The 57,671-nt window shown below is 65.7% G+C and carries 48 protein-coding genes and 1 pseudogene (1 of these 49 running past the window's edge); 18 read left to right on the forward strand and 31 right to left on the reverse strand.

Annotated features, from left to right (window positions below; genetic code table 11):
* Nucleotides 1–31: 31 nt before the first annotated feature.
* Genes ilvC through AC5Y42_RS20485 form a run of 3 tightly spaced genes read right to left on the reverse strand, consistent with a single transcriptional unit; the run spans nucleotide 32 to nucleotide 3,443 of the window.
* Nucleotides 32–1,033 carry a ketol-acid reductoisomerase gene (gene ilvC / locus AC5Y42_RS20475; protein WP_499900457.1) on the reverse strand — a complete coding sequence of 334 codons (1,002 nt, stop codon included), beginning with the start codon at nucleotides 1,031–1,033 and terminating at the stop codon, nucleotides 32–34.
* 32 nt (nucleotides 1,034–1,065) lie between these two features.
* Nucleotides 1,066–1,584 carry an acetolactate synthase small subunit gene (gene ilvN, locus AC5Y42_RS20480; RefSeq protein WP_499900401.1) on the reverse strand — a complete coding sequence of 173 codons (519 nt, stop codon included), beginning with the start codon at nucleotides 1,582–1,584 and terminating at the stop codon, nucleotides 1,066–1,068.
* Nucleotides 1,584–3,443: an acetolactate synthase large subunit gene (locus tag AC5Y42_RS20485; RefSeq protein ID WP_499900402.1), complete on the reverse strand. Its 1,860-nt coding sequence runs from the start codon at nucleotides 3,441–3,443 to the stop codon at nucleotides 1,584–1,586. Before AC5Y42_RS20485 ends, ilvN begins: the two co-directional genes overlap by 1 nt.
* A gap of 329 nt (nucleotides 3,444–3,772) precedes the next feature.
* Here AC5Y42_RS20485 and AC5Y42_RS20490 point away from each other — a divergent pair, with 329 nt between their 5' ends.
* Nucleotides 3,773–4,114: a PH domain-containing protein gene (locus AC5Y42_RS20490; protein ID WP_499900458.1), complete on the forward strand. Its 342-nt coding sequence runs from the start codon at nucleotides 3,773–3,775 to the stop codon at nucleotides 4,112–4,114.
* A gap of 16 nt (nucleotides 4,115–4,130) precedes the next feature.
* On the opposite strand, the gene AC5Y42_RS20495 is transcribed toward AC5Y42_RS20490, so the two are convergent.
* Both AC5Y42_RS20495 and AC5Y42_RS20500 read right to left on the reverse strand, forming a co-directional pair.
* Nucleotides 4,131–5,006 (reverse strand): DoxX family protein, encoded by an 876-nt coding sequence (locus AC5Y42_RS20495; RefSeq protein WP_499900403.1) that lies wholly within the window; start codon nucleotides 5,004–5,006, stop codon nucleotides 4,131–4,133.
* Between the two features lie 101 nt (nucleotides 5,007–5,107).
* Nucleotides 5,108–5,968 carry a DoxX family protein gene (locus AC5Y42_RS20500; RefSeq protein ID WP_499900404.1) on the reverse strand — a complete coding sequence of 287 codons (861 nt, stop codon included), beginning with the start codon at nucleotides 5,966–5,968 and terminating at the stop codon, nucleotides 5,108–5,110.
* Between the two features lie 136 nt (nucleotides 5,969–6,104).
* On the opposite strand from AC5Y42_RS20500, the gene AC5Y42_RS20505 reads away from it, so the two are divergent.
* Complete coding sequence (locus tag AC5Y42_RS20505; protein ID WP_499900405.1) at nucleotides 6,105–7,226, forward strand: PQQ-dependent sugar dehydrogenase; 1,122 nt, start codon at nucleotides 6,105–6,107, stop codon at nucleotides 7,224–7,226.
* 2 nt (nucleotides 7,227–7,228) lie between these two features.
* Here the strand turns inward: AC5Y42_RS20505 and AC5Y42_RS20510 are convergent, their stop codons facing one another.
* Together AC5Y42_RS20510 and AC5Y42_RS20515 are read right to left on the reverse strand one after the other, a co-directional pair.
* Nucleotides 7,229–7,717 (reverse strand): flavin reductase family protein, encoded by a 489-nt coding sequence (locus tag AC5Y42_RS20510; protein ID WP_499900406.1) that lies wholly within the window; start codon nucleotides 7,715–7,717, stop codon nucleotides 7,229–7,231.
* A gap of 48 nt (nucleotides 7,718–7,765) precedes the next feature.
* Nucleotides 7,766–9,001: a PucR family transcriptional regulator gene (locus tag AC5Y42_RS20515; protein ID WP_499900407.1), complete on the reverse strand. Its 1,236-nt coding sequence runs from the start codon at nucleotides 8,999–9,001 to the stop codon at nucleotides 7,766–7,768.
* Nucleotides 9,002–9,085: 84 nt separating this feature from the next.
* Between AC5Y42_RS20515 and AC5Y42_RS20520 the strand changes: the two genes are divergently transcribed.
* Together AC5Y42_RS20520 and AC5Y42_RS20525 are read left to right on the forward strand one after the other, a co-directional pair.
* Nucleotides 9,086–10,171 (forward strand): ferredoxin reductase, encoded by a 1,086-nt coding sequence (locus AC5Y42_RS20520; protein ID WP_499900408.1) that lies wholly within the window; start codon nucleotides 9,086–9,088, stop codon nucleotides 10,169–10,171.
* A gap of 18 nt (nucleotides 10,172–10,189) precedes the next feature.
* A complete protein-coding gene (locus AC5Y42_RS20525) occupies nucleotides 10,190–11,362 on the forward strand; it encodes a fatty acid desaturase family protein (RefSeq protein WP_499900409.1) in 1,173 nt (390 codons plus the stop codon).
* A gap of 24 nt (nucleotides 11,363–11,386) precedes the next feature.
* Here AC5Y42_RS20525 and AC5Y42_RS20530 read toward each other — a convergent pair whose 3' ends face one another.
* The 13 genes and pseudogenes from AC5Y42_RS20530 to gatC form a co-directional block, all read right to left on the reverse strand.
* Complete coding sequence (locus tag AC5Y42_RS20530) at nucleotides 11,387–12,115, reverse strand: DUF6390 family protein (protein WP_499900410.1); 729 nt, start codon at nucleotides 12,113–12,115, stop codon at nucleotides 11,387–11,389.
* Between the two features lie 8 nt (nucleotides 12,116–12,123).
* Nucleotides 12,124–13,254 (reverse strand): hydrogenase formation protein HypD, encoded by a 1,131-nt coding sequence (gene hypD, locus AC5Y42_RS20535; protein ID WP_499900411.1) that lies wholly within the window; start codon nucleotides 13,252–13,254, stop codon nucleotides 12,124–12,126.
* 10 nt (nucleotides 13,255–13,264) lie between these two features.
* Nucleotides 13,265–13,537: a HypC/HybG/HupF family hydrogenase formation chaperone gene (locus AC5Y42_RS20540; RefSeq protein ID WP_499900412.1), complete on the reverse strand. Its 273-nt coding sequence runs from the start codon at nucleotides 13,535–13,537 to the stop codon at nucleotides 13,265–13,267.
* A gap of 63 nt (nucleotides 13,538–13,600) precedes the next feature.
* Complete coding sequence (hypE, locus tag AC5Y42_RS20545) at nucleotides 13,601–14,713, reverse strand: hydrogenase expression/formation protein HypE (protein WP_499900413.1); 1,113 nt, start codon at nucleotides 14,711–14,713, stop codon at nucleotides 13,601–13,603.
* Entirely contained in the window at nucleotides 14,710–15,369 is a 660-nt protein-coding gene (locus AC5Y42_RS20550; protein ID WP_499900414.1) for a D-sedoheptulose-7-phosphate isomerase, read from the reverse strand. The genes hypE and AC5Y42_RS20550 overlap by 4 nt, the downstream gene beginning before the upstream one ends.
* Nucleotides 15,366–16,088, reverse strand: coding sequence for a HypC/HybG/HupF family hydrogenase formation chaperone (locus AC5Y42_RS20555; protein ID WP_499900415.1), 723 nt, complete (start codon nucleotides 16,086–16,088; stop codon nucleotides 15,366–15,368). The genes AC5Y42_RS20550 and AC5Y42_RS20555 overlap by 4 nt, the downstream gene beginning before the upstream one ends.
* Entirely contained in the window at nucleotides 16,085–18,412 is a 2,328-nt protein-coding gene (gene hypF, locus AC5Y42_RS20560) for a carbamoyltransferase HypF (protein WP_499900416.1), read from the reverse strand. Before hypF ends, AC5Y42_RS20555 begins: the two co-directional genes overlap by 4 nt.
* A 202-nt stretch (nucleotides 18,413–18,614) precedes the next feature.
* Nucleotides 18,615–20,117 carry an Asp-tRNA(Asn)/Glu-tRNA(Gln) amidotransferase subunit GatB gene (gene gatB, locus AC5Y42_RS20565; RefSeq protein ID WP_499900417.1) on the reverse strand — a complete coding sequence of 501 codons (1,503 nt, stop codon included), beginning with the start codon at nucleotides 20,115–20,117 and terminating at the stop codon, nucleotides 18,615–18,617.
* Between the two features lie 14 nt (nucleotides 20,118–20,131).
* Nucleotides 20,132–20,314: pseudogene (locus AC5Y42_RS20570) on the reverse strand (antitermination regulator); the annotation flags it as partial.
* Nucleotides 20,315–20,327: 13 nt separating this feature from the next.
* Nucleotides 20,328–21,500: a MinD/ParA family ATP-binding protein gene (locus AC5Y42_RS20575; RefSeq protein WP_499900418.1), complete on the reverse strand. Its 1,173-nt coding sequence runs from the start codon at nucleotides 21,498–21,500 to the stop codon at nucleotides 20,328–20,330.
* Between the two features lie 105 nt (nucleotides 21,501–21,605).
* Nucleotides 21,606–22,637: an ATP-dependent 6-phosphofructokinase gene (locus tag AC5Y42_RS20580; protein WP_499900419.1), complete on the reverse strand. Its 1,032-nt coding sequence runs from the start codon at nucleotides 22,635–22,637 to the stop codon at nucleotides 21,606–21,608.
* 94 nt (nucleotides 22,638–22,731) lie between these two features.
* Nucleotides 22,732–24,213 (reverse strand): Asp-tRNA(Asn)/Glu-tRNA(Gln) amidotransferase subunit GatA, encoded by a 1,482-nt coding sequence (gene gatA / locus AC5Y42_RS20585; RefSeq protein ID WP_499900420.1) that lies wholly within the window; start codon nucleotides 24,211–24,213, stop codon nucleotides 22,732–22,734.
* Nucleotides 24,210–24,509, reverse strand: coding sequence for an Asp-tRNA(Asn)/Glu-tRNA(Gln) amidotransferase subunit GatC (gene gatC / locus AC5Y42_RS20590; protein WP_499900421.1), 300 nt, complete (start codon nucleotides 24,507–24,509; stop codon nucleotides 24,210–24,212). The genes gatA and gatC overlap by 4 nt, the downstream gene beginning before the upstream one ends.
* Before the next feature lie 85 nt (nucleotides 24,510–24,594).
* Here gatC and AC5Y42_RS20595 point away from each other — a divergent pair, with 85 nt between their 5' ends.
* Entirely contained in the window at nucleotides 24,595–25,254 is a 660-nt protein-coding gene (locus tag AC5Y42_RS20595) for an ACT domain-containing protein (protein WP_499900422.1), read from the forward strand.
* 9 nt (nucleotides 25,255–25,263) lie between these two features.
* Here AC5Y42_RS20595 and AC5Y42_RS20600 read toward each other — a convergent pair whose 3' ends face one another.
* The 3 genes from AC5Y42_RS20600 to AC5Y42_RS20610 are packed head-to-tail and all read right to left on the reverse strand — an operon-like array spanning nucleotide 25,264 to nucleotide 29,312.
* A complete protein-coding gene (locus AC5Y42_RS20600) occupies nucleotides 25,264–26,154 on the reverse strand; it encodes a metal-dependent hydrolase (RefSeq protein WP_499900423.1) in 891 nt (296 codons plus the stop codon).
* Between the two features lie 38 nt (nucleotides 26,155–26,192).
* Nucleotides 26,193–28,259 carry an NAD-dependent DNA ligase LigA gene (gene ligA, locus AC5Y42_RS20605; RefSeq protein WP_499900424.1) on the reverse strand — a complete coding sequence of 689 codons (2,067 nt, stop codon included), beginning with the start codon at nucleotides 28,257–28,259 and terminating at the stop codon, nucleotides 26,193–26,195.
* 39 nt (nucleotides 28,260–28,298) lie between these two features.
* Nucleotides 28,299–29,312 (reverse strand): uroporphyrinogen decarboxylase/cobalamine-independent methonine synthase family protein, encoded by a 1,014-nt coding sequence (locus AC5Y42_RS20610; protein ID WP_499900425.1) that lies wholly within the window; start codon nucleotides 29,310–29,312, stop codon nucleotides 28,299–28,301.
* 40 nt (nucleotides 29,313–29,352) lie between these two features.
* Here AC5Y42_RS20610 and AC5Y42_RS20615 point away from each other — a divergent pair, with 40 nt between their 5' ends.
* Nucleotides 29,353–29,970 (forward strand): sensor domain-containing protein, encoded by a 618-nt coding sequence (locus AC5Y42_RS20615; RefSeq protein ID WP_499900426.1) that lies wholly within the window; start codon nucleotides 29,353–29,355, stop codon nucleotides 29,968–29,970.
* Nucleotides 29,971–29,998: 28 nt separating this feature from the next.
* Here AC5Y42_RS20615 and mnmA read toward each other — a convergent pair whose 3' ends face one another.
* On the reverse strand, nucleotides 29,999–31,072 hold the full coding sequence (gene mnmA, locus AC5Y42_RS20620) for a tRNA 2-thiouridine(34) synthase MnmA (RefSeq protein ID WP_499900427.1): 1,074 nt from the start codon (nucleotides 31,070–31,072) through the stop codon (nucleotides 29,999–30,001).
* Entirely contained in the window at nucleotides 31,069–32,247 is a 1,179-nt protein-coding gene (locus AC5Y42_RS20625) for a cysteine desulfurase family protein (RefSeq protein ID WP_499900428.1), read from the reverse strand. The genes mnmA and AC5Y42_RS20625 overlap by 4 nt, the downstream gene beginning before the upstream one ends.
* A gap of 115 nt (nucleotides 32,248–32,362) precedes the next feature.
* Between AC5Y42_RS20625 and AC5Y42_RS20630 the strand changes: the two genes are divergently transcribed.
* The gene (locus AC5Y42_RS20630) at nucleotides 32,363–34,159 is read left to right on the forward strand and encodes a flavin-containing monooxygenase (RefSeq protein WP_499900459.1); all 1,797 of its coding nucleotides are present in this window, start codon (nucleotides 32,363–32,365) and stop codon (nucleotides 34,157–34,159) included.
* On the opposite strand, the gene AC5Y42_RS20635 is transcribed toward AC5Y42_RS20630, so the two are convergent.
* The 5 genes from AC5Y42_RS20635 to AC5Y42_RS20655 all read right to left on the reverse strand — a co-directional run bounded on the left by AC5Y42_RS20635 (nucleotide 34,156) and on the right by AC5Y42_RS20655 (nucleotide 40,313).
* Nucleotides 34,156–34,896, reverse strand: coding sequence for an SDR family NAD(P)-dependent oxidoreductase (locus AC5Y42_RS20635; RefSeq protein ID WP_499900429.1), 741 nt, complete (start codon nucleotides 34,894–34,896; stop codon nucleotides 34,156–34,158). The two genes, AC5Y42_RS20630 and AC5Y42_RS20635, sit on opposite strands and share 4 nt — an antisense overlap.
* Nucleotides 34,878–35,621: an SDR family oxidoreductase gene (locus AC5Y42_RS20640; protein WP_499900430.1), complete on the reverse strand. Its 744-nt coding sequence runs from the start codon at nucleotides 35,619–35,621 to the stop codon at nucleotides 34,878–34,880. Before AC5Y42_RS20640 ends, AC5Y42_RS20635 begins: the two co-directional genes overlap by 19 nt.
* Before the next feature lie 101 nt (nucleotides 35,622–35,722).
* The gene (locus AC5Y42_RS20645) at nucleotides 35,723–38,512 is read right to left on the reverse strand and encodes a helix-turn-helix transcriptional regulator (RefSeq protein WP_499900431.1); all 2,790 of its coding nucleotides are present in this window, start codon (nucleotides 38,510–38,512) and stop codon (nucleotides 35,723–35,725) included.
* A gap of 10 nt (nucleotides 38,513–38,522) precedes the next feature.
* Nucleotides 38,523–39,479 carry an electron transfer flavoprotein subunit alpha/FixB family protein gene (locus tag AC5Y42_RS20650; RefSeq protein WP_499900432.1) on the reverse strand — a complete coding sequence of 319 codons (957 nt, stop codon included), beginning with the start codon at nucleotides 39,477–39,479 and terminating at the stop codon, nucleotides 38,523–38,525.
* Nucleotides 39,480–39,512: 33 nt separating this feature from the next.
* Entirely contained in the window at nucleotides 39,513–40,313 is an 801-nt protein-coding gene (locus tag AC5Y42_RS20655; RefSeq protein ID WP_499900433.1) for an electron transfer flavoprotein subunit beta/FixA family protein, read from the reverse strand.
* A 206-nt stretch (nucleotides 40,314–40,519) separates the two neighbouring features.
* Between AC5Y42_RS20655 and AC5Y42_RS20660 the strand changes: the two genes are divergently transcribed.
* The 3 genes from AC5Y42_RS20660 (at nucleotide 40,520) to AC5Y42_RS20670 (ending at nucleotide 44,179) form a co-directional block, all read left to right on the forward strand.
* The gene (locus tag AC5Y42_RS20660) at nucleotides 40,520–41,308 is read left to right on the forward strand and encodes a class I SAM-dependent methyltransferase (RefSeq protein WP_499900434.1); all 789 of its coding nucleotides are present in this window, start codon (nucleotides 40,520–40,522) and stop codon (nucleotides 41,306–41,308) included.
* Entirely contained in the window at nucleotides 41,305–42,843 is a 1,539-nt protein-coding gene (locus AC5Y42_RS20665) for a 1,4-alpha-glucan branching protein domain-containing protein (protein WP_499900435.1), read from the forward strand. Before AC5Y42_RS20660 ends, AC5Y42_RS20665 begins: the two co-directional genes overlap by 4 nt.
* Nucleotides 42,844–42,955: 112 nt before the next feature.
* Nucleotides 42,956–44,179, forward strand: coding sequence for a glycosyltransferase family 4 protein (locus tag AC5Y42_RS20670; protein WP_499900436.1), 1,224 nt, complete (start codon nucleotides 42,956–42,958; stop codon nucleotides 44,177–44,179).
* Nucleotides 44,180–44,184: 5 nt separating this feature from the next.
* On the opposite strand, the gene AC5Y42_RS20675 is transcribed toward AC5Y42_RS20670, so the two are convergent.
* The gene (locus AC5Y42_RS20675) at nucleotides 44,185–45,156 is read right to left on the reverse strand and encodes an SDR family NAD(P)-dependent oxidoreductase (RefSeq protein WP_499900437.1); all 972 of its coding nucleotides are present in this window, start codon (nucleotides 45,154–45,156) and stop codon (nucleotides 44,185–44,187) included.
* A gap of 55 nt (nucleotides 45,157–45,211) precedes the next feature.
* Here AC5Y42_RS20675 and AC5Y42_RS20680 point away from each other — a divergent pair, with 55 nt between their 5' ends.
* From AC5Y42_RS20680 to AC5Y42_RS20715, 8 genes are all read left to right on the forward strand, one after another.
* On the forward strand, nucleotides 45,212–46,573 hold the full coding sequence (locus tag AC5Y42_RS20680; protein WP_499900438.1) for a TIGR01777 family oxidoreductase: 1,362 nt from the start codon (nucleotides 45,212–45,214) through the stop codon (nucleotides 46,571–46,573).
* 37 nt (nucleotides 46,574–46,610) lie between these two features.
* Entirely contained in the window at nucleotides 46,611–47,111 is a 501-nt protein-coding gene (locus tag AC5Y42_RS20685) for a DUF427 domain-containing protein (RefSeq protein ID WP_499900439.1), read from the forward strand.
* Nucleotides 47,112–47,174: 63 nt separating this feature from the next.
* Entirely contained in the window at nucleotides 47,175–47,582 is a 408-nt protein-coding gene (locus tag AC5Y42_RS20690; protein ID WP_499900440.1) for a hypothetical protein, read from the forward strand.
* A gap of 149 nt (nucleotides 47,583–47,731) precedes the next feature.
* Nucleotides 47,732–49,474 (forward strand): NAD(P)/FAD-dependent oxidoreductase, encoded by a 1,743-nt coding sequence (locus tag AC5Y42_RS20695; RefSeq protein ID WP_499900441.1) that lies wholly within the window; start codon nucleotides 47,732–47,734, stop codon nucleotides 49,472–49,474.
* 294 nt (nucleotides 49,475–49,768) lie between these two features.
* Entirely contained in the window at nucleotides 49,769–55,399 is a 5,631-nt protein-coding gene (locus AC5Y42_RS20700; RefSeq protein ID WP_499900442.1) for a type I polyketide synthase, read from the forward strand.
* 37 nt (nucleotides 55,400–55,436) lie between these two features.
* Nucleotides 55,437–56,288, forward strand: a complete 852-nt coding sequence (locus AC5Y42_RS20705; protein WP_499900443.1) for an ABC transporter ATP-binding protein — start codon at nucleotides 55,437–55,439, stop codon at nucleotides 56,286–56,288.
* A gap of 116 nt (nucleotides 56,289–56,404) precedes the next feature.
* Nucleotides 56,405–57,145: an ABC transporter permease gene (locus AC5Y42_RS20710; protein WP_499900460.1), complete on the forward strand. Its 741-nt coding sequence runs from the start codon at nucleotides 56,405–56,407 to the stop codon at nucleotides 57,143–57,145.
* Between the two features lie 50 nt (nucleotides 57,146–57,195).
* Nucleotides 57,196–57,671: the start of a cation:proton antiporter gene (locus AC5Y42_RS20715; protein ID WP_499900444.1), read on the forward strand. Its footprint extends 820 nt past the window's final position; the window shows 476 of its 1,296 coding nt (coding positions 1–476); it begins with the start codon at nucleotides 57,196–57,198; its stop codon lies off the right edge, out of view.

The raw sequence follows: 57,671 nt of genomic DNA on the forward strand, positions 1-57,671 counted from the left end.
CTCGGCGTAGCAGGGCTAGGCCCGAAGCGGGTTAAGCCGTTTCGGTGATGGGGCGGTCCACCCAGCTCATCAGATCGCGCAGCTTCTTGCCGGTCACCTCGATGGGGTGCTCGGCGTTCTCCTTGCGCAACCGCGTGAGTTCCTTGCCGCCGCCCTCGACGTCGGCAACCAGCTTCTTGACGAAGCTGCCGTCCTGAATGTCGCGCAGGATGGCGCGCATCCGCTCCTTGGCGTCGGCGTCGATCACCCGCGGACCCGAAAGGTAGCCGCCGAACTCCGCGGTGTCGGACACCGAGTAGTTCATCCGCGCGATACCGCCCTCGTACATCAGGTCGACGATCAGCTTGAGCTCGTGCAGCACCTCGAAGTAGGCCATCTCGGGCGCGTAACCGGCCTCGACCATCACGTCGAACCCGGCTTTGACCAATTCCTCGGTGCCGCCGCACAACACAGCCTGCTCACCGAACAGGTCGGTCTCGGTCTCTTCCTTGAACGTGGTCTTGATGACGCCGGCGCGCGTGCCGCCGATGCCTTTGGCGTAGGACAGCGCCAGCGCCTCGCCTTCCCCGTTGGGGTCCTGGTCCACCGCGATCAGGCAGGGCACACCCTTGCCGTCGACGAATTGGCGGCGCAACAAATGCCCCGGGCCCTTCGGCGCGACCATCCCCACGGTGATATCAGCGGCCGGCTTGATCAGGTCGAAGTGAATATTGAGCCCGTGGCCGAAGAACAGTGCGTTGCCCGCCTCGAGGTTGGGCTCGATGTCGTTCGTGAAGATGTCGGCCTGCGCGGTGTCGGGTGCCAGCAGCATGATCACGTCAGCCCACTTGGCCACCTCGGCCGGGGTGTCGACCTCGAGTCCCTGCTCGGCGACCTTGGCCCGCGATTTCGAGCCCTCCTTCAGGCCCACCTTCACCTGGACGCCGGAATCGCGCAGGCTCAACGAGTGCGCGTGTCCTTGGCTGCCGTATCCGATGACGCCGACCTTGCGGCCTTGGATGATCGACAGGTCGGCGTCGTCGTCGTAGAACATCTGCACTGCCACTTGGCTTTTCTCCTTATTAGTTATTTCGTGGTGCCGATGCCACGCGGACCGCGCGACAGTGACACCAATCCGGATTGGACGAGTTCACGCACCCCATAGGGTTCCAGCACACGCAGCAGCGCCTCGAATTTCGCCGGGGTACCGGTGGCTTCGATGATGAGCGACTCCGGGGAGACGTCAATCACCCTGGCCCGGAACAGGTTCGCCGCTTCGATGATCTGGCCGCGAGTACTGGCATCGGCGCGCACTTTGATCAGCGCCAACTCGCGGGCCACCGCATTGTCGTCATCCTGCTCGACGATTTTGATGACGTTGACCAGCTTGTTGAGCTGCTTGGTGATCTGTTCCAGCACAGCGTCCTCGGCGGAGACGACGATCGTCATCCGGGACATGTCCTTTTGTTCGGTGGCGCCGACAGCCAGCGACTCGATGTTGAACCCGCGCCGCGAAAACAGCGCCGCCACTCGGGCGAGGACACCGGGTTTGTCCTCGACCAGCACCGAAAGCGTATGCGTCTTCGCAGAATCCAGAGCGCTCATCACGCGTGCCCCTCGTTGCCTTCGTCGTCGAACAGCGGACGGATTCCGCGCGCGGCCTGGATCTCGTCGTTACTGGTGCCGGCGGCCACCATCGGCCACACCTGCGCGTCGGCCCCGACGACGAAGTCGATCACCACCGGGCGGTCGTTGATGGCGCGGGCCTGGGCGATGACATCTGCCACGTCTTCCTCACGCTCGCAGCGCAATCCGACGCAGCCGAGCGCCTCGGCCAACTTGACGAAGTCGGGAATGCGGTGCGAGTGGGTCGCCAGATCGGTCTGCGAGTAGCGCTCTTGGTAGAACAGCGACTGCCATTGACGCACCATGCCCAGGTTGCCGTTGTTGATCAATGCCACCTTGATCGGAGCGCCCTCGATCGCACAGGTGGCCAGTTCCTGGTTGGTCATCTGGAAACAGCCGTCGCCGTCGACCGCCCACACCTCGGCGTCCGGGCGGGCGATTTTGGCACCCATCGCCGCCGGGATGGCGAAGCCCATGGTGCCCAGACCGCCGGAATTGAGCCAGGTGCGCGGATTCTCGTAGGAGATGAACTGCGCAGCCCACATCTGGTGCTGCCCGACTCCGGCGACGTACACCGCGTCCGGTCCGGCCATCTTGCCCAGGGTCGAGATCACGTATTCGGGGCTGAGGCTGCCGTCGCTCTGCGGCCCGTAGGACAGCGGGTAGGTGGACCGCACCTCGCGCAGGTACTCCCACCACTCGTCGACTTCGATGGTGGTCCCGTCGTGGCGCAGCGCCGCGATCAAATCGGTGATGACCGCTTTGACGTCACCCACGATCGGCACGTCGGCGTGACGGTTCTTGCCGATCTCGGCCGGATCGATGTCGGCGTGGATGACCTTGGCCTCCGGCGCGAATGATTCGAGCTTGCCGGTGACCCGGTCGTCGAAGCGGGTGCCCAGCGCAATCAACAAGTCACTGCGCTGCAGGCCCGCCACTGCGGCCACCGTGCCGTGCATGCCCGGCATGCCCAGGTGCTGCGGGTGACTGTCAGGGAAGGCGCCACGCGCCATCAGCGTGGTCACCACCGGGATGCCGGTCAGCTCGGCCAGGTCGCGTAGCTGCTCGGTGGCGTCGCCGCGGATGACCCCGCCGCCGACGTAGAGCACCGGTTTGCGGGCCGCCGCGATCAGCTTGGCGGCCTCCCGGATCTGCCGGTTGTGCGGCTTGGTGTTGGGCTTGTAGCCGGGCAGATCCATGCGCGGCGGCCAGCTGAACGTGCACTGGCCTTGCAGGATGTCCTTGGGGATGTCGACCAGTACCGCACCGGGACGCCCGGTGGCCGCGATATGGAAAGCCTCGGCGATCACCCGGGGGATCTCGTCGCCGTCGCGGACCAGAAAGTTGTGCTTGGTGATCGGCATGGTCACACCGGAGATGTCGGCCTCCTGGAAGGCGTCGGTGCCGATCAGCGCCCGGCCGACCTGCCCGGTGATCGCCACCACCGGGACCGAGTCCATCTGCGCGTCCGCGAGCGGAGTTACCAGGTTGGTGGCACCGGGACCCGACGTGGCCATGCACACCCCGACTTTGCCGGTGGCGTGCGCATAGCCGCTGGCGGCATGCCCGGCGCCCTGCTCGTGACGCACCAGCACGTGGCGCAGCTTCTGCGAGTCGAACAGCGGGTCGTACACCGGCAGCACGGCGCCGCCCGGAATGCCGAAGATGACCTCGACGTCGAGTTCCTCCAGCGACCTGATTACCGACTGCGCACCGGTAAGCTGGTGCGGCGCAACGTGGCTCGGTTGGGGGCCGACGGGTTTGGCTGCGGCGGACGCGCCGTTGGCAACCGGCGGTCTCGCCGATCGCTCCGATGGTCGCGTTATGGGTGCGCTCACTGTGTCCTCTTCAGGTGCTGGCAACAAAAAACCCCCGCCAGCTCTGCTGCACGAGGGGTTGCGCGTTGGTGCTCGAAAGCTAATCAGCTACCAACGCGCCGACCAAGTACTACGAGCATTTCGCGGCTGTACATAGCGTCCGACGGTAGTCTCCGCACAGGTCAGCCGTCAAATCCGGATCGTAACCCGCTCAGCGTTGAGATTGCGCGTCCGGTCGTGATTGTTCATCAAGGCACAGCCCTGCGCGCAATCTCACCGGGCGGTGACACAATGCACCGGTGGCTGCCAGTTCGCCCGCGACATCCCCGGCGGTGATCAAGATTTCGCCGATGGCCCACTTTGCGGTGGGCTTCTTCGCGTTGGGTCTGCTGATACCGGTGCTGACCTGGCCGGCAAGCGCGCCACTGTTGGTGATCCCGGTCATGTTGTCGGCGTTGATCATTCGCCTGCGCACCGTGGCCGACCAACAAGGCGTGACGGTCCGCACCCTGCTCGGCAGCCGGGCGGTGCGCTGGGATCAGATCGACGGGCTGCGGTTCACCAAGAGTCTGTGGGCGCGGGCGCAACTCAAGGGCGACGGCGAACTGCGGTTGCCCGCGGTCACCTTCGCGACGCTCCCGGTGCTGACCGAAGCCAGCGGCGGCCGGGTACCTAACCCGTACGCCGGCTAGACCCGCTGCTCCGGCTCTACGTCAGCGGATTCGAACCGTTGAGCAACACCCACATGGCGATACCGGCGCCGACCCCCAACAGCAGGGCCGCGAACGAGCCGATGAACGGCCGCCGCGCCCAGCCACGACCAGCGTCGAATCCGTACCGTCCCGGGCCGATCAGGATGACCGCGGCGGCCATGACGATCAGCGTGAGCTCGTACTCGTGCCCATCAGGCAGGAAGAACGGAACCGATTGTGAGTCGGACTGCGCCGACACCCCGGCGATCAGGCCGTTGATCAGGTACGCCAGCGCGCCGGCGGCGGCGATCGGGGTGAACAGTCCCAGCACCAGCAGAACTCCCGCCAGGATCTGACCGCTCGCGGCGACATAGGTGAGGATGTCGGCGTGCTGGTAGCCGGCGTCAGCCAGTGAGTTCTTGAACCCGGTTAACCCCTGGCCGCCCCACCAGCCGAACAGTTTCTGCAGCCCGTGGGCGATCAGCACCGCACCCAGCCCGACCCGCAGCAACAGCAAACCGAGGTTCTGGGTGCCGCGCCGGCCGGCTGCACGGACACGCTCGTCGTCGAAGCCGGTCTCGAGCTCGCCCGGCCCGAATACCGAATGATGGCCGTTGTTCTGCGGCTGGACATACGGCAGGGCGCCCAGTGGCTCCTGGCCGCCGATCGCGCCGTATCCGTTGCCGGGCAACCGCAGATTGCCGGAGTCTGGGGACATGCCGGCGGCGGCGTCGTAGTGCGGAATGGTGGTCGTCTCGAAATCGCCTGCATAGGTGGCTGACGGCAGGTCGTCTTCCGGGTCGACCAGGCTCGCTGCGGCCTGGCGTCCCGGAGTTGGCGCCTCGGAGCTGTCCGGCCGCCGCCATCGTGTGTCATGCGATTGACTCGTCACGCGTGTCAGGGTAAGGGCAGTTGGGCCGAGATTGGGGATTTGAGCGGCGCTTTTACCAGACTGATGCACGTCGGGGGCGCCGCGACGGCCGCCGGCGGGCTTCACGCCAGCGGATTGACACCGTTGAATAGCGCCCAGAACCCGATTCCGCCGCCGACGCCGATGAGCAGCGCTGCCGACGATCCGATGAACGGGCGACGGGCCCAGCCACGGCCCGCATCGAACCCGTAAAGCCCCGGGCCGGCAAGGATGATCGCGACCAGCGCGACGATCAGCATGATGTGGTATTCGCTGCCGCCGGATAGAAAGAAGTTCAGGTGGCCGCGCTGTCGCTGTGTCGCGATGTCAGCCAACAGGCTGTTGACCAGGTAGGCCAGTGCGCCGGCCGCGACCACCGGGGTGAACAACCCGAGGACCAAAAGTGCACCGGCCACGATCTGGGCACCGGCTGCCAGATAGCTCAGGATGTCCGCGTGCTGATACCCCAATTCGGTCAGCGAGTTTGTGAATCCGTCGATCCCCGGTCCGTCCCACCAGCCGAACATCTTCTGCATACCGTGAATCACCAACACGACACCGACACCCACCCGCAGCACCATGAGGCCCAGATGCTGGGTGCCGCGCTGCCGCGCCATCTTGAGCCGTGGGTCGTCTAACAGCCGCGGCTGCACAGACGGCGGCAGTTCGCGGTCGACGGCGGCCGACTGGTCGAGGCCCTCATCGACATCTTCGGCCGGATCGTCGGTTGGCTCGTCGCGTGCGATCGCGGTCGTTTCGGAGTCATCCTCGTCGACGACCGGCTCCAGCTCGTCCTCGGGCTCGACCGCCTCGGGCTCCGCGGACTGCTGCGGTGGCTCCGGCGGACGGGACTCGCGCGGCGGCGGAGCGGGCTTGCGCGCCGGCGATGCCTCAGCGTCCTCAAGCCGGTGAAAGCGGGTAAAGCCATAGGGGTCGCCGGTCACCGTGCCAGCCTAAGTGCAAGCAACCTGCGAGACGACGGTTTTGTATCACGGCTTGATCGGTCCGTTATTCGCCGCTGTCGGCGCGTCGGTGGGACGCCATGGCGAGGCCCGCAGCGTTGTCCGTACCCTTGCGGACATGCAGGTACGGCGGTCGGCGCGGTACGCGCTTGTCGCGCTGTCCGCGGCGCTGCTCGTCGTCAGTGGATGCGCACGCTTCAACGACGCCCAGTCGGAACCGTTCACTACCGAGCCGCAGCGGCATGCGCCGGCAAGCTCGACACCTCCCCCACCGCCACCGCTGCCGGCCAAGCCATTCCCCAAAAAGTGCCCGGCTCCGGGCGTGATGCAGGGCTGCCTGGAAAGCACCAGCGGCCTCATCATGGGTCCCGACAGCAAGTCGGCGCTGGTCGCCGAGCGCACCACCGGCGCCGTCAAAGAGGTCTCGGTCAGCGCCGAGCCCAAAGTCAAAGTAGTGATCCCGGTCGATCCCGCCGGCGACGGCGGGCTGATGGACATCGTGATGTCGCCGACCTATCAGCAGGACCGGCTGATGTACGCCTACATCAGCACGCCCAGCGACAACCGGGTCATTCGCATCGCCGACGGCGATATCCCCAAAGACATCCTGACCGGAATCCCCAAGGGCACCAATGGAAATACCGGAGCGCTGATCTTCACCAGCCCCACCACGCTGGTCGTTCTCACCGGCGACGCCGGCAATCCCGCGATGGCCGAGGACCCAAACTCGATGGCGGGCAAGGTGCTGCGGATCGAGCAGCCGACCACCCTGAACCAGGCGCCGCCGACCACCGCGCTGTCCGGACTCGGCGCCGGCGGCGGGGTGTGCACCGACCCGGTTGACGGCTCGCTGTACGTGGTCGACCGCGCGCCCACTGCAGACCGTTTGCAGCGCATCACCCGCGATTCGAAGGTCTCCACGGTTTGGACCTGGCCGGATCGGCCCGACGTTGCCGGATGTGCGGCGTTGGACGGCACCGTGCTGGTCAACCTGATCAACACCAAGCAGACGGTGGCCATTCACCTGGCCCCGGCGACCGGTGCGGTCACCGGCGAACCCGACGTGGTCCGTCAGGACACGCACGCCCACGCCTGGGCGTTGCGGATGTCGCCGGACGGCAACGTGTGGGGCGCGACGGTCAACAAGACAGCCGGCGACGCCGAGAAACTCGACGACGTGGTCTTCCCGCTGTTCCCGCAGGGCGGCGGATTCCCCCGGGCCAACGAGGACAAGACGTAACGCTAGGCGTCGTGGCCCGGTTCCATGTCGAGCACGTCGGAGAAGCTGACGAGATCGTCGGCGCGCTTCGGCGCATATCCCGCAATCGGTTCGAGCAGGTAGCCCATGTGGTCGCCGACGTCGAGCCGGCTCAGTGTTTTCCCGACGAACCAGGCGACGGCATCGTCGAGAATCGGCATCCCGGCCGGGCCGCTGCGCCAGGCGCACCGCTCGAATTTGTCGATCTCATCCCCGGTTTGGCCGCCGAAGAGCCGGGCCAACTCGATGTCGCGCCGCGACAGCACATGGACCGCTACGTGGTCAGCCCGGCTCGCCACTCGATACGTGTGGTTGCGTTTGGAGATGCCGACGAGAAACCTCGGCGGCGCCAAGCTGGTCTGGGTGGCGAAGCCGACCAGACAGCCCGACGAGTGGCCGTCGGCTTGGGTGGTGACAACGAACATCGTGTAGTCCAGCAGGCCGACCAGCCGGTCGAATGATTCATCGTCCACACAGCCATCATGGACCCGGGTGGGGCCTGGCCTTCGTACGTGGTCTGCTCAGGGACGCGACGCTGTGTCCGTCGGAGGTGGAACCGCCAGCGCCACGATCAGCTCGAGGATGGTTTGCGGGTCGTCGAGCCGGTCGCCGTAGAGTTCCCGTAGTTGGGTCATGCGGTAGCGCACAGTTTGGGCATGCACGAACAGATCGGCCGCGACGGCGTCGCGTCGGCCTTGGTGCAGCAGCCATGAGCGCAGTGTTTCCGCCAGCCGTTCGGCAGTATGCGGGCGCAACTCGGACAGCGGTGCGAGTACCTGCCGGCGCAGGTCATCCGCGGCATCGGGGTCGGCGCCGAGAACCAGTGCGGCCAAGTGGTTCTCGGTGTCGAGCACGTCGGCGTCGTCGGCGGAGCGTAGTTCGCGGGCCCGCAACACACGACGGTAGGACGACTGTGCCTGCGTCCAGGTGCGTGCGGGGCCGACCACGGCGCGCCTGCCCTGCAATATGTGCAGCAGCTGCGGCCGGTTGGGGCCGTCCATGTCGGGAACCAGCAGCACGACGGCCGACTCCGAGACGTCGATGCCGGGTAGGTCCTCGCTGAGCAGCAACGTCGACTGTCCGAATCGCGAAACCACCCCGCGTGTTTGGGCCAACGGCAGTAACACCGCGGTGAGGGTGGCCGGCGGCAGCCAGTCCGCCCGCTCGGCGCTGGTGAGCAGGGTTTCGGCGGGATCGCCCGCCAACAAGCTCTGTCCGAGCCGGTCGAGGTAGCGCTGCCGGACCCGACCCGATGTCGCCAGTTCGTCGGCATGCCCGGAAAGGCTTGCCGCGGAAAGTTCGTCGATGAAGGCGAACACCAATTCGGCAAACGCGGCTATCGTCGCAGCGGGCAGCTGGGCGGCCACAGCGGTTGCCGACAGCTCACGCCACGCCACTCGCGCTCCCACGCGGTAAGCCGACAAGAGAGCGTCCATGGACCGGCCGTTGCGCGCCTCGCCCCGGCCGAGCTCATAGGCGCCGTCGAGCGCAGGTGAAAGCGACGGACCCGGATCGGCATCTTGTGAGCGGGCGGCCAGTCCCAGAACCGCGCTGAGCGCCATCCGGACCGCGTTTTGGATGTTCGGGCCGATTCTGCCGCCGAGCGCGCCCGCGTAGCTGGGCACTTCGACGACGACGGCGTCGACGGTGTGTTCGGCCACTTTGGGCAGCACGGCCCGCAGCGCCGCAACGATGTGGTCCTCGAGGTCGAGGCCGGTGACGCCGCGAACCTCACGTCCGAGCGCCTCGTTGGACAAAACTATTTCCTTCGAACAAAACCACGGGGATACTTCACGTTCTCCAGACAAGAGTTTATACCCGAAGCTCGCGATAGTGGGCTTATGACAACGACAGCACCCCGGCCAACCGTGGCGGGCACGCTGCGGGACCGAGTCCTGCGGATCGCGGGACGGGTCACCACGCCGTTGGTCCCGGCCGACTACCTCGACATCGTCGATCCGCTGCGCTTCGGCGCTGACCTGCGCGGTCGCATCGTGGCGATCCAGCCGGAAACGCGCGACGCGGTGACGGTGACGATCAAGCCCGGACGTGGTTGGCGCACGCATGTGCCCGGGCAATATGTTCGCATCGGCGTTGATGTCGACGGCGTCCGTCAATGGAGGTCGTACTCGCTCACGTCGAAGACCGACGATGGTTGCATCGCGATCACCGTCAAAGCAATTCCTGGCGGGAGGGTCAGCACCCACCTCGTGCGGCACGCGACCGTGGGAACGATGGTTCAACTCGATCGCGCAGCCGGAGAATTCACCCTTGGCACCGAATTGCCGTGCAAGGCACTGTTTCTCACCGCTGGCAGCGGTATCACGCCGGTCATGGGAATGCTGCGAAATATGGCAGATCACCTCGATGACGTGGTGGTGGTGCACTCGGCCCCGACTCGCGACGATGTGATCTTCGGCGACGAGTTACGCATGCTGGCACGGCTGGGCCGAATCCGGCTGGTCGAGAAGCACACCGGCACCGACGGAAGGATCGGCGTCGCCGAACTCGGCGATCTGGTCGGCGACTACGCCGAGCGCGAGACGTGGGCATGCGGACCGACCGACCTGCTCGATGCACTCGAGCAACACTGGATCGACAACGGCATCACCGATCGCCTACGCACCGAGCGGTTCCGGCCGGCCATCCTGACCGGCGGGGAAGGCGGCACGGTTACCTTCGCCAATTCCGGCACCGTCGTCGAAACCGACGGCGCTCAAACACTGCTCGACGCAGGTGAGTCGGCCGGAGTGTTGATGCCGTCGGGATGCCGGATGGGAATCTGCTTCGGCTGTGTCGCACCCCTGCGAGAAGGAGCCGTGCGCGATCTGCGCAACGGCGAAATCACCACCGCTGCACCAGGTGACGGCGTGCTCATCCAGACATGCGTGTCCGCCTGTGCCGGCGCATGCGACATCGAACTTTAACGACTTGAAGGAGTCGACATGACTACTGTGCAACGCAAACAACACAACCCGATCGCACACCTCAGCAACGAGGACATCGAGAACCTGGGCAAGGAGCTTGACGCCATCCGTCAGCAGGTGCTTGACGACCGTGGTGAGCGTGATGCGGCCTACATCCGCAACGTCATCGGCCTACAGCGCAAGGTCGAGCTCGGCAGCCGAGCCGTCTTGCTCTTCTCGCTGTTTCCGCCCGCCTGGCTGGCCGGCACTGCGGGGCTATCGTTCTCGAAGATCGTCGAGAACATGGAAATCGGGCACAACGTGATGCACGGACAGTGGGACTGGATGCGGGACCCGAAGATCCATTCGACCACCTGGGAGTGGGACAACGCGTCGCCGTCGGAGCTGTGGAAGCACTCCCACAACCAGCTTCACCACACCTACACCAACGTGCTCGGCAGAGACAACGACCTCGGCTACGGCATCATGCGGGTCGACGAGGGGCAGCGCTGGACGCCGTTCCACCTTGGCCAGCCGCTGTGGAACTTCATCAACGCCTGCATCTTCCAATACGGCATCGCCGGTTATGACCTTCAGATCGGCAAGTACCTCAAGGGGAAAACGGACCAAGCAGAATTCCGCCGGCAGGGAAAGAACGTCCTCGACAAGATCGGCCGGCACATGGGACGGGATTACCTGTTGCATCCCTTGCTGTCGGGCCCGTCGGCCCTCACCACACTGACCGCGAACCTGACAGCCAACTTGGTCCGTAACCTCTGGACGCACTCCGTCATCATGTGCGGCCACTTCCCCGAGGGTGTGGAGACCTACGAGAAGACCTCGATCGACGGCGAAACCCGTGGCGAATGGTATCTGCGGCAGATGCTCGGTTCGGCCAACATCACCGGAAGTCCGTTCCTGCACTTCATGACCGGCAATCTGTCCTTTCAGATCGAACACCACTTGTTCCCCGACCTGCCGAGCAATCGGTACCAGGAGATCGCGCCGAAGGTGCGCGCGCTCTTCGAACGATACGAACTGTCGTACACCAGCGGTCCGCTGGCCCGACAGGTCGGCTCCGCGTGGAAGAAGGTGTTCCGACTTTCGTTGCCCAACAACTTCCTGCGCACGGCGACGGCGGCCGCGAACCCGGCGACACTTACACAATTCATCTTCCGCAAGCCCACAGCCCCGGCGGCCACGGCCGCGTAAGCCGCTTGCTGCGAGCAGCCGTCCCTACAGCGCCAGCCGCTGATTGGTCGCCTTCAGCTGGCGCGCCGTCGCATCCGTCAGCGCCTGAATCTGCTCGGGCCGCAGTCGGCCGCACAGCCGGCCCCAGTGCACCGCGACCTCGTCGCCAACGGCCACGTCGGGCACCGCGCTGTATCCGTCGGCCCATACGTCGACCCGGCGGGTCGACGGTTCGGACAGTTCCAGCACGTGACCGTCCCACAGCAGCGCACGGCACGATACGTCGACGTCATCGCCATCACGGGAAATCACTGTTCCCCAAGTGATTCGACAATTATCCAAGACGCCCAGCGGATGCTCGTCGAGACCGCGACCCAGCAACCGCGACCAAGGATATACCCCGAACACGTGGAAGCAGTGGTTAGCAGCCGCCTCGCCCACCAAGTCCGAGTCCAGGTGCGACCAGTACCGACCGGCCTGCGGACCGATGATGGCGAGCAACTCGTCGACGAACTCGGCCGGGTTCAGATCGGCACCGAGACCGCCGCCGAGCCAGTACGACTCGACGAGTCGGTAGTCCAGCGGATCGGCGATGCCGGTCATCCTGGAAAGCACCTGCAAATAGGGCCAGGCCCCGGAGAACTTCCGGGCGGCGATCCGTACGTCTTCGACCGAGCCGTCCCGCAGGGTGGCGCCCAGAGGCGGCCCGCAATAGCCCAGCGCGTTGGGAGCGTAGGCGTAGCGGGCGAACATCTCCGCCCCACGGGTATCCACCGACGCGGTCAGGTTCGAGATCCCACCAGCTTGACGGCATCGCGGTGCATCCGGCCGAAGTTGTAGTAGGCCGCGCAGGCGCCCTCCGGCGACACCATGCAGGTGCCGATCGGGGTTTCGGGGGTACAGGCTGTGCCGAAAACCTTGCATTCCCAAGGCTTGAGCACGCCCTTGAGCACCTCGCCGCATTGGCATGCCTTGGGGTCGGCGACTCGCACGCCGGGCATCGCGTAGCGCAGTTCGGCATCGAACTCGGCGAAATCGTCGTGCAGCCGCAGCGCGCTCTGCGAGATGAAGCCCAACCCGCGCCATTCGAAGTGCGGGCGCAGCGCGAAAACCGTGCCCATCAACTTCAACGCCGCCGGGTTGCCCTCTGGACGCACCACCCGCGAGTACTGGTTCTCGATCTCGCAGCGGCCCTCCCGGATCTGGGTGAGGAGCATCGCCACCGATGCCAGGATGTCCAAAGGCTCGAATCCGGCGATTACCAACGGCTTGTGATAGACGTCGTTGACGAACCGATACGGCCGGTTGCCGACGACAGTCGACACATGTCCGGGGCCGATGAAGCCGGACAGTCGCAAATCCGGCGACTCGAGGATGGCTTTGATCGGCGGCACGATCGTGACGTGGTTGCAGAACACGCTGAAGTTGGTCAGGCCCATATCGCGGGCCCGCACCAGCGTCACCGCGGTGGAGGGCACGGTGGTCTCGAACCCGACGGCGAAGAACACCACGTGCTTGTCCGGGTTGTCGACGGCGATCTTCAGCGCGTCCAGCGGCGAGTAGACGAACCGCACGTCGGCGCCGCGGGCTTTGGCGTCCAGCAGGTTTCCGTTGGAGCCGGGCACCCGCATCATGTCACCGAAGCAGGTGAAGATCACGTCGGGTTGCTCTGCCAGCCACATGGCGTCGTCGATGCGGCCCATCGGGATCACGCATACCGGGCACCCCGGCCCGTGCACCAACTCGACGTTCTCCGGCAGCAGGTGTTCGATGCCGTGCCGGTAGATGGTGTGGGTGTGTCCGCCGCACACCTCCATGAACTTGAAGTGCTCCTCCTCACCGGCCAACCGTTTGATCGCTGCGATCAGTTTGCGCGCTGCCGCCGGGTCACGGAACTCGTCAACGAATTTCATAGCTATCCCTTCACACGATGGCCGACGAATCGAAGGCTTCCATTTCGGTGGTGTAGGCGTCACCGAGTTTCTTGACGGCCGCCAGCGTCAGCAAGGCTTCGGTTTCGTCGATCTTGGCCATCGCGAAACCGACATGCACCAGCACCCAGTCGTCGGGTTCGGGCATGTCCTTTTCCAGCAGCCGCACCGAGATGGTGCGCTGCACACCGCTGACATCGACCTTGGCCAAGTAGTTGTCGGCATCGGTGATTTCGACGATCCGCCCCGGAATCCCAAGACACATATCAGTTCCTCTCTCGTGGCGACCCGCTGCGCCCGGCTTCGCCGCGCTTGCGATCGCCACGTCTCAACAGATCCGCGGCAGCGGGTCACCGACGAGCATGTCGACGATCCGGGAACCGCCGAACCCGGTCTGCACCACCACGGTTTCCGCGGGTTCCTCGACGATTTCTCCCACCTCAGCCGCTTCGGCGCCCAGCGGGTGCGAGCGCACGGCGGCCAGCCCCGCCTCTGCCTCGTCGGCGGCGACGACGGCGACGAACTTGCCCTCGTTGGCGACATAGAGCGGGTCGATGCCCAACAGCTCGCAAGCGCCGCTGACCATCGGGTGGATCGGCAACTTGTCCTCTTCGAGCACCACCGCCAACCCGCACGCCTGGGCCAGTTCGTTGCAGACGGTCCCGACACCGCCGCGAGTCGGGTCGCGAAGCCAGCGAGTAGACGGCGCGGCAGCCAACAGCAGTTCCACCAGCGGGCTCACCGACGCAGTGTCGGAACGGATGTCGGCTTCGATGGCCAAATCGCCGCGGGCCAGCATCACCGCCATCCCGTGATCGCCCATCGAACCGGACAACAGCAGCTTGTCGCCCGGACGGACCGACTCCGCTGAGAGCCGCCGGTCCGCCGGGATGACGCCGGCGCCGGTAGTGGTGACAAACATCCCGTCGGCTGCACCTTTAGGCACCACCTTCGTGTCGCCGGTGACGATCTGCACACCTGCCGCAGACGCCGCGGCGGCCATGTCCGCGACGATCTCCTTCAATTCCGCGATCGGAAATCCCTCTTCGAGCACGAACGCCGCCGAGATCCATTGCGGCACCGCTCCGGCCACCGCGAGATCGTTGGCGGTGCCGTGCACGGCGAGTTCGCCGATCGAGCCGCCCGGAAATCGCCTGGGTTGCACCACAAACGAATCGGTTGACATGACCAGCCGTTCGCCGCTGGGCAGGGTGAGGACCGCGCCGTCGCCGAGCGACTCGAGCAGCGGATTGCGGAAGGCCTCCATGAACACCGCATCCACCAGGGCCGCCGATGCCTTTCCACCGGCGCCGTGCGCGGTCGTGACGTGCTCGTCAAGCAACCGGGGCCGGCGCTTGCGGAAGGTTTCGATCCGCTCGATCACCTCGCCTTCGGCGAATTTCGGCCCCGATGACAGGTATTCGTTGGCGGACTTCGTCATGCCACTCCCACCCCCAGCTCTTCGTGGACCTTCAGCCACAGCTCGTAACCCAGCAGTGCTTGCGATTCCTGTATCCGGTGCACGCTTTGCGAGTGGACGACGAAGCAGGCGTCGACGTCCAGGCTTTTGGCGAATGCGCCGCCGTCGTAACCGGCGAAGCCGATGGTGTACATGTCGCGATGGCGGGCTTCGGCCAGCGCTGCCATCAGGTTTGGTGAACTGCCGCTGGTCGACATCGCGATCGCGATGTCGTCCGCCTTCGCCCGGGCGATCAACTGCCGGGCGAACACCAACTCGAACCCGACGTCGTTGCCCAACGCGGTCATGATCGCCTGGTCGGCGGTCAGCGACCACGCCGGCAACGGCTTTCCGAGCGGCGGGCGGGCGAACAGCCGCGCCAACGTGGTGCAATCGGTACAGCTTCCGCCGTTGCCGAAGGTGAACAGTCTGCCCCCGGCGGTGAAACGAGCTGCCATCTCCGCGGCCGCGGTGGCGACCAGTTCGGTGTTTTCCTTCAGCGTGGAGCGGCGCAGCCTCAGGCTTTCGGTAGCCTTCGCTTGTGCCGACGCGGTCAGATCGGCGAGCAGCGACTTGGGATCGTCCTCCTGGGCGTCGATGAACGGATACAGGAAGTTAGTGGGCTCCTCGCGAGTCATGCCACCTCCTCACTGACGCGGCTGATCGCCGTACCGGCATGCACCAAGACAAGCTCGCCGGCGGCGACCGGGTCGACGAGGGTGGTGGCAACCGACTCGACGCCCTTGGCGGTGCGCACCGCAGCCATGCCGTCGGTCGACGCCGTCACCACCTCACCGAGCCGACCTTCGTCGCTGCACGTCACGCATACGTCGTCGGTGCACGCGGCGTCCTCTTTCAACAGGCCAGGATGCTCGAAACAGACATGGGTCAGCTCCCACAGCAGGTGGTAGAACAGCACGAAGCCACCGGTTGCCGGCACCCTGGGATCGGGGTCGTCGAGCCACAGCACATGGTCGGCCATTCCCGCCTCAGGTCGCTCGCCACTGCCGATCCAGATGGTGGTGGCGCCCCAGGCCGGACAGCGGTGCATCACCGAGCGCACGTCCGGGTCGTCGGCACCCGACACCGCGATCACGATGTCGCCCGGGCGCACCGAAACCCGAACCAGATCAACCAAGTCGGATCCGATCAGAGCGACCGCCGGCAGTGCCCGCTTGCCCATGATCACCGGGTGCACAAACTCGACGGCGATGTGCAGGGCATGCGGCTCCCAGGACGGAGCTATCGACCACATGGTGGCGCCCGCCGCAAACCGCCGGGCCAGCGTGAGTGCGGTAGCCGCGAGATCGGCGGTCAGCTCGGCGTCCAGCCCGCGGTCAATCGCGGTGGTAGTCATGACAAATCAGTCCCCCTCTCGAATTCGGATTGCGATGCCAGCGCGGTCAGCACCGACACCGCGGCCTGGCCGAGCGCGAGCCCGCCGTCGTTGGGCGGGACCGCCCGGTGTGTCAATACCTCAAAACCGGCCTGCTGCAACCGCTGACGACATGCGCGCAGCAGCAGTACGTTTTGGAACACGCCGCCGGTAAGACCCACCAGTCGTACGTCGCCGGCGACTCGGCCGACCACCTCCGCGACCGCGACGGCGACCGCGTGATGGAACCCGGCTGCCAGTGAAGCGGTTTCGGTACCAGCGCGCAGAGCGGCAACCATTGCGCCAATCATGCCGCGTGGGTCGATCACCCCGTCGTCGTGCACCGCCAGGCGCAGCTCGGCCGACGCGTCCGCGGACTCGGCCAGCACTTCGAGTTCAATGGCGGCCTGCCCCTCGTAGTCGATGTGGTGTCGCACCCCCAGCAGGGAAGCGACGGCGTCGAACAACCGGCCCATGCTCGAACACGGCGCGCAACCGAAACCGGTTTCCAATTGCGAACGGGTGGCCCGCAATTCGGCCTGGGTGGCGGCGGTCACCGGCGGCAGGTCGGCGGCCCAGTCGACGTCGGCCGCCCACAACTGCGACAGTGCCATTCGCCATGGATTGCGCACTGCGGCGTCACCGCCGGGCAGCGGCACCGGCAGCAGATGACCGGCCCGGGCGAACCGATGGCTATCGCGTCCGAGGGCAAGGACCTCACCGCCCCAGATGGTGGCATCGCAACCGTAGCCGGTGCCGTCGAACGAGACGCCGATGATGGGTTCGCCGAGCCGGCCGTGCTCGGCCAACAGCGAGACGACGTGCGCGTGATGGTGCTGCACGAGGTCCAGCGGGCGCTCACCGACATGCCGCTCGGCCCAGCTTCGGGTCTGATAACCCGGGTGAAGGTCGGCAGCCAATCGGACTGGCCGAGAACGGATTTCGCTGAGCTGGCTCACCGCGCGCTCGAACGCCCGCAGGGTTTCCAGGGTTTCCATATCGCCGATATGCCCAGAGAGGTAGGCGCGTGAACCGTCGGTCAGGCAGAAGGTGTTCTTCAGTTCCCCGCCGACGGCCAGCACCGAGGGCGCTTCGTAGCCGAGATCGACGGGCAGCGGCGCATAGCCACGGGAACGGCGGATCGGCAGTTCGCGGCCGTCGACGACGCGGACCACCGAGTCGTCGCACGGCACGTGGATCGGCCGGTTGTGGTCGAGCACCACGTCGCAGAGCGGCGGCAGTCGGCGCGTCGCATCGTCGTCGGTGAAGCAGATGGGTTCGTCGGAACGGTTGGCACTGGTCATTACCAGCGCATCGAGTCCAGACGCCAGCAGCAAGTGGTGAATCGGTGTGTACGGCAGCATCATTCCGAGCAGCGGACTGCCCGGCGCGACGGCGTCGGCGACCGGGGCGTCCGCGCGGCGGCGCAGCAACACGATCGGCCGCGCCGGGCTGAGCATGATCGCGGCCTCGGTGTCGTCGATGTGCGCGTAGCGACGCGCGACGTCGAGATCCCGGACCAACATCGCGAACGGCTTGGCGCCGCGCGCCTTGCGGGCCCGCAGCCCTGCCACCACCGCTTGGTCGTCGACGACGCAGGCCAGGTGGTAGCCGCCAATCCCCTTGATCGCGACGACGGCCCCGTCGATCAGCTCCTGCTGGGCGGCGGCCAGCGCAGCGTCGGATCGGTGGATCTGCTCGGCGCCCCGCTGCAACCACAACGACGGCCCGCAATCCGGGCAGGCGATCGGCTGGGCGTGGAAGCGGCGGTTGGCCGGATCGTGGTATTCGGCGGTGCAGCGTTCGCACATGGCGAAGGCCGACATGGTGGTGCCAGGACGGTCGTACGGCAGTTCGCAGATGATCGTGAACCGCGGTCCGCAGTTGGTGCACGTAATGAACGGGTGCCGGTATCGGCGGTCGGCGGGGTCGAACAACTCGGCGAGGCAGTCGTCGCACACCGCGATGTCGGGCGGAATCGGCGTGCCGGCACCCGGGGCGGTTTGGCTGTCCACAATGCGGAATCCGGTATCGCCGTTTGCCTCGATGTCGACCACGGATACCGCGCTGATCCGCGCCAGCGGCGGCGCGTCGGCGCGCAACCGGCGACCGAATTCGTCAAGGCGCGCGGCGGGGCCCTGCGCCTCGACGAACACCGCACCGGAATCGTTGCCGACGAACCCGACGAGGCCTAGTTCGCGGGCCGTGCGGTGGACGAACGGACGATATCCGACGCCCTGGACGACACCGGTCACGGTGAATCGCTGCCGAACGTCGTCGGGGTGCAGCACCAGCGTGCCGGTCATGGCATCCGCCGGAGGTCGGTGGACAGTGGGGAGCCGGGCGGCTCAAGATCTCCGCCGCACCGATATATCCACCCGTCAGCACACGTCGCGATCACACCGTTTCGTCAGTCACGGCTTTCCCCGACCAAAATCCATCGTAGGCGTGTCAGACGCGCGTGGGTGCAGCTTTAGAGCATGCGATTACCCAGGGCCGGGGTTGGCGCTATTGGCACGCGGCCAGCACCAGCTCGCGCACCCGCGCCGCGTCGGCCTGGCCCTTGGTGGCCTTCATGACCGCACCGACGATCGCCCCCGCCGCGGCGACTTTGCCGCCGCGAATCTTTTCGGCCACGTCGGGATTGGCGGCCAGCGCCTCGTCGACGGCGGCCTGGATCAGCGAGTCGTCGCGCACCACGGCCAAGCCTCGGACGGTCATCACGTGTTCGGGTTCGCCCTCCCCGGCCAACACACCCTCGATAACTTGACGGGCCAGCTTGTTGGACAATTTGCCCTCGTCCACCAGCGCGACCACCGCGGCGACCTGCTTGGGGGTGATGGCCAGTTCGTCGAGGCCGACGCCGGCCTCGTTGGCCTTCTGCACCAGAAAATTGCCCCACAGCGCACGCGCGGCCTCGCTCGGCGCGCCATGTTCGACGGTCGCGATGACCAAGTCGACGGCGCCGGCGTTGACCAGGTCGCGCATCACCTCGTCGGAAACACCCCACTCTTGCTGAATTTGCTTGCGGCGCAACCACGGCAGCCCGGGGATGGTTTGACGCAGCCGCTCTACGAGCTCGGCGTCGGGCGCAACAGGTTCCAGATCGGGCTCCGGGAAATAACGGTAATCTTCGGCGGTTTCCTTGGTGCGACCCGGGCTCGTGTAGCCACTCTCGTGGAAGTGTCGAGTCTCCTGGGTGACCCGGCCGCCGGCGGTCAGCACCGCGCCTTGACGCTGCATCTCGTAGCGCACGGCGACCTCGACGCTGCGCAGCGAGTTGACGTTCTTGGTCTCGGTGCGGATACCGAACTCGCTCGCCCCGATCGGCTTGAGCGAGACGTTGGCGTCACAGCGCATCGAGCCTTGATCCATCCGCACGTCGGAAACACCCAACGCGCGCAACAGGTCACGCAAAGCGGTCACGTAAGCCCGGGCGATTTGCGGGGCCCGCTCGCCGGTTCCTTCGACGGGTTTGGTGACGATCTCGATCAGCGGCACGCCGGCACGGTTGTAGTCGATCAGCGAACCGGTGGCGCCTTCGATGCGTCCGGTTTCGCTGCCCAGGTGGGTCAGCTTGCCGGTGTCTTCCTCCATGTGCGCGCGTTCGATCTCGACTCGCCAGGTGGTGCCGTCGTCGAGCGGCACATCGAGGTAGCCGTTGACGGCGATCGGCTCGTCGTATTGCGAAATCTGGTAGTTCTTCGGCATGTCCGGGTAGAAGTAGTTTTTCCGGGCAAACCGGCACCAGGGCACGATCTGGCAGTTCAGCGCCAGCCCGATCCGGATCGCCGACTCCACCGCGGCTTGGTTGAGCACCGGCAGCGAACCGGGCAGGCCCAGGCATACCGGGCACACCTGAGTGTTGGGTTCGGCGCCGAATGTCGTCGAGCAGCCGCAGAACATCTTGGTGGCCGTGGACAGCTCGACGTGCACCTCCAAGCCGAGCACCGGCTCGTAGCGTGCCAGGACATCGTCGTAGTCGAGCAGCTCAGCTGCAGCAACAGTCACGGACCCGATCCTAGTCAGGCCGGGGTGTCCGCCTGCTCGTCGGAACAGTCGACAACCCGTTCATGTGCGGTGAGCAGAAGATGGTCGAACGCCGAGCGCGACGGGATGGCGTCGCGCCCTGCCTCGCAGAAGTCCTCGGCGACCTGCTCGGCGAGCAACCGCAGCTTGACATTGGTCTCTTGGGACCGCCATTTGAGTCGGCTAGAAAATTTACCGAAAGTCGTCGCTTGCCGGCGTCGGGCCGTTCTCGGTGGGGAACAGGTCGGCCAGCGAGGCCGCCATCTGCAGGTAACGCCGCCTGCTTTCCCTGCTCAACCGCTGCAGCGTGATCTCACTGCCCTCATACACGTGCCGGTCAAACGGCAGCTCCACCACCCGTTCGGACGGGAACCGCTGAGCCAGCTGCTGTAATTCTTTGCTTGCGACGGGGCCCGACTTTCCTGGCTCGGTGTGGTTGATCGCCAGGACCGTCGCGTCAATCAGTTTTCGATACTCGTTGTTTGCCAGCCACTGCATGGTGGTTCGGGTCTTCTTGATCGCGTCGACGGAGGCGCTGGTGACCACCACCAGGGCTCGTGACTCGCGCAAAACTGCCTTCGTCACACCCGATTTCAGGTCGCGGCCGCAGTCGATCAGTATCACCGAATAATGTTGCCGCAGTTTCGAAAACGTTTTGACAACGTCGTCATGCTCGATTCGCCAATCGCTGTAGGCATAGTCCGGGATCCCTAAAATCTCCAAGCCGGAACTGTTTTGGTATGTGTGAGCTCGCAGGTCCGGATACTGCGTGACCGAGCGATCGGCGAGTAGGTCGACCATGTTCAGCGAGTTGCGGCGGCCATGGCGATCAGCGAGGCCGCCGGCGTCGAGGTCCGCGGCGAGGACGTGGTCGTCGCGCGCGTCGGCGAACGTCGATCCCAGTGCTTCGACGACCGCGGTCTTGCCGACACCTCCCTTGAGGTTGAGAACCGCAATCGGGAATGCGCTGCCCGCCGATGCTCGGATCCGGTTGCGCAGCGCGAGTTCGTCGGCCCGCGCTTTGCCGGGACCGCGGTCGATCGGTGTCAGTCGGACCAGCAGGCTCCGCCAGTCGCGTTTGGCGGAGAGCTGGGTGTCGCGCTCCTGGGGGCTGTCGGGGGTAACGGCGGCAGGTATCTGCCGATCGACCGGAGGCGCCTGCGCCTGTCTTACCGGCACTGTGGCGCGAATGTCCGCCGGCGACGGCGGGCGGTAGGCGGGGGCATCGTCTCGGGGCTGCGACACGGCGCCCGGCGCGGACCGCGCCCGAACCGGCGATCGTCGGCGCTGCGGCGGCGGACCTTGCGATTGCGCCGACGGGGCCGGCTGTTGAAGTACGCCGCGACCAGTACCGCGGTTGTTCATGATTCCGACCGTAGCACCGGTTGGCGGGTCGAAAACCCAAGGAATATCCCGATTTTCGTGAAGAATTCGTGGCCCGCGGGTAAACAGCAGGCGACACCGCCTGCGCTAGCCGAAGAAGGCCGCGGCGTCGTCGTAGCGGCTCTGCGGTACCAGCTTGAGTTGTCGCACCGCGTCGGCCAGCGCGACTCGGCCGATGTCCTGACCCCGCAATGACACCATCTGGCCGTATTCACCTGCGTGGGCGGCATCCGCCGCATTCACCCCGAACCGGGTGGCCAGTACCCGGTCGTAGGCGGTCGGGGTGCCGCCACGCTGCACGTGGCCCAGTACGGTCACCCGGACATCCTTGTTGATGCGCTTTTCCACCTCGGCCGCCAGTTGTGCGGCCACCCCGGTGAACCGCTCGTGGCCGAACTCGTCGAGGCCTCCTTCGGCCAGCGTCATCGAACCCGCGGCCGGTTTGGCGCCCTCGGCGACCACACAGATGAAGTGCGAGTCGCCGCGCTGGAAACGCTGCTTGACCAGCCGGCACACCTCTTCGATATCGAAGGGCTGTTCGGGAATGAGAGTCATGTGAGCGCCGGAAGCCAGCCCGGCGTTCAGCGCGATCCAGCCGGCATGCCGGCCCATCACCTCCACCAGCATCACCCGCTGATGCGATTCGGCGGTGCTGTGCAAGCGGTCGATGGCGTCGGTGGCTACAGTCAGCGCGGTGTCATGGCCGAAAGTCACGTCAGTGCAGTCGATGTCGTTGTCGATCGTCTTCGGCACGCCGACGACGGGCACGTTCTCCTCGGACAGCCAGTGCGCGGCGGTCAGCGTGCCCTCACCGCCGATCGGGATCAGCACGTCGATGCCGTTGTCATCCAGCGTCTGCTTGACCTGGTTCAGACCGGCCCGCAGTTTGTCGGGATGCACCCGGGCGGTGCCGAGCATCGTGCCGCCTTTGGCCAGCAGCCGGTCGTTGCGGTCGTCGTTGCGCAGTTGAAGGCGACGGTTCTCCAGCAGCCCCCGCCAGCCGTCCTGGAAACCGACCACCGACGAGCCGTACCGGGCGTCGCAGGTGCGCACCACCGCCCGGATGACCGCGTTGAGCCCTGGACAGTCGCCACCTCCGGTAAGAACCCCGATCCGCATAGCCCCATCTTGCCGGGTGGTCGGCTGACGGCGCGAGCAGACGCAAAATCGCACCAAACCTCCGCGGGAAATGCGATTCTCTGTCTGCTCGCCCTTAGATGGCCGATGGCAGCGGGCCGCGGGCGGCCTCGTAGGCCGCGCCCACCCGGTAGAGCCGGTCATCGGCCAGCGCCGGCGCCAAGATTTGCAACCCGACCGGCAGGTTGTCGTCCGGCGCGAACCCGGACGGCACCGACATCCCGCAGTGGCCGGACAGGTTCAGCGGCAACGTGCACAGGTCGAACAGATACATGGCCAGCGGATCGTCGACCTTCTCCCCCAGCGCGAACGCAGTGGTCGGCGTGGTCGGCGACACCATCACGTCGACGGATTGGTAAGCGTTGTCGAGGTCGCGGGCGATCAGCGTGCGCACCTTCTGCGCCTGGTTGTAGTAGGCGTCGTAATAACCCGCCGACAACGCGTAGGTGCCGATCATGATGCGCCGCTTGACCTCCGGGCCGAACCCGGCGGCGCGGGTCAGCGCCATTACCTCTTCGGCGCTGCGCGTGCCGTCGTCGCCGACCCGCAGCCCGTAGCGCATGGCGTCGAAGCGAGCCAGGTTGCTGGACACCTCCGACGGCAGGATCAGGTAGTAGGCGGCCACCGCGTAATCGAAGTGCGGACAGTCGACATCGGTCACCTCGGCGCCCAGCGCGGTCAGCTGCTCGACGGCATCGTGGAACGAGTCCAGCACACCGGGCTGATAGCCCTCGCCCCGCAGCTGCCGCACGACGCCGACCCTCACCCCGTTGAGGTCGCCGGACGCGCCGGCCTTCGCGGCGGCCACCACGTCGGGTACCGGCGCGTCGATGGACGTCGAGTCGTTGGCGTCGTGGCCGGCGATCACCTGATGCAGCAGCGCGGTGTCCAACACGGTGCGTGCGCACGGACCGCCCTGATCCAGCGACGACGCGCAGGCCACCAGCCCGTATCGCGACACGGTGCCGTAGGTGGGTTTGACGCCGACGGTCGCGGTCAGCGCGGCCGGCTGGCGGATGGAGCCGCCGGTGTCGGTGCCGATGGCCAGCGGCGCCTGAAACGCGGCCAGCGCCGCGGCGCTGCCGCCGCCCGAACCGCCGGCCACCCGCTCGACGTCCCACGGGTTGCGGGTCGGGCCGTAGGCCGAGTTCTCGGTCGACGAGCCCATTGCGAACTCGTCCATGTTGGTCTTGCCGAGGATGGGAATGCCCGCCGCGCGCAGCCTTGCGGTGACGGTGGCGTCGTAGGGCGAGCGCCAGCCGTCCAGGATTTTCGACCCGCAGGTCGTGGGCATGTCGACGGTGGTGAACACGTCCTTGAGCGCCAGCGGCACCCCGGCCAACGGCGACGGCAGCTCTTCGCCGGCCGCTACCGCCTTATCGATCGCTTCGGCGGCCTGCAGTGCCGTGTCGGCTGCGACATGCAGGAAGGCGTGATACCGGTCGTCGGTGGCCTCGATCTGGTCCAGGCAGGCCTGGGTGATTTCCACCGACGACAATTCGTTGGCCGCGATTTTGGCCGCCAAGGTCGCCGCGTCCAACCGGAGGATGTCGCTCACTGGCTTTCTCCGAGGATCTGCGGGACCGCGAAGCGGCCGTCGACGGCTACGGGGGCCTGATCGAGTGCTTCCTGCTGCGTCAGGCACGGCGCGGGCTCGTCGGGCCGGGTGACGTTGACGTCCTTGAGTGGGTTGTCGGTCGGTTCGACGCCGGTGACGTCGACGGCCTGGATGGCGCTGACGTGGTTCAGGATGGCGTCGAGTTGGCCGGCGAAGCTGTCCAGTTCGGCATCGGTCAACGCCAGCCGGGCCAGCCGAGCCAGATGGGCGACGTCGTCACGGGAGATCTGGGACACGAGGCCAAAGCGTACCCAGCTGCCAGCGTGACAGTGGCGTCACACTCGGCGGGCAGGGCGCAGACGCCTGTGCGACAGTGTGCGCGTGCCTTCCTATCTGCTGCGAGTCCGGCTGGCCGATCGACCGGGCAGCCTCGGCTCGCTGGCGGTCGCGCTGGGTTCGGCGGGCGCCGACATCCTGTCGCTGGACGTGGTCGAGCGCGGCTCTGGCTATGCGATCGACGACTTGGTGGTCGAACTACCGGCCGGGTCGATGCCGGACAGATTGATCACCGCCGCCGAAGCGCTCAACGGAGTGTGGGTCGACAGCGTTCGCCCGCACACCGGGCTGCTGGAGGCACACCGCGAGCTGGAACTCATCGACCACATCGCCGCTGCCGGCGCCACGGCGGCCAAGCTGCAGGTGCTGGCCGACGAGGCGCCGCGTGTGTTGCGGGTGGGCTGGTGCGCGGTGCTGCGCCGTTCGGCCGATCAACTTGACTTCGTCGTCGGCAGCCGCGGCGCGCCGGAAACCCAGCCCGACGAAGCGCCATGGCTACCCCTTGAACGTGCCACCGCCCTCGACGGCACGGCGGACTGGGTGCCGCCGCTGTGGCGCGATATGGACACCACCCTTGTCGCGGCGCCGCTGGGCGAACCGCACACCGCGGTGATGCTGGGTCGTCCCGGCGGCCCAGCGTTCCGGCCGTCCGAGGTGGCGCGGCTGGGCTATCTGGCCGGCATCGTGGCGACGCTGCTGCGCTGACTGCGCACCTCAGCCTTTGGCCCGTTCGCGGGCAGCCTGTGCCGCAGGCGAATGCTGCAGATAATCCATCGCCATCTGGGTCGATGCCTCGGCGCTCGGGTGATGGCTGGGCCGCAGATAGCGGAATTGCGCGCTCACGATCAGCTGCCACGGCCCTGGCAGTCGGTACTGTCGGGCGGCGCGTAGCCAGTCTCGCCAGCGCGGTTTGGCGTCGACGGTTGGGTCACGCGCCATCAAGAACCGCGCTCCGGCAAGCCAGCGGATCAGGAAAATCGGCGCGGTGGACAGCATCGTCGACGCCCGCAGCAGATAGTTGCCGCACAGATTCTGGTAGACGTCGAAAACCAATGACCGATGCTCGATCTCCTCGGCGCCGTGCCAGCGCAGCAAGTCGAGCATGGCCGGGTTGGCTCCGGCGTAGTCGAGGCCACGGTTCTGGATCACCCACTGCCCCAACACGGCGGTGAAGTGCTCAAGCGCAGCGACCACCGCAAGCCGCCGGTACAGCCACCACCGCTGCAGTGGCTTCGGCCAATTCGGACGCTGATCACCGAGCCTGGACAACCATTTTTGGAGGTTTTCGGTGTAAGCAGTGGTATCGATGCCCTGCTCCGCCAGGTGGTCGAGCACCAACTGGTGTGCGAAGGCATGCCAGGATTCCTGCTGGATGAATGGCTTGATCGCCGCCCGCAATTCCGGATCGTCCACCATCGGTTCGGCCTCGTTGACGACCTGGATGAACCACCGCTCGCCGGCCGGCAGCAGCAGATGCAACACGTTCATCATGTGCGTGGCGAACGGGTCGCCGGGCACCCAGTGCAGCGGGGTATTCGACCAGTCGAAGCGAACTTTCCGGCGATAGGCCGGATATCCGTCGTGATGCACCTCAACGTCAGTCATCGGCAATCCCCATCCCAAATGGCCCCGACCCGTTCAGGTTAGTCCGGCCCTTCCGCCAACAGCTTTCGAAATCCGTCCTCGTCGAGAATCGGGACATTCAATTCGACGGCCTTGTCGTATTTGGATCCGGGCGAATCGCCGGCAACCACGTAGGCGGTCTTTTTCGATACCGAGCCGGCGGCCTTGCCGCCGCGGGCCACGATGGCCTCCTTGGCGTCGTCGCGCGAAAAGCCGGTCAACGAGCCGGTGACCACAATAGAGAGCCCCTCCAGGGTGCGCGGCACGCTGGCGTCGCGTTCGTCGGCCATCCGCACCTCGGCAGAGCGCCACTTGTCGACGATCGCGCAATGCCAGTCGACGGTGAACCACTCGGTGACGGCGGCGGCGATCGTCGGGCCAACCCCCTCCACGGCGGCCAGTTGCTCGGTCGACGCCGACGTGATCGCATCCAGGCTGCCGAACTCGGTGGCCAGCGCACGTGCGGCGGTCGGGCCGACATGCCTGATCGACAACGCGACCAGCACCCGCCACAACGGCTGCTTCTTTGCCTTATCCAGGTTGGTCAGCAGCCGGTTACCGTTGGCCGACAGCGCACCCCTTTTGGTGGTGAACAATTCGGTGCGCAGCAGGTCGTCTTCGGTGAGGGTGAACAGATCGCCCTCGTCGGCAATGACGTGGGCCTTCAACAGTGCGATGGCCGCCTCGTAGCCCAATCCCTCGATGTCGAGTGCGCCGCGGCCCGCGACGTGAAAAACCCGCTCCCGCAGCTGCGCCGGACAGGACCGCGCGTTGGGGCAGCGGATGTCGGCGTCGCCCTCCTTGGCCGGAGCCAACGTCGTCCCGCATTCGGGACATGTTGTGGGCATGATGAATTCGCGCTCTGAGCCATCCCGCAGGTCGACGACGGGACCGAGCACTTCGGGAATCACGTCACCGGCCTTACGGATTACCACGGTGTCACCGATCAGCACGCCCTTGCGCCCGACCTCCGACGCGTTGTGCAGGGTGGCCAGCCCGACCGTCGACCCGGCCACCTTCACCGGTGTCATGTAGGCGAAGGGAGTGACCCGCCCGGTGCGGCCGACGTTGACCCGGATGTCCAGCAGCTTGGTCTGTGCCTCCTCGGGCGGGTATTTGTAGGCGATCGCCCAGCGTGGCGCGCGTGACGTCGAACCCAGCCGGCGCTGCAGCGACACCTCGTCGACTTTGACGACGACACCGTCGATTTCGTGCTCGACGTCGTGGCGGTGCTCACCCCAATAGGTGATGCGCTCGTGCGCGCCGGCCAGCCCGTCGACACGGGCGGTGTGCTCGGAGACCGGCAGCCCCCAGGCCCGCAGCGCCAGATAGGCGTCGTGCAGCGTGGCCGGTCGAAATCCTTCGGTGCGGCCCAGGCCGTGGCAGATCATCCGCAGCTTGCGGCGAGCGGTCACCGCCGGATCCTTCTGGCGCAGTGAGCCCGCGGCGCTGTTGCGCGGATTGGCAAAAGGCGTCTTGCCGTCCTCGACCAACGCGGCGTTGAGCGCCTCGAAGTCGGCCAGCCGGAAGAACACCTCGCCACGCACCTCGAGGACATCGGGTATCGGATAGTCGTCGCTGGCGGCCAGCCGCTGGGGGACATCGTCGATGGTGCGGGCGTTGAGTGTGACGTCTTCGCCGGTGCGGCCGTCACCGCGGGTCGCCGCGCGGGCCAGGCGCCCTTTTCGGTACACCAATGACAGGGCGACCCCGTCGATTTTGAGCTCGCACAGGTAATGCGCGTCGGTGCCGATCTCGGCTCGCACCCGGGCCGCCCAGGCGTCGAACTCCTCGGTGCTGAACACGTTGTCCAGCGACATCATCCGCTCGAGATGCTCGGCTTCGGCGAAGTCGGTGGCAAAGCCGGCGCCGCCGACGAGTTGGGTGGGCGAATCCGGGGTCCGCAACTCGGGGTAGCGCTCCTCGAGCGCGGCCAGCTCCCGCAGCAGTGTGTCGAACTCGGCGTCGGAGATGATCGGCGCGTCGCGGACGTAGTAGCGGAACTGGTGTTCGCGCACCTCGTCGGCCAGTTCCCGCCATTGCCGCCGAATGTCGGGCGGGACCGGGTCAGCTTCTGGTGAGCTCACCTTGGCAGGCTATCGGAGGGCGCTGACATGGCTGCCACCTCAGATCGCCTCGGGGTCATCGGCGAACGCCTCGGCAACGTTGCGGGCCAGTTCGACGGCCGCGCGGGCCCACTCGGGGGTCGCGCCGGCCAGTCCGCAGGCCGGGCTGATGCCGATCCGCTCGCGCACAGCCGACCGGGCGAAGCCGAGCCGGTCGATCACCGCGACCGCAGCAGCGGCGACCTCTTCCATCGACGGCCGCCGCGCCGGCGCCACCGCGGCGACCACCCCCAGCATGACCGTGCGGCCCGAGTCGACGAACTCGGCGACCCCGTCCAAATCGGCAGCCTGCAATGTCGCGACATCTACGGATACCGCGTGAATACCGCTACGCAGCAACACCTTCCACGGTAAGCCGGCCGCGCAGCTGTGCACCATCACGTCGGCTCCGGCGGTGGCGGCGCAGCTGTCCAGCAGCGTGGTGGCCAGCGCCTCGTCGATCGGGTGCACCGGGCTCAGCGCGGTCACACCCGCCAGCCGCCCGGCCAGCGCCGCCGGCAGGGACGGCTCGTCGAACTGCACCACGACCGGGGTATCCAGCCGGCGCGACACCGTGGCGCGGTGTGCGGCGACACCTTCGGCCAGCGACGCGGCGAGATCGCGCACGGCACCGGCGTCGGTGATCGCCCGGTGCCCGTTGGCCAGCTCCAATTCGGCGGCCAGCGTGACCGGCCCCGGCGCCTGCACCTTGACCGCACGCCCACTGCCCCGCAGGCCCGCGGTTTCCCAGGCCTCTTCGAGCGCGTCGACGTCCTCGTCGAGCAGGCTGGCCGCCCTGCGGGTGACCGCGCCGGGGCGCGCTGCAATGCGGTAGCCGCGCGGGACCGCGTCGATGGCCACGTCGATCAACAGCCCGCCGGCTCGCCCGATGGTGTCGGCGCCCACACCCCTGGCGGGCAATTCGACGAGATGGGCCAGCGCACCGGCCAACTCGCCGACCACGACCTCGGCGGCCTGCCGCGCCGAAGTCCCGGGCCATGACCCGGTTCCGCTGCCGGTTGCGAAAACGCTCACCGGCCAACCGTACTGGCAGCCCGCGACTACCCTTGAGACAATGTGGCGCCCACTGCTGATGTGTGGTGCGGTGTTGCTGGCCGCAGCGTGCACGCGAGTGGTGGGCGGCACGGCGCTGCCGGCGTTCGACGCCGGACCCGTTTCCGGTGTCGACGTCGACCGGGTCCTACTCGACCAGTTCCGGATGCGCGCGATCACCGGCGCCGACGAGCGTCTGACGATCATCCCGTCGATGGATGGCAAGTCGCCGATCGACATCGACACGCTCGCCGACACAGCGCCGCCGGAGTGCCGGTTCGTCTACGCCGAGACCGTCACCTTCGGGCCCGATGTCGAGGAGTTCCACAAGACCACCTTCCAGTACCCGCCCCGGGGCGGGCTGATCTCCGAAGGCGCCGCCGCCTACCGTGATGCCGACACCGCGCAGCACGCCTTCGACGCCCTGGTCGAAACCGTCGATCACTGTGGGTCCAGTTCGGTCGGGAAGGCGTTCGTCGGCCATTGGCGCGCCGACACCCAGTCGCTGCAGACCCGTCCGGGCGACTGCGGCCGCGACTACCGGGTCAAGTCGGTGGTGTTGCTGGAGGTCACCTTCTGCGGTTTCCCGGAGTCGGTGTCCGACATGGTGATGACCAACATCGCCGCCAACATTCCCTAGCGGCGAGTGTGTACTGGTGGCGAAGGGCTCAGGAAGCGCCGGCGATGGTGGCGCTGCCGATCACCTCATCGCCGTCGGGATCGGGACGGTAGAGCACCAACGTCTGACCGGGCGCCACCCCGCGCAGCGGAGCCCGCAAATCCACCTCGAGCCGCTCACCGTCCAATGCCGCGACGGCGTCAACGGTGTCGCCGTGCGCGCGTACCTGGACCGCACATTCGACGGGCCCGGACGGTGCCGTGCCTGCGGTGAACACCGGCTGGTGCCCGGTCAGCCTCCACACGTCGAGGTCGGTGGCGGCTCCGACCCGTACTGTGCCGCTGTCAGCGTCGATGGCGGTGACGTAGCGCGGGCGGCCGTCGGCGCCGGGGCCGCCGATGCCCAGGCCCTTGCGCTGCCCGATGGTGAAGCCGTGCACCCCGTCATGCTCGGCCAGCACGGTGCCCTGGCCGTCGACCACGGTGCCCCGCCGCACCCCGATGCGGGCACCCAGGAAGGCCTGGGTGTCGCCGGACGGGATGAAGCAGATGTCGTGGCTGTCCGGTTTCTCGGCCACCGCAAGGCCGCGACGGTTGGCCTCCGCGCGGATCTGCGGCTTGGCGGTGTCGCCGATCGGGAACGCCGCGTGGCGCAGCTGCTCGGCGGTGAGCACCGCCAGCACGTAGGACTGGTCCTTGTCACCGTCGACCGCGCGGCGCAGCCGCCCGTCGGACAGCCGGGCGTAGTGCCCGGTGGCCACCGTGTCGAAACCCAGTGCAAGCGCGCGAGCGGCCAGCGCCGAGAACTTGATCCGCTCATTGCACCGCACACACGGGTTCGGGGTTTCTCCCCGCGCGTAGGACGACACGAAGTCGTCGATCACGTCTTCTTTGAACTTGTCCGCGAAATCCCAGATGTAGAACGAGATTCCCAGCACGTCGGCGACACGGCGGGCGTCGCCGGCATCCTCCTTGGAGCAGCAGCCCCGCGAGCCGGTACGCAGCGTCCCGGGCGCTTGCGACAGCGCCAGATGCACACCGACCACATCGTGGCCGGCATCGACCATGCGCGCGGCGGCCACCGACGAGTCCACGCCGCCGCTCATTGCGGCCAGAACCTTCATCGTGGTACTCCCGCTGCGGCCAGCGCGGCCTGCCGCGCGCGGGATACCGCGCCCGGCAGCACCCGCAGTGCGGCATCGACGTCGGCGTCAGTGCTGGTGTGCCCCAATGACAGCCGCAAAGACCCGCGGGCACTGGCCGGGTCGGCGCCCATTGCCAGCAGCACATGCGACGGCTGCGGCACCCCGGCCGTGCAGGCAGAGCCGGTCGAGCACTCGATCCCGTTGGCGTCCAACAACATCAGCAATGCATCGCCTTCGCAGCCGTCGAAGGTGAAGTGGGCGTTGCCCGGCAGCCGCGGCTCGCGGGCGCCGTTGAGGCGGGCTCCGTCGACTTCGGTCAGCACACCGTCGATCAGCCGGTCGCGTAAGGCGTGCAGCCGTGCACTGTTGGCCTCCAGCCCGTCGACTGCGATCTGTACGGCGGCGGCCATTGCGACGGCGCCGGCGACATCTGGTGTGCCGGAGCGGATGTCCCGCTCCTGCCCGCCGCCGTGCGACAGCGAGACACAGGAGACGTCTCGGCGAAGTAGTAATGCACCGACGCCGGGTGGGCCGCCGAACTTGTGCGCCGCCACACTGACCGCCGACAGTTGGCCGGCAGCGAAGTCGACCGGCAGCTGACCGACCGCCTGGACCGCGTCGCTGTGCATGGGCACATCGAACTCAGCGGCGATCGCGGCGAGCTCGGCGATCGGCATGATGGTGCCGACTTCGTTGTTGGCCCACATCACCGACACCAGCGCCACGTCGTCGTGGGCTTCCAACGCGCCGCGTAATGCTGCCGGCGACACCGACCCGTCCGCGGCGGTGGGCAACCAGGTGATCTCGGCGCCTTCGTGCTCGGCCAGCCAGCCCACCGCGTCCAGCACGGCGTGGTGCTCGACGGCGGTGGTGACGATGCGGCGATGGCGCGGCTGGGCGTCACGGCGGGCCCAGTAGATGCCCTTCACGGCCAGGTTGTCGCTCTCGGTGCCGCCCGCGGTGAAAATCACTTCGGACGGGCGCGCACCCAGCTTGGCCGCGACCAGTTCGCGGGACTCCTCCATCCGCCGTCGCGCCGCCCGGCCCGTGGTGTGCAACGAAGAGGCGTTGCCGACGGTACCCAGCACAGCCGTCATCGCCTCGATGGCAGCGGGATGCATCGGGGTGGTGGCGGCGTGATCCAGGTAGACCATGACCCGCCCAGAATACCGACGCCCCCCTGCGACGATGCAGGCCGCGGAGCGGTCGAGCGTGAATGCCCAGCAAGCGGCCGTTGCCCGGGATCGCGAATTAGTCCAGGATGCTGCCATGGACGGCGGCCTGCGATTCGACACCGAGGCGCTGCGCGCCAAATACGCCAGGGAGCGCAACCGCCGTCTGCGGCCCGACGGTATCGATCAATATGTCGAAATCAGCGGCGCCTTCGCCCGCTTCGGCGACGATCCGTGGGCCGATCCCGGCTTCACCCGCGACCCGCTGGCCGACGCGGTTGACGTGGCGGTCGTCGGCGCGGGTTTTGGTGGGCTACTCATCGGAGCGCGCTTGAAACAACTCGGCGTCGACGATGTGCGACTGATCGACAAAGCCGCCGACGTCGGCGGTACCTGGTATTGGAATCGCTATCCCGGTATTGCCTGTGACGTCGAATCCTACGTCTACCTGCCGTTGCTGGAGGAGCTCGGTTATCTCCCGACCGAGAAGTATGCCAAGGGGGCGGAGATCTTCGCCCACTGCCGACGCATCGCCGAGCACTATGACCTGTACCGAAACGCGTGTCTGCACACCGAGGTACGTGAAATTCGTTGGAACCCGGTCGAATCGCGATGGATCATCAGCACCGATCGTGGTGATCGTATCCGCGCCAGGTTCGTGGCGATGGCCAACGGGTACCTGCAGAAGCCGAAACTCCCTGGCATTCCGGGCATTACGGATTTCAGCGGTCATACCTTCCACACCAGCCGCTGGGATTACGGCTACACCGGCCCAGAGCTCGCCGAGCTGTCCGATAAGCGGGTGGGAATCATCGGGACCGGCGCGACAGCCATCCAGTGTGTTCCCCGCCTCGCCGAAGCGGCCCAGCGCCTCGTCGTGTTCCAGCGGACCCCGTCAACCGTCGACGTACGGGCCAATCGGCCCACCGACCCGCAATGGGCAGCGACGTTGCAGCAGGGGTGGCAACGCCGGCGCATGGAGAACTTCCAAATCCTTACGGCGGGCGGCCAAGCCGACGAGGATCTGGTTGACGATGCCTGGACCAGCCTCACCAAGAAGATGCCGATCGTGAACGCCGATGGTCCGAACGCAGCGGAGCTGGCCGATTTCGCGAAGATGGAAGAGATTCGGGCGCGGGTGGATTCGCTGGTCACTGATTCCGCCACCGCCGAGGCGCTCAAGCCCTGGTACGGGTATTACTGCAAGCGGCCCTGTTTCCACGACGAATACCTGCAGACGTTCAACCGCGCCAACGTGACCCTGGTCGATACACGCGGCCGCGGGGTCGAGCAGATCAGTGAAAGCGGCGTTGTTGTCGACGGTGTCGAATACGCCCTGGACTGCCTGATTTTCGCTACCGGGTTCGAAGTCGGCACCGATTACCGGCAACGGACCGGCTTCGAAGTCGTCGGTCGCGATGGCGCCACCCTCACCGACAAATGGGCCGACGGGATATGCACTTTTCATGGCTTGCAGATCAACGGCTTTCCGAACTGCTTCATCGAAAGCATCGCGCAGTCCGGCTTCACGGTGAACTTCCCCTACCTCATCGACACCCAGTCCCGCCACATCGCTTGGGTGATCGCCTGGGCGCTACAGGGCGGCGTGGCGGAGTTGGAAGCCACCGCCGACGCCGAAGCAGCCTGGGTCGACGCTGTCGTGCAACGCTCCAGCGTCATCGCCGGACGGCGTGAGTCGTGCACGCCGGGCTATTACAACCGCGAGGGCCAAGCGACCAAGAGACTCAACCAGGACAGCTTCTTTTTCGGCAGCCCAACCGAATACGCCGACATCCTTGAAACATGGCGGTCCGCAGGCACTCTGGACGGGCTTGACATACGGGCCGCTGGCGACCGTCCGGTGATGACGACGGCCCCCCGCGACGGTGTTTAAGCGGCGGCACCGCCGCCGTCGGCGTGCAGTGTTGAACCAGTGATGAAGCTCGAGCGGGGCGAGGCCAAAAACAGCACGGCCTGGGCGATCTCGGCTGGCTTGGCGGTCCGGCCGAGCGGTAGCGCCCGGCCCAGTTCGTCGTTGGTGTCGCCCCACTCGGCGGCGACGCCGTCGGTGGCGGTGGGCCCGGGCGCGACGCTGTTGACTCGAACCCCGCGTGGCCCGAATTCGGCCGCCCAAGTGCGGGTCAGCGATTCCAGCGCAGCTTTGGACGCGCTGTAACTCGACGCGCCGGGGATGCCCTTGAACGCGGCCATCGTCGTGACATTGACGATGCTGCCGTGCCCGCGGCGCAACATGCCCGGCACCAACGCCGCAACCAGGAAGTAGGCGCCGCGCACGTTGGTGTCGAAGGTCGACTCGAATGATGCGACGTCCTGTTCCACGGTCAACGCGCCGGGGAAGCTGGCCGCGTTGTTCACCACGATGTCGACGTCACCGCATTGCCGGACAAGGGCTTTCACCGACTCCAAATCCAACAGGTCGGCGGCCACGAAACGCGCCCCGGCGCCCAACTCGGCGACGGCCGCGGCACCGCGGTCACGGGAGCGACCCGTGATGATCACCGCGGCGCCCTCAGCCGCAAGCAGCCGCGCGGACTCGAGGCCGATGCCCGCCGTTCCCCCGGTCACCAGCGCGGTCTGGCCGTGCAGTTCGCTCACTGCGCTGCCAGCCATTCGGCCAACCGGGTGCTGGCCAACACGGCGCCCTCTCCGGTGACCAGGCCGGTGTCACCAACCTGGGTGCCGAAGTAGACCGCCGACGGGTCGACGACGATCGGCAGGTCCTCGCCGCGGTGGGCCAGCGCCAGCTTGGCCAGCTCGGCAAAACTCATCTTCTCCGGCCCCCCGACGTTGACGATGCCGTCGACGGGCGCGGCCTGGGCGACCCGGGCCACCTCGGCGGCCACGTCGGCGCCGGCGATCGGCTGGATCTGGCCGTCGGGGGCCCGCACCTCCCCGTCGACGGTCAGCGACGCGGTGATCGCGTCGGCGAACTCGTGAAACTGGGTCGCGCGCACGATCGTGTAAGGCAGCCCCGATTCGGTGATGATGCGTTCCTGGGCCACCTTGGCGCGCATGTAGCCGCTGTCGGGCAGGCCGTCGCACCCCACGATGGACAGCACGACGTAGTGGCTGACGTCGGCGGTCTTGGCCGCGGCCACCTGGTTGGTCGCCGACTTGGTGAAGAATTCCATCACCGGGTCGTCGTCAAAGTTTGGCGAGTTGACCACGTCGACCAGCACGTCGGCGCCCGACAGCGCCTCCACCAGGCCGTCGCCGGTGAGCACGTCGGCGCCGGTATTGCGGGAAGCGGCCACGGTCTCGTGGCCGGCGGCGCCCAGCAGCGCGACGACCTTGGAGCCGATCTGCCCGCTGGCGCCCATCACTGTGATTTTCATTGGTTCCCTTCCCAGTTCGTGAATCCCGGTGGTGATGGGACAACACTGGCACCCCGGTGCCCGCGGGGGAACCCTGGAAAGTCCGTGGTCTGGCAGGCGGTCTAGCGCCAGGAGCCGTCGCGCAGTTCGCGGCGGGACCGGATTCCCAGCTTGGCGAACACCTTGCGCAAGTGCCATTCGACGGTATGTGCGCTGATGAACAACCGCGCGCCGATTTCGGGGTTGGTCAGACCCGCGCCGGCCAGTTCGGCAATCTGCTGTTCCTGGGGAGTCAGCACGTCACCGGCGGCGTTTGGTCGTTTGCTGGTGTTGTCCCCGGTCGCCTGGAGTTCGCGCCGGCTGCGGTCGGCGAACGCGTGGGCTCCCATCCGGCTGAACATCTCGTGGGCAGTCCGCAATTGGACGCGCGCGTCGGTGCGGCGCTTCTCTCGGCGCAACCATTCCCCATACACCAAATGGGCGCGGGCCAGCTGCACCACGATGCGGGTGCGGCCCAGCCGCTCGATCGCCTTGACGTAGAGTTCCTCGGCGGTGCGGCCGTCGCTGAGCAGCGCCCGCGACCGGGCCTGCGCCCCCAGTGCCAAATCGGTACCGGCGGCCAGGGTGCGTTCCTCGAGTTTTGTCAGCGCATCGCGAGCGATCGGGCGCTCGTCGGCGCGCACGGCGGCCTCCACCAGCTCGAAGAGATTCCATCCGTACAGACCCAGATCTTCGTATTCACACGCCCGACACAGCGCCGCGCAGGCCACCGGGTAGTGGCCCAGGCCGATACGCAACACCGCGGTGGCATAGCCGACGAGGGCGCTGACCCGGCCTTCACCGCGGGCGGCCGCGTCCCGCGTGGCGGCCTCGACCAGCTCGGTGGTCTCCGCTTCGTCACCGGCCCAGGCCGCCAACGCCAGTTCGTGGTAGCGCACCGGCGTATGGCCGGCAGCGGCGGACAGTGTCCGGGCGTCGGCGATAAGCGCCCGCGCTGACGCGAATTCGCCGGCCTGCACGTGCACCCCGGCGCGCGTCGTCAAGGCCGCCGGCAGCATCGCCAGCGCGCCGCCGTCGGTGGCGACCCGCACCGCGTCGGTGGCGATCCGGTACCAGGACTCGTCGTCCCACAGGTCGTGCACGACAGCTTCGTGGGCAATCGGAAACGCCTGCCACGACCAGGTTTCGGGGGCTATCGCCGCTATTGCCGCGCGCATCGGCGCCACACCGGCCGCGCAGCCTTGACTGATCCGGGTGGTCAAGCCGCGCAGCAGCAGATCGGCCGGGCGGGTGGAGTCGGTGTCCGGCCGGGCGAGCAGGGCCGCCACCGTGTCCGCACGCGCCGCAGCGCCGAACTGCCGGCCGGCATACATGGCCGCGCTGACCGCTTCCAACAGGGTCTCCTGCGCCATAGCAGCGTCGAGTGGCTCTAAAGCCTTTGCGGCGTCAAAGAATTGATGCACCGAACCGATCAGCGCGGGCGCATCAGCGCTGCCGCGGCTGCGGGTGAATGCCAGCTGCGCGCGCATGCGCCCCAACCTGGCCCGCTGCAGCTCGTCCAACGGCGCCAACTCCGCGATGGCCAGCAACTCACCGGCGGCGTCGAGTTCAGCCGCCGCCCGCTTGGTCTCGGCGGCGTCGAGCGCGCGGGCTCCACGCACGGTGGCGTCGGGAGTCAGTTCGGTAGCCCGGATCAAAAACGCTGCCGCCGCGGCGGTCCCACCACGCAGCGCAGCCCTGCCCGCGGATCGTTCCAGCTCCGCAGCGACGGACTCGTCGGGAGCGGCCGCCGCGTAGGCGCGATGCCACGCGCGACGGTCGGGGTCGTGCGCGGGGTCGGTTGCCTCGGCCAGGGCGCGGTGAGCGTCGCGGCGATCGGCGCCCGTTGCCGCACGGTAGGTCGCCGAACGGACCAGCGGGTGGCGAAACCGCACCCGCGCACCGATTTCGAGCAGTCCGGCCTCCTCGGCGGGGGCCAACGCACCGGGCGCGATCCCCAGCGACTCGGCCGCCCGCAGCAGCAGCGTCGCATCGCCCACCGGCTCCGCGGCGGCCACCAGCAGCACCCGTTGGGTGTCGTCGGGCAACGACCGGATCTGGGCCAGGAAGTGCCGTTCGATCTGCCCGGCGACGGGCTGCACGTCCGGGCGGTAGTAGCCGCCGGCCAGCTCGGCCGCGGACAACCCGCGGGGCAGCTCCACCAGCGCCAGCGGATTGCCGTGGGTTTCGGCGACGATCCGGTCGGCGACCTGCGGGTCAATCGGGCCGGGCAGCGCCGATTCCAGCAGCGCGTGGGCGTCCGCGTCGGCCAGGCCGCGCAGCATCAGCCTCGGCAACCCGGTCAATCCGTCGACGGGTTCGCGCAGCGCGCACACCAGGGCGATCGGCTCGGCCAGCAGCCGCCGCGCCACGAACCCCAGCGTCTGGGCGGAAACCCGATCCAGCCAGTGAGCGTCGTCGACAATGCAGCACACCGGCTGCTCCCCCGCGGCCGCCGCGAGCAATCCCAGCACTGCAAGCCCGACCAGAAACCGGTCCGGGGCGGGCCCGGTGCTCAACCCGAACGCGATGCACAGCGCCTCGCGCTGCGGTTCGGGCAGTATTCCGAGGCGGTCCATCAGCGGGGCGCACAGCTGCTGCAGCCCGGCGTAGGCGAGTTCCATATCGGACTCCACCCCGGCGGCGCGGATCACCTCGAAATCGGCGGCAGCGTCGCTGAGGTATCCCAGCAGCGCCGTCTTGCCAATGCCGGCTTCGCCGCGCAGGACCAATATCTGGCTGTGGCCGGTGCGGGCCGCCTTCAGAAGTTCGTCCAGTTGCGCGCACTCGGCGCCGCGGCCGGTGAGCGCCTGCCGAGCAGGCGTAAAAGCCCCCGACACACCGGGTGTGCGGGGGCTTTTACGTCTAATCACGCAGCAAAAGCTATCCCTTGCGGGCCTTGACCGCCTCGGTCAGCTGCGGGGTGACCTTGAACAGGTCGCCGATCACGCCGTAGTCGGCGATCTCGAAGATCGGCGCCTCTTCGTCCTTGTTGACCGCGATGATCGTCTTGGAGGTCTGCATACCGGCGCGGTGCTGGATTGCGCCGGAGATGCCCAGCGCGATGTAGAGCTGCGGCGACACCGTCTTACCGGTCTGCCCCACCTGGAACTGCCCCGGGTAGTAGCCGGAGTCCACCGCGGCACGCGAGGCACCGACCGCAGCGCCCAGCGCGTCCGCCAATTCCTCGACCACGCTGAAGTTCTCGGCGCTGCCGACACCACGACCACCGGAGACCACAATGGTGGCCTCGGTCAGCTCCGGGCGATCGCCGGCGACGGCGGGCTGACGGGAGGTGACCTTGGTGGCGTTCTCGGCGGGCTCGGGCACCTCGACGGTGACCTGCTCGCCGGCTCCGTCGGCCGGTTCGGCGTCGATCGCACCGGCGCGCACGGTGATCACCGGGGTGTCACCGTTGGCCTGCCCCTCGACAGTGAACGCGCCACCGAAAATCGACCACAGCGCTTTGCCGCCTTCCTTCACGTCGACGACGTCGACCAGCAGCCCCGAGCCGATCCGCGCGGCCAGCCGGCCGGCGATTTCCTTGCCGTCGGCGCTTGCGGCCAGCAGCACGCCCGCCGGCGCAGCCGATTCGGCCAATGCGGCCAGCACGTCGACCGCCGGGGTGATCAGGTAGTTGTCGACCGTTTCGGATTCGCCGACGTAGATCTTGGCAGCGCCGGCCGACTTCAGGCCGTCGATCAGCGGCTCGGCCGTTCCGGGCGCACCGAGCACGACGGCGGCCGGCTCGCCCAGCACACGGGCGGCGGTAATCAGTTCGGAGGTGACCTTCTTCAGCGCGCCTTCAGCGTGCTCGACGAGCACAAGTACTTCAGCCATGAGTTATGTCCGTATCTTTCGGGTCTAGGGGTCTTAGATGATCTTCTGGCCGACCAGGTATTCGGCGACCTTGGTGCCGCCGTCGCCCTCGTCGGTGACCTTCTCACCGGCCGTCTTGGGTGGCTTCGGGTTCGATGCCAGCACCTTCGACCCGGCGTTGGCCAGCCCGACTTCGTCACCCTCGACACCGATCTCGGCCAGCGTCAAGTTGGTGACTTCCTTCTTCTTGGCGGCCATGATGCCCTTGAACGACGGGAAGCGTGGCTCGTTGATCTTCTCGTTGACGCTGACCACCGCCGGCAACGAGGCCTCCACGGTGAAGACGCCGTCGTCGGTCTCTCGCTCGCCGGTGATCTTGCCGCCCTCGACCGACAATTTGCGCAGGTGGGTGAGCTGCGGCAGACCCAGGTACTCGGCGATGATGGCCGGTACGGCTCCACCGGTGCCGTCGGTGGATTCGTTACCGGCGATCACCAGCTCGGTGCCCTCGATGGTGCCCAGCGCGCGGGCCAGCGCCCAGCCGGTCTGGACGACGTCGGAGCCGTGCATGCCGTCGTCGAGCAGGTGGACGGCCTTGTCGGCGCCCATCGACAGCGCCTTGCGGATCGCTTCGGTGGCCCGCTCCGGGCCCGCGGTCAGCACGGTCACCGACCCCTCGGTGCCGTCGGCGGCCTCTTTCTCCCGGATGAGCAGCGCCTCTTCGACGGCGCGCTCGTTGATCTCGTCCAGCACGGCGTCGGCGGCCTCGCGATCCAGCGTGAAGTCGCCGTCAGTGAGCTTGCGCTCCGACCAGGTGTCTGGGACCTGCTTGATCAGGACCACGATGTTCGTCATAAGTGTGGTTCGTCCTCCTCGAAGGAGTCCCGCAGCCGTCGACTGCAGGACTGGGTCACGTCTTAAGCCACCACACGCGCATGTTACTGAGCGGTAACTTTGTGCGGTTCGCTCTCACACCATAGCGGGTCGTGCTAAGCCGATTGCCCGCCCGTCTGCGGTGACCCGTTCGCGATCTGCGTCGCAGGGGCTAGCCTGCTCATGCAATGAGCGCATTAGTTCCCGACGTTCCGCACACCCCGGTCGACGCCGCACTGCCGTTGACCGGTGAGCGCACCATTCCCGGCCTGGACGTGGAGAACTACTGGTTTCGGCGCCACGAAGTGGTCTACCAGCGGTTGGCTTCGCGTTGCGCCGGCCGCGAGGTGCTCGAGGCGGGCTGTGGCGAAGGCTATGGCGCCGACTTGATCGCCGCGGTGGCCCGCCGAGTGGTCGCGCTGGACTACGACGAGTCCACCGTCGCCCACGTGCGTGCGCGCTATCCCCGCGTGCAGGTCATGCACGGCAACCTCGCTGCGCTGCCGTTACCGGACGCTTCGGTGGATGCCGTGGTCAATTTCCAGGTCATCGAGCATCTGTGGGATCAGACACAATTCGTCGCCGAGTGCGCCCGGGTGTTGCGGCCGTCGGGGGTTCTGATGGTGTCCACACCGAACCGGATCACGTTCTCACCGGGCCGCGACACTCCGATCAACCCGTTTCATACCCGCGAACTCAATGCCGACGAACTCAGGCAGCTGCTGCTCGACGCCGGATTCACCACGGTGACAATGAGCGGGGTCTTCCACGGGCCGCGGCTGGCCGACATGGATGCCCGCCACGGCGGCTCGATCATCGATGCGCAGGTTGCCCGGGCGGTGGCCGACGCGCCCTGGTCTGCTGACCTACTGGCCGATGTCGCCGCGGTCAGTGCCGCCGACTTCGAGATCGTCGACGCAGCCGACCGCGATATCGACACCAGCCTGGATCTCGTCGCGATCGCGGTGCGCCCGTGAGCCACTCGACCGGTGACCGGGTCCCTGGTCTGTTCACCCTGGTGCTGCACACCCACCTACCGTGGCTGGCCCACCACGGCCGCTGGCCGGTCGGCGAAGAGTGGCTCTACCAGTCGTGGTCGGCGGCCTACCTACCACTGCTGCGGGTATTGCACACCCTGGCCGACGAGGACCGGCACCGGGTGGTCACGCTGGGGATGACACCGGTGGTGACCGCCCAACTCGACGACCCCTATTGCCTCGAGGGCATGTACCACTGGCTGGCCAACTGGGGGCTGCGCGCCGCCGAAGCCGCCAGCCTGCCGGAACCGTTGCGGGACTTCGGGATTCGCGAGCGTGCCGAAGCCGACCAGGCTCTCGAGGACTTCGCCACGCTGTGGCACCACGGCGGCAGCCCGCTGCTGCGCGGCCTAGTCGATGCCGGCACGGTGGAGTTGCTCGGCGGTCCGCTGGCGCACCCGTTCCAGCCGTTGCTGCATCCGCGGCTGCGGGAATTCGCGCTGCGTGAAGGGCTGGCCGACACTCGGCAGCGGTTGGCGCACACCCCGAGCGGCATCTGGGCTCCCGAATGCGCCTATGCCCCGGGCATGGAAAACGATTACGCCGCAGCCGGAGTCGGGCATTTCATGGTTGACGGCCCCTCCCTGCACGGCGACACGGCGTTGGGACGGTCGGTCGGCGACACCGATGTGGTGGCGTTCGGGCGTGACCTACAAGTCAGCTACCGGGTGTGGTCGCCGAAATCCGGCTACCCAGGTCACGCCGTCTACCGCGACTTCCACACCTACGACCATCGCACCGGCCTGAAGCCGGCCCGGGTCACCGGCCGCAACGTGCCTTCGGATGCCAAGGCGCCCTACGATCCCGAGCGCGCCGACCGTGCGGTCGACGTCCACGTCGCCGACTTCGTCGACGTCGTCCGCGGCCGACTGCTGGCGGAATCCGAGCGGATCGGCCGACCGGCCCATGTCATCGCCGCGTTCGACACGGAGTTGTTCGGCCATTGGTGGTACGAGGGACCGGTATGGCTGGAGCGGGTCTTGCGGGCCCTGCCCGAAGCCGGGGTGCGGGTCGGCACCTTGAGCGACGCAATCGCCGACGGTTTTGTCGGCTCTGCCGTCGAATTGCCGCCCAGCTCTTGGGGTTCCGGCAAGGACTGGCAGGTGTGGTCCGGGGACAAGGTGGCCGATCTGGTGCAGCTCAATACCGAGGTGGTCGACACCGCGCTGAGTACGGTCGACAAGGCGCTGACCCAGAACGCGTCATTGGATGGGCCGATCCCCCGCGATCAGGTCGCCGACCAGATATTGCGCGAGACGCTGCTGACGGTCTCCAGCGACTGGCCGTTCATGGTCAGCAAGGATTCCGCGGCCGACTACGCCCGCTACCGGGCGCACCTGCACGCCCACGCCACCCGCGAGATCGCCGATGCGCTGGCGTCGGGGCGCCGCGAGGTCGCCCAGCGACTGGCCGAGGGCTGGAACCGTGCCGACGGTTTGTTCGGCGCCCTCGACGCCCGGCGGCTGCCATGCTGAAGTCGGTTTCTTTTTCCCGCGAGCGTGCGTGTCCCCGGTCCAAAAGCGGCGTGTCGGACCGGGGACACGCACGCTCGCGCCCAAGGTGGGCGCGCCAAAAGTGGGCAACCGCATGAAGATCTTGATGGTGTCGTGGGAGTACCCGCCGGTGGTGATCGGCGGCCTGGGCCGCCACGTCCACCACCTGTCGACAGCGTTGGCCGTGGCCGGCCACGAGGTCGTCGTCCTCTCCCGCCGCCCTACGGGAACCGACCCGAGCACGCACCCGTCGACAGAGGAGTTCAGCGAGGGCGTGCGGGTGGTTGCGGCCGCCCAGGACCCGCATGAGTTCAGCTTCGCCGACGACATGATGGCCTGGACCCTTGCCATGGGACACGCGATGACCCGCGCCGGGCTGTTGCTGGATTTCACCCCCGATGTTGTGCACGCACACGACTGGCTGGTGGCCCACCCTGCCATGGCGCTAGCCGAGTTCCACGACGTGCCAATGATTTCCACCATCCATGCGACCGAGGCCGGCCGGCATTCCGGCTGGGTGTCCGGTCCCGTCAGCCGCCAGGTGCACGCCCTCGAGTCATGGCTGGTGCGCGAATCCGACTCGCTGATCAGCTGTTCGGCGTCGATGAGCGACGAGATCACCGAACTGTTCGGTCCGGGGTTGAGCCAGATCACGGTGATCCGCAACGGAATCGACGCGGGGCGTTGGCCCTTCGCGGCCCGTCGGCCCCGCACCGGCCCACCGGAGCTGCTGTATGTGGGCCGGCTGGAATACGAGAAGGGCGTACACGACGCGATCGCCGCATTGCCGCGGATCAGGCGCGCCCACCCCGGAACGACGCTGACCGTTGCCGGTGAGGGCACCCAGCAGGACTGGCTCGTCGACCAGGCGCGAAAACACCGGGTGCTCAAGGCCACCAACTTCGTCGGACGCCTCGACCATGCCGACCTGCTGGCCGCGCTGCACCACGCCGACGCAGCCGTATTGCCCAGCCACTACGAGCCGTTCGGGCTAGCGGCGCTGGAGGCCGCCGCGGCCGGCACTCCGCTGGTGACGTCGAACATCGGCGGCTTGGGCGAGGCGGTGATCAACGGCCAGACCGGCATGTCCTGCCCACCGCGCGACGTGCCCCAGCTGGCCAAGACGGTCGGTGCCGTGCTCGACGACCCGGCCGCCGCGCAGCGCCGTGCGCACGCCGCCCGGCGGCGGCTGACTTCGGACTTCGACTGGCACACCGTGGCCGAGGAGACCGCGCAGGTGTACCTGGCGGCAAAGCGCCGCGAACGCCAGCCGCTGCCCCGGTTGCCGATCGTCGAACACGCGCTGCTGGACCGGTAGCAGGATCACTCGATGCCGATAGCGTCCGCGCAGTAGCGCCAAAGCAGTTCGCGGTCGCGGTCTTTTTCCCGGGTGAACGACAGGTAGTGCTCGGGACGTGGCCGTCGGTCGTGCCAAAACTGCCCAGTTGGTGGTTCCGGTTTGGTGGCGGCGAGCCAAACTGCGGTGTCGGCCCCTTCAGCTGGTCCGCGCAACATCGGGCCGCTAAGCATGCGAAAGACCGGCAGAGAATCGGCCACCCCCGGCGTGTCCGCCCAACCGGGATGCATGCTGTACACAGAGATCCGCTCTGCCGCAAGGCGTTCGGCGAGGATCGGCGTGAGCGCCACCTGCATCCGCTTGGTGCGCGCATAGGCAATGGCGCCGCGGTAATGGCCGTCGCGGTACTCCGGATCATCGACATGTAAGCGCTGGCTATACATCCCGCCCGACGACATCAAGATCACCCGCGAACTGTCGGAGCGGGCCAGGATCGGACGGAGGCGCTCGGTCAACAACAGCGGACCCAGCACATGAGTCGCCAGCGTGATCTCGTGCCCCTCGCCGGTTTCCGCGCGAGCCGAGGGAAGGACACCGGCGTTGTGAATGAGTACGTCCAACCGGGACACCCGGCTGGTGAGGTCGTCGGCGAAGTCACCGACAGCGGCCAGGTCGGCGACATCGCACACCTCGACGTGCAACTCGGCATCCGACCGCGCAGCCACGATTTCGGCACGAGCCCGCTCACCGCGCTCGGCATTACGCACTGTCATCAGAACCTTCGCACCAAGCTCGGCCAAGCCGGCCGCAATTGCCTTTCCGATACCACTGTTCGCTCCCGTTACCATGACGGTCCGCCCGCACAGCGCGTCGCCGACCGGGTCATCGTCGGACCAGGCAAATCTTCGCAGTCGATAACCAAAACGCGTATAGCCGGGAACGACCGCACGGTCGAGCAGATTATCGACCAGCGAGATGCCGGCTCGACGGATACTCATGTCGACTACTGTGCCGTGATCGCATGTGGGCTGTCTCGCCGGTACCGTCGACGAAATGGGACTGGTGTACTCAAGCGTCATCGACGCGCCCCGCGACGAGGTCTTCGCATGGCACGGCCGGCCGGGCGCCTTCGCCCGATTGTCGCCGCCGTGGCAGCCGATGCGAGTGATCGCCGAAGCGTCCTCGCTTGATGACGGTCGCGCCGTGCTCGCGCTTCCCGGCGGTCTGCGCTGGATCGCCCAGCATCAAGCGGATCACTACGATCCGCCCCGGTGTTTCGTCGACGAAATCAGTGCTGATGGGCTCGCGTCGGTTCCCGCCCGGGTCGCGGTGCGGTGGCGCCACACGCACGAATTCGACGAGGCCGACGGCGACCGGACCCAGGTGACCGACCGAGTCGCGACGACGGTGCCGGAGCGAATGTTGCGCGCTATGTTTGTTTACCGGCATCGCCAGCTGGCTGATGACCTGGCCGCCCACCGGCGCGCCGCCGAGCACGGCCTGACTCCGAAGACCATCGCGGTCACCGGATCCTCCGGGCTCGTCGGCTCAGCGCTCACCGCATTTTTGACCACGGGCGGCCATCGGGTCATTCGACTAGTTCGCCACGAACCTGCGACAAGTGATGAGCGCCAGTGGAATCCGACTGAGCCTGCGCCCGATCTGCTGGCCGGCATCGACGCGGTGATCCACCTGGCAGGCGCCTCAATAGCGGGCCGGTTCAACGAAGCACACCGACACGCGATTCGCAACAGCCGGATCGGCCCAACCCGGCGGTTGGCCGAGCTTGCAGCGAGAACGCCGAGCGGTCCGGCGGTGCTGATATCGGCGTCCGCGGTCGGCTATTACGGTTATGACCGCGGTGACGACATCGTGACCGAGGAGAGCGATCGCGGCGATGGCTTTTTGGCCGACGTTGTCGCCGACTGGGAAGACGCGACCGCACCGGCCGAGCAGGCCGGCGTACGGGTGGTGCACGTGCGCACCGGCATTGTTCAGTCGCCGCGCGGCGGCACCCTTCGCCTGTTTCGGCCGCTGTTCAGCGCCGGACTCGGTGGGCGGGTTGGCAATGGCCAACAATGGCTGCCCTGGATCGGAATCGACGACCTGGTGGACATTTATCACCACGGACTATGGAATGACAGCCTGTCGGGTGCGGTGAACGCGGTCGCCCCAGAACCCGCCCGCAACAGCGACTACACCCGTACTCTCGCCCATGTCCTGCGTCGGCCCGCGTTGTTGCCGGTGCCCGCCCTGGGCCCAAAGGTGCTGCTGGGCGCCCAGGGCGCCCGCGAACTGGCCTGCGCGAGCCAACGAGTGATCCCTTCCCGGCTGAACCAAGCAGGGCACCCGTTCCGCCACCCGCGCTTGGAGCAGGCGTTGCGGCACGTCTTGGGGCACGCGGCGGCACAATGAGCGGTCGCGTTATCAGCCCGCTCGGCGCGGCGTGGCCGTGACGAATCGACGGGTGCCCCATAAGCCGGGCCCAGATCAAGAATCGGTATGGGACTATCCCCGGCCACCCCGGCTTGAGCCGTTCAAAGGGTCGATCACAGTAGAGTTGGGCGGCAGCATCATCGCATCGACCGAGCAGGCATGGCGAGTACTAGAAACCAGCCACCCGCCTTCCTACTATCTGCCACGTCAGTGCTTCGCCGATGGCGTGCTGCGTCTGGCTTCCGGCACGTCGTGGTGTGAATGGAAAGGCCAGGCAACGTATTACGACCTGGTCAGCACTGACCGGGTCGCGCACAAATCCGCGTGGACTTACCCTGAGCCCACGCCCGCTTTCGCGGCGATCGCTGGTGCTGTCTCCGTAATGGCCGCACACGTTGACTGCTGCACGGTCAACGGCGAGCAGGTCGTACCGCAGCCCGGGGGCTTTTATGGCGGATGGATCACCAGCTGGATTGCCGGCCCGTTCAAAGGTATTCCGGGATCGATGAACTGGTGACGCGACGACGATAGCCCAGCACGCGGCATGGCCAATGACGCGGAACCGTAGTAGTCATGCAGTATGCAACCAACCACGCCACAGGCCCGATTTTTTCCGTACCGCTACGACCGTCGGCTGGCGCCACTCTGGCTTCCATTCAGAGTCTGGTCCCGAGGCCAGGGGGTGACGCTCGACGACGGTCGCTTCATGGCCCGTTACGGACCATTTCGGGTCGATGTGCCGTTACGCCAAGTAGCCGATGCCCACATCACCGGCCCGTACCGTTGGTGGACTGCTGTCGGACCGCGGCTGTCCATGGCCGACGACGGGTTGACGTTCGGAACCAACGCGACCGCCGGCGTCTGCATTCACTTCGAACCACGAATCCGGCGTGTCATCGGGCTGCGTGACCACTCCGCTCTCACCGTGACCGTCGCAGACCCCGACGGTCTCCTCAGTGCGCTCCAACAAGCGAGCAGTCCCGGCTGAACCTGCTCACCATCTAGCCAACGCAAGATATTTTCAGTAAGTTAACGTTTAACTTAGTGAAGGGTGGGCACTAAGTGGCATATCCGTGACTGCGCAGGATGAGTGTGACGGGAGGGCAACCTGTGGACGTACGAGACCAGCTGTCGCACATGACCTCGGAGACACGCGAAGCCCTCGCCCGGAAAATCAAGGCTCAGCTGTCGGATGTCGGCACCACCGCAACACATCACGATGTGACAATCGTGGGAGGCGGCGTGGCCGCCCTCACCCTGGCGCTAGAGATTCGTCGCGCGCGGCCCACGACGCGCATCCTGATTGTCGAGCCAACCGCTCACCCGGTGCCCGAGATCACCCATACGGTGGGCGAGTCGACGGTCGAGGTTGCCGCGCAGTATCTACGGGATCGCCTTGGGTTGGCCGACCATCTGCACACTTCGCAAATTCGCAAGATGGGTTTGCGAATGTTTTTTTCCCACGATGGAAACACCGATATCGCGCAACGGCAGGAACTGGGCAGCACGGCATTCACGCCTCAAGTGACTTTCCAAATCGACCGCGGCAGGTTAGAGAACGAGCTGAACCGGCGATGCCTTTCGGCCGGCGTGGAAATCGCTTCTGGGCGTGTCCGATCAGTCGACTTGGGGACACCGGACGGCGCACATACGGTTTCCTTTCAAACCGGTGACACCATCACGCACACGACGGCCCGCTGGGTGGTGGACGCTTCCGGACGAAATCGGACGCTGAGCCGGCAGTTGGACCTCAGATGCGCCAACGAGCACAACTGCAATGCTGTGTGGCTGCGGGTTGCCGCCGAACTCGACGTTAGTCAGTGGAGCGATGACCCGAGTTGGCAGGCGCGCTTAGTCGAAGGTGACCGAGCACTATCCACCAACCATCTAATGGGCGAAGGCTACTGGGTCTGGCTGATCCGACTCCCCTCGGGATCCACCAGTGTCGGCATTGTGGCTGATCCCGCGTTCCACGCGTTTGACCAGTTCAACACGCTTGCTAAAGCTCAATCCTGGCTTCGTGAGCACGAACCGCAATGCGCTGCGGCTTTGACGCAGCATGACCACCAGATCAAAGACTTCAGGGTGATGAAGCATTACAGTCACGGTGCCACGAAAGTATATGACGGTCGTGACCGCTGGTGCCTTACCGGGGACTCCGGAATTTTCCTAGACCCGCTCTACTCGTCGGGGCTGGACCTGATAGCGATTGGCAACGGGCTCATCACCGATATGATCGCGCGCGACCTCGATGGAGAAAGAGTCGATGCCCGAGCCGCCATCAGCGATTCGCTTTTTCGATCTCTCACTGAGATGTGGCTCGCTATATATTGTCACCAGTACACCTTAATGGGCTCGCCAGCGGTAATGTCGGCAAAGATTATCTGGGACATTGCGTTTTACTGGGGCTTCGTCGGACTGCTCTACAGCAACGACCGATTCGTCAGCGTCGCCGACGATGGCGAGGTAGGGCCACACGTCGAAGGCCTCATCGACCTCAGTAATCGTATGCAGCAATTTTTCCGGGAATGGGCCGCAATCGAGAGCGCCCGCCCTTCGGCGGGATTCGTCGATCTGTATTCGCCACTCAATTTCATGGTGACCCTGCACACCGTGATGATGGGTAAGTCTCACGATTTCACTGCGCAATTCGACGCTAATACCCGAATGCTGCGTCAAATTGCGGGTCAACTGGTAGACGCCGTCGTGGGGGATAAAAGCGGAAGGTTCGCCGAGGACGATGTCATGCGGCAGGTCCAAGTGTGGCAACGCGACTCGCTGCTGCGCGAACTCCGATCCATCTACCGTCGCGAACAAGCGGTAAATCCCATCAGTCATGAATGGATTCTCAGTGCAGCGCCCGCGCTCCAACTTCGTTGACCACCGGAAAGACGTGCCGGCTCAAATATTTGACGGAGCCCCCCCTCCGTTGGGAAACACCCCAATGCTCCACGTCTCACTGTCGACCCCGCAACCTCATCTGAACGTTCGTCCCGCCAAGGATCTCGTCACTGCGGCGCCGCTCTGTATTGCTCGTGCTTCCTGCCGCGGAACCGAGAACGTCTGCGTCATGACAGCGATCTCTTAGAAGTGAAATGTGCTTGATTGCCAGCGTAAGGCTAACTGCGGACCGGGGGTTCAGCGTGAACTCACGACCGCTTATGGGGCGAAGGGATGAACTTGCTGACTGAAGTAGCTAGTCGCCGGCCGTTGGCGATCGTCGGAATAGGATGCCGGCTTCCAGGCGGTGCGGATTCTCCGGAAAGCTACTGGAACTTGCTGTGCAACGAAGTCGACGCCACGTGCATCGTTCCCAAAACACGTTGGAACGTCGGCAAATACTACGATCCAAATCCAGACAAGGTCGGGAAGATGGTCACCCGTCGAGGCGGGTTCCTTCGCGAAATAGACCAATTCGACCCACAATTCTTCGGCATCTCGCCACGTGAGGCCAACTTGGTCGATCCGCAGCAACGCTTGCTGCTGCGGGCTACGTGGGAGGCCCTGGAAGACGGGGGGATATGCGCGGACGCATTGGCCGGAGCTGAGGTTGGGGTCTTCATCGGCGGCTTCACCCTTGACTACCAACTGCTGCAGAATCAGGGCCGCACCAGCCGTTTTCAATTCAAAACTCATTCCGCTACCGGAATGATGATGACGATGCTGGCGAACCGGATCTCGTTCACCTTCGACTTCCGCGGGCCGAGCATGACGATCGACACCGCGTGCTCCAGCTCGCTCGTCGCGGTACACCTTGCGGCGCTCAGCATCTGGAACGGCGAATGTGATCTCGCACTTGCCGGCGGTGTCAACATCATGATCGGACCGAATACGGCTATCGCGGAATCAAAGAGCGGATTTCTCAGCCCTGACGGGCGCTGCAAGGCGTTTGATGAGTCCGCTGACGGTTACGCGCGGGGCGAAGGTGGCGCGGTCGTCGTCATCAAACCTCTTGAGCAGGCGCTACGCGATGGCGACGACATCTATGCGCAAATTTTAGGCGGCGCGGTGTCGCAAGACGGTCACACCGACGGCATCACCGTGCCTCGGGAGCAAGCTCAAGAGGCAGCAATTACAACAGCGCTGCGACGAGCCGGCGTGCGCCCAAACGAAATCGGGTACGTGGAGGCGCACGGCACCGGAACCCCTGTCGGCGACCCAGTTGAGTTGCGGGCTCTCGCCAAGGCGCTCGCTTCCGACCGGGCGGCAACAAATCCTCTACTGATCGGATCGGTCAAAACCAACATCGGTCACCTTGAGGCCGGCGCCGGGGTGGCCGGGTTGATCAAAACAGCGTTGGTGCTCAAACACGGGTACATCCCGGCGAACCTGCATCTAAAGAACCCGAGCGGACAAATCTCGCTGACAGACTTGAATATCGACATTCCGCGCACTGGTCGCCAGTTTCCCGAGAGCAAGCGACGCATAGCAGGCGTCAACTCCTTCGGCTTCGGAGGCACCAACGCCCACGTCGTGTTGGCTGAGCCGCCCGCGTCGGCCGACGTCCCCGCTTCGAATCATCGGCGGCACCCGCCGCTTAGCTTGCTCCCGATTTCCGCGCGTTCCGAGGACGCGTTGAAAGCGACGGCCCATCAGTTGGCGCAACACGTGAGCGCTCACCCCGACCTCAAATTGGCTGACCTTGGTTACACCCTGAGCCAACGCCGCTCTCACCTAAACTATCGTCGCGCCCTCGCCGCGGACAGCATGACCGATGCGCGCGACCAACTTCGAGCCATCGCTGACGGCGAGCTGATCTCCGCAGGCCGTGCCTACCCGACTGTTCCCAAGCTGGCATTCGTCTGTACTGGCATGGGTCCGCAGTGGTGGAAAATGTGCCGAGGACTGCTCGACGTATATCCCGCGTTCACCGAAAGCATCCTGCGATGTGATCGCGAGCTATCCCGTTATACGGACTGGTCTTTGGTCGACGAGCTTCGGACCGATGAAAGCCGTTCTCGGATGGCTGAAACAGACGTCGCGCAACCTGCCAACTTCGCCATCCAGATAGCACTCGCTGAGCAGCTCAAACAGTTCGGAATCGAACCTGACGCCGTGATCGGACACAGCGCAGGTGAAGTGGCCGCCCATTATCTCGCCGGTTTGGTCACGTTCGAGCAGGCAGTTCGGATCGTCTATCACCGAAGTCACCTTCAACAACGCACGAGCGGATTGGGCCGCATGCTTGCAATCGGCATCGGCACAGACGCGCTCATGGAGACGCTCGACGACAAGGCGGTCGATGAAATTGGTCGGCGCATATCCATCGCCGCCGTCAACAGCTCCTCAGCACTGACCATCGCCGGCGACACCGAAATCCTCGACGACATCGCCGGTCAGCTGGACGAGGTAAGGATCTTCAACCGATTTCTCACTGTCAAGGTGCCCTACCACACCCATTACATGGAGGCGGTGAAAGAAGATCTCTACCGCGCTCTTGAGGGGCTGTCGTCGGGCGTGGCGAGCATCCCCCTGTATTCCACAGTCACCGGCGAACAGCTGGACGAATACGCTGCCGGCGCCGCCTACTGGTGGCAGAACACCCGCGCTACCGTTCTGTTCGAATCCGCTGCCCGCCAGATGCTTGATGATGGATACACGCACTTCGTCGAGTTGGGCCCGCATCCTGTTTTGGCGGCATCGATTATCGAGATCGCCGCGACCCAAAAAACAGACGTTGTCGTGTTGGCAACACAGCGGCGCGATGACGACGACGGCCGTACGCTGATGAACTGCGTTGGCGCTCTGCACTGCCACGGCCACAAGATCGCGTGGGACGCTGTGAACCCGCCGCAGCAGGCGCGACTTGCGAAGCTACCTTCCTACCCCTGGCAATTGAAGCGATTCTGGAACGAAACCGACGAAGCAGCAGAGGAATTGCACTACAACCCGGTGCATCCCCTACTGGGACAATCGGTCAACGCGGTGCACCCAACCTGGGAAGCCGAGTTGAGCACAGCCATCATTCCCTTTCTCGCGGACCACCAGGTGCAGGGAAGTACGCTGGTGCCCGGATCGGTGTTCATCGAGATTGCCCTGGCAGCTGCGGAGGCGGTTTACGGGTCAACCGATTACCGTGTTGACAACCTGGTGCTGCACCGCGCCCTGATCCTCGCCGAAACCTGCGATCCCCTTCTCAGGACCACCCTCAATCAAAGCACCGGCACCCTCGAATTCGCCGCATTCACGGCAACTGCTGACGGTGACCTCAACTGGGCCATTACCGCGACCGCAGAGCTCAACACACTCTCAACGTCGCCGCACTGGCGCGACGCTCCGAAAGGCCCGGAGCCCGTCACCACAATCAGCGGTGACGATTTCTACTCACACACCCGCGCCATCGGATTCGCTTACGGTGACGCATTCCAGACTGTCAGCACGGTGACTTCCGGTGCCGGCTGGGCAGAAGCGCAAATCACCGTTCCGGCGCAGATCGCCGACGAACTCCTTAACTACCGATTTCATCCGGCGCTCGTCGACGGTGCCTTTCAAACACTGCTCGGCGCACCGATTCCCGGGCGTGACGCCAGCGAGACCCCGTATCTTCCCACTCGCATTCGGCAAAGCGCCATCTATCATCCGCCCGAAGCGAAGATGACTGCCCAGCTACGTGTCGTTTCAGCAACCAAAGAAGAAGTCGAGTGTGACATCACGATCACCAACGACGTTGGCGAGCCGCTCGCTGCCTTCAATGGCTTTACCGTGGCATCACTCAGCGCCTCGTCTCGTATGTCGCCCGAACGCCTCGACAAGGGTCTGTACGAGGTCCACTGGGTCGCCAACGGTGACGTCCCGCACGATCATCAGGACAACGCCCCTGCCACCGACAACCTGTCTTGGCTCGTTTTCGTCAACGCCTCCGGCGTTGGCACGAATATCGTCGAACATCTACGCCGCCGCGGCCACCGTGCCCGAGCGGTTATTCCCCGAAGCGTCGGTGCCCTGACAGAAGTCGACGCGGGATACCTGGTCAACCCCCGCCAGCCTGAGCAACTGCGCCAGTTGGTGAAAGCGCACCTCGAAAAAGAAGGTGACCTGGCGGGGATCATCAACTGCTGGCCGATAGATATTCCCGCCCCCGCTAACCGGACAAGGCCCTCAGCACCGACCTCCCCGGTCAGGCAGGACGACGCGTGCGTGAGTGTAGACGCCGCCGAACTGAACACTCATACAGGTGCTTTCACCATTGTCAACATCGTCAAAGCCGTCGCCCACTACAACACAGTCCAACCGCGCCTCTACTTGATTACCGCCAATGCGCAGCCCGCACCGGGAACCTCAAACCTTGCCCCCGACCAGGCCACGATCTGGGGGCTCGGCCGGGTCGTCGGCCACCAGGAATTCGCCACCCAGTGGGGAGGACTTGTCGACATTGACGACGCCGACGACCCCGCTGAGACTGCTTCGCGCGTCTGCGAGCACATCCTCAGCAATGATTTCGAGGACCAGATCGCACTGCGCGGCCGCACAACATTCGTGCCGCGCCTTCGGGCGTGCACCAGCCTGACAAAGGCATTCCCCACCAAACTCACGACGGATGCCACCTACGTTGTCACCGGCGGAGCCGGAGCCCTCGGCCGCACCGTGGCCGTGTACCTCGCCGAACGCGGGGCACGACATATCGCGCTGCTGAGCCGAAGTGAAATCCCGCCCAGAAACCAATGGCCGCTGCTCACGGAGGACCACCCACACTTTGCGACCGTCGATACGATCCGAAAGGCCGAACGCCTCGGTGCCCAAGTAAGCACCGCCAGTGTCGATATCACCGACTTCCACCAAGTGAATTCGTGGCTGACAACCCACACCCGAGAAGGGGTCTCGCCAGTCCGCGGAATCATCCACGCCGCAGGGTCTGTCGACGACAAACTTCTGGTGAACATGAGTGAAAGTGACTTCGTCAACGTGCTCGCTCCCAAAATCAGCGGTACCCGCGTGCTGCACAACGCTTTTGAAGGGCACGATCTGGAATTCTTCGTGATGTTCGGCTCTGCCGGGTCGGTGATCGCTTCGCCCGGTCAGGGCAACTACGCCGCCGCCAACGCTTTCCTCGACGCCTTCGCCCACTACCGGCACACGCAGGGGCTGCCGGCGCTCACCATCGGTTGGGGCCCGTGGACAGTAGGCATGGTTGAAGAGCTCAACCTGGACAAAATCTACGCTCAGCGTGGAATCGAGCTCATCACGCCCGCAGCGGGCGCTCGAATCCTCGACCGGCTCATCAACCAAAAAACTCCTCACGTCATTGCTATCAGCGCCGACTGGAGAAAAGCCCGCAGCGCTGGGCTCACCGGGCAGCTGCCGCTGATGTTCTCTGAACTGGGCACCGCCGAAGCTTCACTGAATCACGCCGATTCAGAATCCTCGATCCTCGACGTCCTCTCGGAGATCTCAGAAGCCGACCGCTTCGACGTGGTCGCGGAAAGAGTTCGACAAATCGTTGCTGCTGTCTTCGACCTCCCCGTTAACGACATCGGCGCGGACGACAGTCTGAACGACATCGGCTTGGACTCAATGATGGCAATGGATTTCAGAGTACGGGTCAACACGATGTTCGTGATCGATCTGCCGGTGCTAGAGCTCCTCAGAGGTGTGAGCGTCAACTCACTGGCCGTTCGAATACTCGCCGAGCTTCACATACCCGGTACCGATGCGCCGGCAGCCACCGAACACCGATCAAAGTCCACCGCAGCTGACGACGACGTGAACCAACTCATTGAACAGCTATCTGAGGCCGATTTGCGGGAAGTATTAGCTGAACTTGAACGACAGCCTTCCGAGCAGGAGACCGGAGGGGCGAACTCATGAACGCAGACGGCGAGCACCTCAAGGCTCGGCGACGGCAATGACTTACCCGGATCAGTCGTCGGCAGTGCGCGTTCGCGGTTTGTCAAAAACCTACGGGCAGCTGCACGCGGTACGGGATTTGGATCTCGACGTTGGATTCGGCGAGATATTTGCGATCCTCGGGCCTAATGGCGCGGGCAAGTCGACGACCATCGAAATTTTGGAGGGGCACCGCAGACGCGATGCTGGACAGGTGCGTGTACTGGGTGAAGACCCCGGGACTGCGGGCAGGAGTTGGCGCGCCAAGGTCGGCATAGTGCTGCAAGAGGTCAGTGACTCCGGAATGCTGACAGTGTCCGAAACCGTTGAGATGTTCGCGCGATGCTACGGCAAGGCTCGAATCCCCCGCGATGTCTTGGAACTCGTCGGACTCGAATCGATCGCCGGCTCGAAGGTACGGACGCTGTCAGGTGGGCAGCGGCGCCGGCTCGACGTCGCTCTGGGCATCATCAACATGCCCAAGCTGGTGTTTCTCGACGAACCAACCACTGGGTTCGATCCAGAAGCCCGACGACAATTCTGGGACCTCATCAGAGTATTGGCCGCAGACGGCACGACGATTCTGCTTACTACCCACTACCTCGATGAAGCCGCCGCGCTGGCGGACCGCGTCGCCGTCATCGCCGACGGCAGGCTGGTAGCAGTCGACTCGCCGGCCAATCTCACCGCATATGCGAGTTCGTCCGCGACAGTCCGATGGATGGAGGGAGATCAGGTTCACGTGGAGGAGACAGCTCACCCGACCGAATTGATCCGACAAAAGTCCACGGATGGCGCAGAACTGGCTCAGCTGACGGTCACCCGAACAACGCTCGAAGATGCTTATTTGCGCTTGATCGGACCGACATGATGGCCGTCGACCACGTTGACACTGCGTCACCGCCCAAACACCGCGCACCTGGCCCGGAGTCACGGCTCCCCTCTTCGCTGCGCATCGGATTCTCGCGTGTAATTCCCGAGTTGAAGATGTTCTACCGCCGGCCGGAACAGGTAGCCTTGACATTTTCGATGCCGGCTGTGATTTGCATCTTGCTCGGCTCGATTTTTTCAGCGAAACTACCTCAAAGCAACACCAGTACCGGTGCGGTGATCGCGGCGAGTATCCTCGCCTATGGGATTCTCTCGACATCGTTTATCAACCTCGGCATCAGCATCGCTGCCGACCGAGATACCGGCGCCTTGAAGCGACTTCGCGGAACGCCGACCACCGCCACTTCCTATTTCATCGGAAAAATTCTGCTGGTCGCCGTCGCCAGCCTCGCCGAGGCCATCGTTCTGCTCTCCGTCGGCGTATTGATGTTTAAAATCCGCCTACCGACTGACCTTTTCGAATGGCTCACGTTCTCGTGGGTATTTCTGCTCGGCATTGTCAGTTGCTCCTTGTTGGGAATATTTATCAGCAATTTCGCGAGTAACGCGGTTTCCGCCGCCGTTATAACGAATGGCCCAGCAGTGGGTTTACAATTCGTATCAGGCACCTACGTACCATTGATGGCGTTACCGACATGGATGCTGACCATTGGCTCCATCTTTCCAGTGAAATGGATGGCGCAGGGATTTCGGTCGGTGCTGTTGCCGTCGAATATGGTGGTGTTCGAGCCGGCCGGCAGCTGGGAGCACTGGGCAACGTTTTTTGTGCTGGCAGCATGGAGTATTGGCGGCTTGATTGCTTGTCTCGCAGTCTTCCGTTGGTCTGACACGGGCTGATCGTGCCGACCTCTCGAAATGTACAGATTTTTTACTTTAGGACCTGACCTATGCCCGCAGCGATATCTGTACATTTTTTCCTCGAGCTTGCCGTCATACTTGGAGCTTGCCGTCTTGTAGGATTAGCTGCACAGCGTTTGGGACAACCGCAGGTCGTCGGGGAAATGATTGCCGGCGTCCTTCTCGGCCCGTCACTGTTCGGTAGCCTAGCGCCCGGTTTTCAACACCACCTGTTTCCCCAAGGCCAAGCAAATGTCGTGCTGTATACCACGGCGCAGATCGGCCTGGTGCTCTACATGTTTCTGGTCGGACTCAATTTCGACGTCGACCTGATCAAACATCGCGTCCGCACTGCAGCGGCGGTCTCCACAGCAGGTATTCTCGCGCCGCTTGCCCTCGGAGCGCTGATCGCCGTGCCGCTACTGGCAAGCGGAAAGTTCTTCGAAAAAGACGTCACGCTTCTCATGGCAATGATGTTCTTGGGAGCCTCCATCGCGACCACCGCGTTCCCGATGCTGGCCCGAAT

Source organism: Mycobacterium sp. NGS48 (genome assembly GCF_059812585.1).

What these genes read in the sequence shown, in the direction of transcription:
- ilvC (WP_499900457.1), bottom strand. Translation starts at nt 1,033, where the DNA reads ATGTTCTACGACGACGACGCCGACCTGTCGATCATCCAAGGCCGCAAG.
- ilvN (WP_499900401.1), bottom strand. Translation starts at nt 1,584, where the DNA reads ATGAGCGCTCTGGATTCTGCGAAGACGCATACGCTTTCGGTGCTGGTC.
- AC5Y42_RS20490 (WP_499900458.1), top strand. Translation starts at nt 3,773, where the DNA reads ATGGCCCACTTTGCGGTGGGCTTCTTCGCGTTGGGTCTGCTGATACCG.
- AC5Y42_RS20505 (WP_499900405.1), top strand. Translation starts at nt 6,105, where the DNA reads ATGCAGGTACGGCGGTCGGCGCGGTACGCGCTTGTCGCGCTGTCCGCG.
- AC5Y42_RS20520 (WP_499900408.1), top strand. Translation starts at nt 9,086, where the DNA reads ATGACAACGACAGCACCCCGGCCAACCGTGGCGGGCACGCTGCGGGAC.
- AC5Y42_RS20525 (WP_499900409.1), top strand. Translation starts at nt 10,190, where the DNA reads ATGACTACTGTGCAACGCAAACAACACAACCCGATCGCACACCTCAGC.
- hypD (WP_499900411.1), bottom strand. Translation starts at nt 13,254, where the DNA reads ATGAAATTCGTTGACGAGTTCCGTGACCCGGCGGCAGCGCGCAAACTG.
- AC5Y42_RS20540 (WP_499900412.1), bottom strand. Translation starts at nt 13,537, where the DNA reads ATGTGTCTTGGGATTCCGGGGCGGATCGTCGAAATCACCGATGCCGAC.
- hypE (WP_499900413.1), bottom strand. Translation starts at nt 14,713, where the DNA reads ATGACGAAGTCCGCCAACGAATACCTGTCATCGGGGCCGAAATTCGCC.
- AC5Y42_RS20550 (WP_499900414.1), bottom strand. Translation starts at nt 15,369, where the DNA reads ATGACTCGCGAGGAGCCCACTAACTTCCTGTATCCGTTCATCGACGCC.
- AC5Y42_RS20555 (WP_499900415.1), bottom strand. Translation starts at nt 16,088, where the DNA reads ATGACTACCACCGCGATTGACCGCGGGCTGGACGCCGAGCTGACCGCC.
- hypF (WP_499900416.1), bottom strand. Translation starts at nt 18,412, where the DNA reads ATGACCGGCACGCTGGTGCTGCACCCCGACGACGTTCGGCAGCGATTC.
- AC5Y42_RS20575 (WP_499900418.1), bottom strand. Translation starts at nt 21,500, where the DNA reads ATGAACAACCGCGGTACTGGTCGCGGCGTACTTCAACAGCCGGCCCCG.
- AC5Y42_RS20580 (WP_499900419.1), bottom strand. Translation starts at nt 22,637, where the DNA reads ATGCGGATCGGGGTTCTTACCGGAGGTGGCGACTGTCCAGGGCTCAAC.
- AC5Y42_RS20600 (WP_499900423.1), bottom strand. Translation starts at nt 26,154, where the DNA reads ATGACTGACGTTGAGGTGCATCACGACGGATATCCGGCCTATCGCCGG.
- AC5Y42_RS20615 (WP_499900426.1), top strand. Translation starts at nt 29,353, where the DNA reads ATGTGGCGCCCACTGCTGATGTGTGGTGCGGTGTTGCTGGCCGCAGCG.
- mnmA (WP_499900427.1), bottom strand. Translation starts at nt 31,072, where the DNA reads ATGAAGGTTCTGGCCGCAATGAGCGGCGGCGTGGACTCGTCGGTGGCC.
- AC5Y42_RS20625 (WP_499900428.1), bottom strand. Translation starts at nt 32,247, where the DNA reads ATGGTCTACCTGGATCACGCCGCCACCACCCCGATGCATCCCGCTGCC.
- AC5Y42_RS20630 (WP_499900459.1), top strand. Translation starts at nt 32,363, where the DNA reads ATGGACGGCGGCCTGCGATTCGACACCGAGGCGCTGCGCGCCAAATAC.
- AC5Y42_RS20635 (WP_499900429.1), bottom strand. Translation starts at nt 34,896, where the DNA reads ATGGCTGGCAGCGCAGTGAGCGAACTGCACGGCCAGACCGCGCTGGTG.
- AC5Y42_RS20640 (WP_499900430.1), bottom strand. Translation starts at nt 35,621, where the DNA reads ATGAAAATCACAGTGATGGGCGCCAGCGGGCAGATCGGCTCCAAGGTC.
- AC5Y42_RS20650 (WP_499900432.1), bottom strand. Translation starts at nt 39,479, where the DNA reads ATGGCTGAAGTACTTGTGCTCGTCGAGCACGCTGAAGGCGCGCTGAAG.
- AC5Y42_RS20655 (WP_499900433.1), bottom strand. Translation starts at nt 40,313, where the DNA reads ATGACGAACATCGTGGTCCTGATCAAGCAGGTCCCAGACACCTGGTCG.
- AC5Y42_RS20660 (WP_499900434.1), top strand. Translation starts at nt 40,520, where the DNA reads ATGAGCGCATTAGTTCCCGACGTTCCGCACACCCCGGTCGACGCCGCA.
- AC5Y42_RS20670 (WP_499900436.1), top strand. Translation starts at nt 42,956, where the DNA reads ATGAAGATCTTGATGGTGTCGTGGGAGTACCCGCCGGTGGTGATCGGC.
- AC5Y42_RS20675 (WP_499900437.1), bottom strand. Translation starts at nt 45,156, where the DNA reads ATGAGTATCCGTCGAGCCGGCATCTCGCTGGTCGATAATCTGCTCGAC.
- AC5Y42_RS20680 (WP_499900438.1), top strand. Translation starts at nt 45,212, where the DNA reads ATGGGACTGGTGTACTCAAGCGTCATCGACGCGCCCCGCGACGAGGTC.
- AC5Y42_RS20690 (WP_499900440.1), top strand. Translation starts at nt 47,175, where the DNA reads ATGCAACCAACCACGCCACAGGCCCGATTTTTTCCGTACCGCTACGAC.
- AC5Y42_RS20695 (WP_499900441.1), top strand. Translation starts at nt 47,732, where the DNA reads ATGACCTCGGAGACACGCGAAGCCCTCGCCCGGAAAATCAAGGCTCAG.
- AC5Y42_RS20700 (WP_499900442.1), top strand. Translation starts at nt 49,769, where the DNA reads ATGAACTTGCTGACTGAAGTAGCTAGTCGCCGGCCGTTGGCGATCGTC.
- AC5Y42_RS20705 (WP_499900443.1), top strand. Translation starts at nt 55,437, where the DNA reads ATGACTTACCCGGATCAGTCGTCGGCAGTGCGCGTTCGCGGTTTGTCA.
- AC5Y42_RS20710 (WP_499900460.1), top strand. Translation starts at nt 56,405, where the DNA reads ATGTTCTACCGCCGGCCGGAACAGGTAGCCTTGACATTTTCGATGCCG.